Origin of the sequence: Hwanghaeella grinnelliae (assembly GCF_004005845.1) — a bacterium.
GTDB classification, from domain to species: Bacteria; Pseudomonadota; Alphaproteobacteria; order UBA8366; family Aestuariispiraceae; genus Hwanghaeella; species Hwanghaeella grinnelliae.
The window spans coordinates 456,804-514,474 of the sequence record NZ_SADE01000002.1 but is presented as its reverse complement, the minus strand read 5'-3'; the positions used below and the strand labels follow the sequence as shown (position 1 = coordinate 514,474).

52 protein-coding genes (2 of these 52 cut by a window edge) are annotated in these 57,671 nt (G+C 61.5%); 29 read left to right on the top strand and 23 right to left on the bottom strand.

The window, feature by feature from the left end; translation table 11 throughout:
- Together EOI86_RS24775 and EOI86_RS13060 are read right to left on the bottom strand one after the other, a co-directional pair.
- Positions 1-55, bottom strand: the 5' portion of a protein-coding gene (locus EOI86_RS24775; protein WP_127765628.1) for a diguanylate cyclase. 1,733 nt of this gene lie to the left of the window's left edge; only the first 55 of its 1,788 coding nucleotides appear in the window; it begins with the start codon at positions 53-55; the stop codon falls past the left edge of the window.
- A gap of 121 nt (positions 56-176) precedes the next feature.
- Positions 177-1,493, bottom strand: a complete 1,317-nt coding sequence (locus EOI86_RS13060) for a M24 family metallopeptidase (protein ID WP_205032194.1) — start codon at positions 1,491-1,493, stop codon at positions 177-179.
- A 97-nt stretch (positions 1,494-1,590) separates the two neighbouring features.
- Here EOI86_RS13060 and EOI86_RS13055 point away from each other — a divergent pair, with 97 nt between their 5' ends.
- The 4 genes from EOI86_RS13055 to EOI86_RS13040 all read left to right on the top strand — a co-directional run bounded on the left by EOI86_RS13055 (position 1,591) and on the right by EOI86_RS13040 (position 4,472).
- On the top strand, positions 1,591-2,535 hold the full coding sequence (locus EOI86_RS13055; RefSeq protein ID WP_150132801.1) for a LysR family transcriptional regulator: 945 nt from the start codon (positions 1,591-1,593) through the stop codon (positions 2,533-2,535).
- A 75-nt stretch (positions 2,536-2,610) separates the two neighbouring features.
- Positions 2,611-3,075 carry a MaoC family dehydratase gene (locus EOI86_RS13050; protein WP_127765626.1) on the top strand — a complete coding sequence of 155 codons (465 nt, stop codon included), beginning with the start codon at positions 2,611-2,613 and terminating at the stop codon, positions 3,073-3,075.
- Between the two features lie 73 nt (positions 3,076-3,148).
- Complete coding sequence (locus EOI86_RS13045; protein ID WP_127765625.1) at positions 3,149-3,802, top strand: TetR/AcrR family transcriptional regulator; 654 nt, start codon at positions 3,149-3,151, stop codon at positions 3,800-3,802.
- Positions 3,803-3,851: 49 nt separating this feature from the next.
- Complete coding sequence (locus tag EOI86_RS13040; RefSeq protein ID WP_127765624.1) at positions 3,852-4,472, top strand: LysE family translocator; 621 nt, start codon at positions 3,852-3,854, stop codon at positions 4,470-4,472.
- Positions 4,473-4,494: 22 nt separating this feature from the next.
- Here EOI86_RS13040 and EOI86_RS13035 read toward each other — a convergent pair whose 3' ends face one another.
- From EOI86_RS13035 to EOI86_RS13005, 7 genes are all read right to left on the bottom strand, one after another.
- On the bottom strand, positions 4,495-5,532 hold the full coding sequence (locus tag EOI86_RS13035) for a histone deacetylase family protein (RefSeq protein ID WP_127765623.1): 1,038 nt from the start codon (positions 5,530-5,532) through the stop codon (positions 4,495-4,497).
- Between the two features lie 32 nt (positions 5,533-5,564).
- Positions 5,565-6,494 (bottom strand): 3,5-dioxohexanoate:acetyl-CoA acetone transferase, encoded by a 930-nt coding sequence (gene kce, locus EOI86_RS13030; protein WP_127765622.1) that lies wholly within the window; start codon positions 6,492-6,494, stop codon positions 5,565-5,567.
- Entirely contained in the window at positions 6,494-7,855 is a 1,362-nt protein-coding gene (locus EOI86_RS13025) for an aminotransferase family protein (RefSeq protein ID WP_127765621.1), read from the bottom strand. Before EOI86_RS13025 ends, kce begins: the two co-directional genes overlap by 1 nt.
- Positions 7,856-7,893: 38 nt before the next feature.
- Positions 7,894-8,979, bottom strand: coding sequence for an ABC transporter ATP-binding protein (locus tag EOI86_RS13020; protein ID WP_127765620.1), 1,086 nt, complete (start codon positions 8,977-8,979; stop codon positions 7,894-7,896).
- A gap of 87 nt (positions 8,980-9,066) precedes the next feature.
- Positions 9,067-10,230 carry an ABC transporter substrate-binding protein gene (locus tag EOI86_RS13015; protein ID WP_240035664.1) on the bottom strand — a complete coding sequence of 388 codons (1,164 nt, stop codon included), beginning with the start codon at positions 10,228-10,230 and terminating at the stop codon, positions 9,067-9,069.
- A 119-nt stretch (positions 10,231-10,349) separates the two neighbouring features.
- Positions 10,350-11,138, bottom strand: a complete 789-nt coding sequence (locus EOI86_RS13010) for an ABC transporter permease (RefSeq protein WP_127765619.1) — start codon at positions 11,136-11,138, stop codon at positions 10,350-10,352.
- 8 nt (positions 11,139-11,146) lie between these two features.
- Positions 11,147-12,022, bottom strand: coding sequence for an ABC transporter permease (locus EOI86_RS13005; RefSeq protein ID WP_127765618.1), 876 nt, complete (start codon positions 12,020-12,022; stop codon positions 11,147-11,149).
- A 134-nt stretch (positions 12,023-12,156) separates the two neighbouring features.
- Here EOI86_RS13005 and EOI86_RS13000 point away from each other — a divergent pair, with 134 nt between their 5' ends.
- From EOI86_RS13000 to EOI86_RS12965, 8 genes are all read left to right on the top strand, one after another.
- Positions 12,157-13,119, top strand: a complete 963-nt coding sequence (locus tag EOI86_RS13000; RefSeq protein ID WP_127765617.1) for a LysR family transcriptional regulator — start codon at positions 12,157-12,159, stop codon at positions 13,117-13,119.
- A 75-nt stretch (positions 13,120-13,194) separates the two neighbouring features.
- Positions 13,195-15,018, top strand: a complete 1,824-nt coding sequence (locus EOI86_RS12995) for a sensor histidine kinase (protein WP_127765616.1) — start codon at positions 13,195-13,197, stop codon at positions 15,016-15,018.
- Positions 15,015-16,457 (top strand): sigma-54-dependent transcriptional regulator, encoded by a 1,443-nt coding sequence (locus EOI86_RS12990; RefSeq protein WP_127765615.1) that lies wholly within the window; start codon positions 15,015-15,017, stop codon positions 16,455-16,457. Before EOI86_RS12995 ends, EOI86_RS12990 begins: the two co-directional genes overlap by 4 nt.
- Positions 16,458-16,605: 148 nt before the next feature.
- The gene (locus EOI86_RS12985) at positions 16,606-17,616 is read left to right on the top strand and encodes a type 2 periplasmic-binding domain-containing protein (protein ID WP_127765614.1); all 1,011 of its coding nucleotides are present in this window, start codon (positions 16,606-16,608) and stop codon (positions 17,614-17,616) included.
- A gap of 80 nt (positions 17,617-17,696) precedes the next feature.
- Positions 17,697-18,362, top strand: a complete 666-nt coding sequence (locus EOI86_RS12980; RefSeq protein WP_127765613.1) for a TRAP transporter small permease subunit — start codon at positions 17,697-17,699, stop codon at positions 18,360-18,362.
- Positions 18,355-19,764 carry a TRAP transporter large permease gene (locus EOI86_RS12975; protein WP_127765612.1) on the top strand — a complete coding sequence of 470 codons (1,410 nt, stop codon included), beginning with the start codon at positions 18,355-18,357 and terminating at the stop codon, positions 19,762-19,764. The genes EOI86_RS12980 and EOI86_RS12975 overlap by 8 nt, the downstream gene beginning before the upstream one ends.
- 121 nt (positions 19,765-19,885) lie before the next feature.
- Entirely contained in the window at positions 19,886-20,857 is a 972-nt protein-coding gene (locus EOI86_RS12970; protein ID WP_127765611.1) for a 4-hydroxythreonine-4-phosphate dehydrogenase PdxA, read from the top strand.
- 31 nt (positions 20,858-20,888) lie between these two features.
- Positions 20,889-21,779 carry an NAD(P)-dependent oxidoreductase gene (locus tag EOI86_RS12965; protein WP_127765610.1) on the top strand — a complete coding sequence of 297 codons (891 nt, stop codon included), beginning with the start codon at positions 20,889-20,891 and terminating at the stop codon, positions 21,777-21,779.
- 1 nt (position 21,780) lies between these two features.
- On the opposite strand, the gene EOI86_RS12960 is transcribed toward EOI86_RS12965, so the two are convergent.
- Positions 21,781-22,686, bottom strand: a complete 906-nt coding sequence (locus EOI86_RS12960; protein WP_205032193.1) for an amidohydrolase family protein — start codon at positions 22,684-22,686, stop codon at positions 21,781-21,783.
- A gap of 52 nt (positions 22,687-22,738) precedes the next feature.
- Positions 22,739-24,001, bottom strand: a complete 1,263-nt coding sequence (locus EOI86_RS12955) for a sensor histidine kinase (RefSeq protein ID WP_127765609.1) — start codon at positions 23,999-24,001, stop codon at positions 22,739-22,741.
- A 369-nt stretch (positions 24,002-24,370) separates the two neighbouring features.
- Here EOI86_RS12955 and EOI86_RS12950 point away from each other — a divergent pair, with 369 nt between their 5' ends.
- The 12 genes from EOI86_RS12950 to EOI86_RS12895 all read left to right on the top strand — a co-directional run bounded on the left by EOI86_RS12950 (position 24,371) and on the right by EOI86_RS12895 (position 43,408).
- Positions 24,371-25,501: a sugar ABC transporter substrate-binding protein gene (locus EOI86_RS12950; protein WP_127765608.1), complete on the top strand. Its 1,131-nt coding sequence runs from the start codon at positions 24,371-24,373 to the stop codon at positions 25,499-25,501.
- A 177-nt stretch (positions 25,502-25,678) separates the two neighbouring features.
- Positions 25,679-27,295: a sugar ABC transporter ATP-binding protein gene (locus EOI86_RS12945; protein ID WP_127765607.1), complete on the top strand. Its 1,617-nt coding sequence runs from the start codon at positions 25,679-25,681 to the stop codon at positions 27,293-27,295.
- A complete protein-coding gene (locus tag EOI86_RS12940; RefSeq protein WP_205032192.1) occupies positions 27,292-28,350 on the top strand; it encodes an ABC transporter permease in 1,059 nt (352 codons plus the stop codon). The genes EOI86_RS12945 and EOI86_RS12940 overlap by 4 nt, the downstream gene beginning before the upstream one ends.
- A gap of 46 nt (positions 28,351-28,396) precedes the next feature.
- The gene (locus EOI86_RS12935; protein WP_127765606.1) at positions 28,397-29,380 is read left to right on the top strand and encodes an ABC transporter permease; all 984 of its coding nucleotides are present in this window, start codon (positions 28,397-28,399) and stop codon (positions 29,378-29,380) included.
- 58 nt (positions 29,381-29,438) lie between these two features.
- Complete coding sequence (locus tag EOI86_RS12930) at positions 29,439-30,356, top strand: SMP-30/gluconolactonase/LRE family protein (protein WP_127765605.1); 918 nt, start codon at positions 29,439-29,441, stop codon at positions 30,354-30,356.
- Between the two features lie 279 nt (positions 30,357-30,635).
- Positions 30,636-31,301, top strand: coding sequence for a peroxiredoxin (locus tag EOI86_RS12925; protein WP_127765604.1), 666 nt, complete (start codon positions 30,636-30,638; stop codon positions 31,299-31,301).
- 274 nt (positions 31,302-31,575) lie between these two features.
- Complete coding sequence (locus EOI86_RS12920; protein ID WP_127765603.1) at positions 31,576-36,414, top strand: NAD-glutamate dehydrogenase; 4,839 nt, start codon at positions 31,576-31,578, stop codon at positions 36,412-36,414.
- 41 nt (positions 36,415-36,455) lie between these two features.
- Entirely contained in the window at positions 36,456-37,700 is a 1,245-nt protein-coding gene (gene kynU, locus EOI86_RS12915; RefSeq protein ID WP_127765602.1) for a kynureninase, read from the top strand.
- A gap of 19 nt (positions 37,701-37,719) precedes the next feature.
- Entirely contained in the window at positions 37,720-38,880 is a 1,161-nt protein-coding gene (locus EOI86_RS12910; protein ID WP_161973819.1) for an alpha/beta hydrolase family protein, read from the top strand.
- 431 nt (positions 38,881-39,311) lie between these two features.
- Complete coding sequence (gene acnA, locus EOI86_RS12905) at positions 39,312-42,068, top strand: aconitate hydratase AcnA (RefSeq protein ID WP_127765600.1); 2,757 nt, start codon at positions 39,312-39,314, stop codon at positions 42,066-42,068.
- A 113-nt stretch (positions 42,069-42,181) separates the two neighbouring features.
- Complete coding sequence (locus EOI86_RS12900) at positions 42,182-42,550, top strand: hypothetical protein (protein WP_127765599.1); 369 nt, start codon at positions 42,182-42,184, stop codon at positions 42,548-42,550.
- Positions 42,551-42,628: 78 nt separating this feature from the next.
- Complete coding sequence (locus EOI86_RS12895) at positions 42,629-43,408, top strand: DUF1223 domain-containing protein (protein ID WP_127765598.1); 780 nt, start codon at positions 42,629-42,631, stop codon at positions 43,406-43,408.
- Between the two features lie 57 nt (positions 43,409-43,465).
- Here EOI86_RS12895 and EOI86_RS12890 read toward each other — a convergent pair whose 3' ends face one another.
- The gene (locus EOI86_RS12890; protein ID WP_127765597.1) at positions 43,466-43,786 is read right to left on the bottom strand and encodes a heavy metal-binding domain-containing protein; all 321 of its coding nucleotides are present in this window, start codon (positions 43,784-43,786) and stop codon (positions 43,466-43,468) included.
- 162 nt (positions 43,787-43,948) lie between these two features.
- Here EOI86_RS12890 and EOI86_RS12885 point away from each other — a divergent pair, with 162 nt between their 5' ends.
- The gene (locus tag EOI86_RS12885) at positions 43,949-45,217 is read left to right on the top strand and encodes an MFS transporter (RefSeq protein ID WP_127765596.1); all 1,269 of its coding nucleotides are present in this window, start codon (positions 43,949-43,951) and stop codon (positions 45,215-45,217) included.
- 6 nt (positions 45,218-45,223) lie between these two features.
- Here the strand turns inward: EOI86_RS12885 and EOI86_RS12880 are convergent, their stop codons facing one another.
- From EOI86_RS12880 to EOI86_RS12840, 9 genes are all read right to left on the bottom strand, one after another.
- Positions 45,224-45,688: a tellurite resistance TerB family protein gene (locus EOI86_RS12880; RefSeq protein WP_127765595.1), complete on the bottom strand. Its 465-nt coding sequence runs from the start codon at positions 45,686-45,688 to the stop codon at positions 45,224-45,226.
- Between the two features lie 23 nt (positions 45,689-45,711).
- Positions 45,712-46,122: an RNA-binding S4 domain-containing protein gene (locus EOI86_RS12875; protein WP_127765594.1), complete on the bottom strand. Its 411-nt coding sequence runs from the start codon at positions 46,120-46,122 to the stop codon at positions 45,712-45,714.
- Positions 46,119-48,764, bottom strand: coding sequence for a helicase-related protein (locus EOI86_RS12870; protein WP_240035663.1), 2,646 nt, complete (start codon positions 48,762-48,764; stop codon positions 46,119-46,121). Before EOI86_RS12870 ends, EOI86_RS12875 begins: the two co-directional genes overlap by 4 nt.
- Before the next feature lie 209 nt (positions 48,765-48,973).
- Complete coding sequence (locus EOI86_RS12865) at positions 48,974-49,204, bottom strand: hypothetical protein (protein WP_127765592.1); 231 nt, start codon at positions 49,202-49,204, stop codon at positions 48,974-48,976.
- Between the two features lie 107 nt (positions 49,205-49,311).
- Positions 49,312-49,491 (bottom strand): hypothetical protein, encoded by a 180-nt coding sequence (locus tag EOI86_RS12860; RefSeq protein ID WP_127765591.1) that lies wholly within the window; start codon positions 49,489-49,491, stop codon positions 49,312-49,314.
- 104 nt (positions 49,492-49,595) lie between these two features.
- Positions 49,596-50,648: a cobalamin biosynthesis protein CobW gene (gene cobW / locus EOI86_RS12855; protein WP_127765590.1), complete on the bottom strand. Its 1,053-nt coding sequence runs from the start codon at positions 50,646-50,648 to the stop codon at positions 49,596-49,598.
- Between the two features lie 51 nt (positions 50,649-50,699).
- Positions 50,700-51,266: a bifunctional adenosylcobinamide kinase/adenosylcobinamide-phosphate guanylyltransferase gene (cobU, locus tag EOI86_RS12850; RefSeq protein ID WP_127765589.1), complete on the bottom strand. Its 567-nt coding sequence runs from the start codon at positions 51,264-51,266 to the stop codon at positions 50,700-50,702.
- A gap of 5 nt (positions 51,267-51,271) precedes the next feature.
- Positions 51,272-51,919, bottom strand: a complete 648-nt coding sequence (locus EOI86_RS12845) for a histidine phosphatase family protein (RefSeq protein WP_127765588.1) — start codon at positions 51,917-51,919, stop codon at positions 51,272-51,274.
- Positions 51,912-52,730, bottom strand: a complete 819-nt coding sequence (locus tag EOI86_RS12840; protein WP_127765587.1) for an adenosylcobinamide-GDP ribazoletransferase — start codon at positions 52,728-52,730, stop codon at positions 51,912-51,914. The genes EOI86_RS12845 and EOI86_RS12840 overlap by 8 nt, the downstream gene beginning before the upstream one ends.
- Positions 52,731-52,830: 100 nt before the next feature.
- On the opposite strand from EOI86_RS12840, the gene cobT reads away from it, so the two are divergent.
- From cobT to EOI86_RS12825, 3 genes are all read left to right on the top strand, one after another.
- Positions 52,831-53,856 (top strand): nicotinate-nucleotide--dimethylbenzimidazole phosphoribosyltransferase, encoded by a 1,026-nt coding sequence (gene cobT, locus EOI86_RS12835; RefSeq protein ID WP_127765586.1) that lies wholly within the window; start codon positions 52,831-52,833, stop codon positions 53,854-53,856.
- A 143-nt stretch (positions 53,857-53,999) separates the two neighbouring features.
- Positions 54,000-54,593, top strand: coding sequence for a TetR/AcrR family transcriptional regulator (locus EOI86_RS12830; RefSeq protein WP_161973818.1), 594 nt, complete (start codon positions 54,000-54,002; stop codon positions 54,591-54,593).
- Entirely contained in the window at positions 54,590-55,285 is a 696-nt protein-coding gene (locus EOI86_RS12825) for a hypothetical protein (protein WP_127765584.1), read from the top strand. Before EOI86_RS12830 ends, EOI86_RS12825 begins: the two co-directional genes overlap by 4 nt.
- 21 nt (positions 55,286-55,306) lie before the next feature.
- Here the strand turns inward: EOI86_RS12825 and EOI86_RS12820 are convergent, their stop codons facing one another.
- Both EOI86_RS12820 and EOI86_RS12815 read right to left on the bottom strand, forming a co-directional pair.
- Positions 55,307-56,140, bottom strand: a complete 834-nt coding sequence (locus EOI86_RS12820) for an ABC transporter permease (RefSeq protein ID WP_127765583.1) — start codon at positions 56,138-56,140, stop codon at positions 55,307-55,309.
- Entirely contained in the window at positions 56,130-56,957 is an 828-nt protein-coding gene (locus tag EOI86_RS12815) for an ABC transporter ATP-binding protein (RefSeq protein WP_127765582.1), read from the bottom strand. The genes EOI86_RS12820 and EOI86_RS12815 overlap by 11 nt, the downstream gene beginning before the upstream one ends.
- Positions 56,958-57,127: 170 nt before the next feature.
- Here EOI86_RS12815 and EOI86_RS12810 point away from each other — a divergent pair, with 170 nt between their 5' ends.
- A protein-coding gene (locus EOI86_RS12810) for an ActS/PrrB/RegB family redox-sensitive histidine kinase (protein ID WP_240035662.1) crosses the window boundary here: on the top strand, positions 57,128-57,671 show its beginning. Its footprint extends 785 nt past the window's final position; the window shows 544 of its 1,329 coding nt (coding positions 1-544); the start codon lies at positions 57,128-57,130; its stop codon lies off the right edge, out of view.

Sequence of the window (57,671 nt, the reverse complement as noted above, 5' to 3'; positions counted from 1 at the left end):
AGAGCAGTCCGACAACTGCCGCCAAAGCGTGTTTGATGGAGATACGATTGAGCAACAACCCGACCCTGACCGCTTCGGAAACAATGTGTGTTCGATATTGCTAATATACGAAATGCCTTAACAAGGGGTTAAACCGGCCCGTCGTCCCGGTTCGGGGCTTAGTTCCTCCCTCCCTTTTATTCCATCAGCACCGCTTCGAACGGGAATTTCGACAACAACTCCACGCCGGTCTCGGTTATCAGGACCTGTTGTTCCAGCTTTACGCCTTCGCCGCCGGTTTCCGCCCCGATGAAACTTTCGACGCACAGCGTCATGCCGGGTTCGATCACGCCGTCATAGCCCGCATCGGGGAAGTCGCCGTGATGATAGAGGTACGGGTATTCGCCGGTCATCCCGCAGCCATGGGCCGAAAGGTAGTACCGGTTGGCATAGTATTGGTCCGGGATGTTCCAGGCCCGATCCGCGTATTCCCGGAAAGACAGGCCCGGGCGCAGGATGCCGATATTGTGCTGCACCTGTTCATGGGCGGTCTTGTATAGGTCCCGCTGCACCGCGCTTGGTTTACCGGGCCCGGAATGAAAGGTCCGAGAAAAGTCCGAATAATATCCGAAACAACCGACCACATCGGTGTCCAATGCGATCAGCTGGTTCTCCCCGATCACATTCATGGAACATTCCTGGAACCAGGGGTTGGTGCGCGGGCCGGCATTCAACAAGCGCGTCTCGCAATAGTCGCCGTCCTGCTCGATGATCGATTGGTGCAGCACCGACCACAGGGCGTTTTCCGTCATGCCGGGACGGATAGCGTTGCGCAGTTTCCCGACGGCGACTTCCGTCGCCCGCAGCGACGCGATGACGCATTTCACTTCCTCGACCGATTTGATCGCGCGTGCCATCTCCACCGGGTATTGCGCGTCGACGATGTTCAGGCCCTGGTCCTTCAGGGCAATCGCCGTGTTGGCGTTCAACCGTTCCAACCCGACCGTGGCTCTGTGGCCGACAAGGCCGGCAATCGTGGCGGCGGTCTCTTTGGCCCATCGCCGCTCCCGTTCGGCAATGGCGGGTCCCGCCGCCACGAAACTCGCTGTCGTCGCCGGACGGACCTCGTCCACGGTGTTGAAGCCCGCGGGGCCGAACCTATCCGCCAGATGCAGGCAGCCGGTGAATTCATGCAGGATCGACCGGTCCTGCGTCAGAAGCAGATAGCGCGACGGCGCGTTGCGTTGACTGAAGACCTGCATGTTCCGCGTTCCGGTTGCGTAACGAATGTTCACCGGGTCGCTCAGGATGACCGCATCGACGTTTAATTCCGCCATCTTTTGCCGCAGGCGGGCTTGGCGATAGGTATAGACGGCGTGGACGTCCACATCCTCCGGTGCCGTGTCGCGGTCCAGGCTGGCCAGCCCCGCCAGGTCGGTGCGTTGCGCATGCCAATCCAACAAATGGGCCTGTGTGCCGTCTTGAGCGACGGTCTCCAGCGGTGAGGTCATCATGCTGTCTCCGGAAAGAGGATACGTATGGTAATGAGACACCGGAAACTATGCTCATGAAAACTGCAGAAAAAATCCGCAAATATGATAACCTGTGGTTATGCAAAAATATCGTCGATCCCTCCCGGCACTGGATGCGCTTCTGTTCTTCGAGGCCGCCGCCCGCCGGATGAGCTTCACCGCGGCGGCGGCGGAGTTATTCGTCACCCAGGCCGCGGTCAGCAAACGCATTCGCCAGTTGGAGCAGTTTCTGGGCATACCGCTGTTCCGGCGCGACGGGCGGCGGTTGGAGCTGACGCCCGAAGGCACGCAGCTTCGGGACAATGCGGTCATGGCCTTCGACTATCTGGAAACCGCGATCAGGGCGTTGCCCGGCACGGGTGGATCGGCGATCAGGATCGCGGCGAACAGCGCGGTGTCGCTTTTCTGGCTGCAGCCCCGGCTTAGAAAATTCGGCCTTGGTGACACAGCCTGCGCCATCAACCTCGTGACCAGCGATGGTCTTGCCGATCAGCTCTCGGCGGAAAACGACATCGCCATCGTCTATTCCGACGGCCGGATCGACGGATGGACGCTGACGCCCTTGTTGGCGGAACGCCTGCTGCCGGTCGCCGCGCCGGGCTTCATCGAACAGGCGGGACTGCCGGCGGGAGCGGGTTTTCCGGATGCCTGGACGGGCGCCCCGCCCCTGTTGCTGGATTTCCCGCGGCTGGCACCCGATTGGACGAATTGGGCTGTCTGGTCGAAGCGCTGCAATTTGCCGGAACTCGACCGTTGGCCGCGCCGCAAATGCGCGACCTATGCCCAGACCATCGGCGCCGCCCTGCAGGGCCACGGGATCGCGCTGGGCAGCACGGCGCTGCTGGCGGCGGAACTCGCTGCCGGCGACCTCGTTGCGCTCAACGCGCCGATGGTGGAAAGCGGGTCCCGCTACTATCTAGCCTATCCTGAGAAGAAAGCGCTGGGCCCATTGGTGAAACCACTCTTCGATTTCCTGATGGCGGAGGCGGATGAGGCGCCCTCAAATGAACCTGGACCCCAATGAACCGGTCTTGGTTTGCCAGCCTGACCGGTATCGGCGAAGCTATCGCCGTTTCAACTTACATCCTCGGTGGCCCTCATGAGTTTCGATCCGACCCAGCACCGCACCCACGCGGTCCGTCCCTTTGCCGATTTCAAGCTGGGGGAGGTTTTTCGCGCGCCGTCGCGCACCATGACCAGCGGCATCTTCGCTGCCTTTCAAGCCGCGTCGGGCGACAACCACCCGGTTCATTACGATATCGAATACCTGAAGCGGCTGGGCCATGAGCGACTCTTCGCCCATGGCTATATGACGCTGATTCAGGCCGCGATCGGCGCAAGCCCGCTGGCGCATCAGATGGGCGAGGCGCTGGTTGGATTCCTGGAACAGAGCAGCCGTTTCCGCGCGCCCGTCTATGAAGGCGATACCCTCTATCCCGAATTCGAAATCACCGCCCTGGAACCGGGTCGAACGACGGGCAAGATGACCGTCGCCCTGCGTATCCACAATCAGGACGGCACGCTCGTTTGCGACGGCGAACAGAGTTATCTGCTGCGGTTATAGCCGACCGGCCTTGACAGGGTGTACACATCTATACAGAAATTGACCCGTACAACTGAAGACGGTTCGATTCATCATGGATGCGACAGCGGAACGACGCCCATCGGAAACGCCAAAGCAAGCGGAGCGGCGGGAGCGTATCGAAAAGGCGGCTTATGAGGTTCTTGAGGAGGTGGGTTACAACAGCGCCTCCCTCCTCGTCATCGCCAAACGCGCCTCGGCGTCCAACGAAACCCTCTACAAATGGTACGGCAACAAGCAGGGCCTGTTTCGGGCGCTTGTGGAAAGCAATGCCAAGCAGGCCGCCACTCTTCTTGAGGGCGCGCTTGCCGGCGACGGAAAGCCGCTGGAAACGCTCGCGCAACTGGGGCCGGTCCTGCTTTCGCTGGTGACGAGCGGGCGGGCGGTCGTCCTCAATCGAGCCGCGGCGGGCGATGTCAGCGATACCGGCACGCTTGGCAGGTCGATCGCCGAGGCGGGCCGCGACACCATCGCGCCGCTGCTGCGCAGCCTGCTGCTTCGTGCGCGGCACGCGGGTGAAATCGAGTTCGACACGCCGGAAGACGCCGCGGAGACATACTTTCATCTGCTGATCGGCGACCTGCAGATACGCCGGGTAATCGGCGCTATCGACGCGCTTACCGAGGTAGAGATTCAATCCCGTTCCGACCGCGCCTATCGCAAGTTTCTGACGCTTTACGGACCAGGTGGCAAAAGAGGTGACGGATGAAGCCGTGTCACATCGACCCACCGAAAACGCTCCATGGCGGGGCCGGCTAATGGCGTTTTGGATTTTGTTCTGTGCCTCGGTGGTTGCCGTTTCCGTCGTTCCGGGGCCGAGCACACTGATTGCCTTCACGCATGGCGCCCGCTTCGGTTGGTGCAAAGCCTTGGCGACCGCGGCCGGCAACGCATTCGCCTCCCTGCTGCAGGCCTCGGCCGCCTCAGCGGGTCTCGGCCTGCTCCTGACCGAATCCGCCTCCGTCCTCCTGGCGACCAAATATCTGGGGGCGGCCTATTTGGTCTATCTTGGGGTGCGGATGTGGCGCAGCAAGGCGGACGAGATTGAGGCCGGCGCCGGGACTACCGCCGCGCCGCGTGTTTCCGGTCGGCTCTTCCGCGACGGGTTCTTGGTTGCGGTGAGCAACCCCAAGGCGATCCTGTTTTTCACGGCCCTGTTTCCGCAATTCCTCGGGACGCCCGGCTCCGAGTCCGGACGCATGGTCCTGATGACCGTTTCCGTCGGTGTCATCGCCTTCATGGTTGCCGCCGTTTATGCCGGTCTTGGCGCCCGGATCCGCGCCATGAGCGTGACGCAGACCGCCATGCGTCGGCTGCAACGGGCGACCGGCGGTTTGTTCGTCTTTGCCGGGATCGGTTTGGCCGCATCGAGGGCTTGAACGGCGCCCGGCCGACCGGTCGTCAGCCGTTCCCGAACCCGTCCAGGAAGCTTTCCAGGTTCAGGCCCAGCTCGTCGCAGAGATAGCCGCCTTCCTGGACCAGCACAGTCGGCAGGGTCAATTTGGAAAGTCGCGCGCCGATTTGGCCGAACCCGGCGGTGGAAATGCTGAGGCCGCCGAAGGGGTCGCCTTCGAACCCGTCCAGGCCCAACGCGACGACCACGGCTTCCGGCGCAAAGGCTTCCACACGGGCGACCGCGTCTTCCAGCACCGGCATGTATTCGGCATCCGCCGTGCCGCGCGGGATCGGCAGGTTCAGGTTGAAGCCAAGGCCCGGACCCACCCCGCGTTCATCCGCATGGCCCCAGAAGAAGGGATAGAAGCGGACCGGATCCGCATGGATCGAAACGGTCAGCACATCGTTGCGGTCATAGAATACGCCCTGCGTGCCGTTGCCGTGATGCAGGTCCACATCCACGATGGCGACCCGCTCGGCCCCGCTGGCCAACAACTCGGCGGCGGCGACGGCGGCATTGTTCACGAAGCAGAATCCGCCGGCCAGGTCCTTCAACGCGTGATGCCCCGGTGGCCGGCACAGCGCATAGGCCCAACTGGGGCCTTCCGATGCGTCGTCGGCCACCGCTATGGCGGCGGCGGTGGCGGTGTTGGCGCTCCAACGGATCGACTCCCAGCTTTGCGGCCCGATGGGGCAGGCGGTATCGGCCTGATGATACCCGGCCTGCCCGACGGCGGATGCCGGATAGGCGCAATCCCGCCGGTCGGGATGAATGTTCGGAATGACCTCGGGCGCCGCGCCGGGGATGCGCTGCCAGCGCGGATAGATCGTCGACAAGAATTGAATGTATTCCGGCGTGTGGACACGCGCGATGGGCGCCAGGCCGAAATCTTCCGGCGCTTCCAGGTCCAGCCCCGCTTTCTTGGCGCTGTCCAGAAGACGTGTCGCGCGTTCCGGTTTTTCCGGGCTCGGCTGCGGCGCGCCGCTCGACAGGAACATCTGCGGGTCGTGGCGCATTTGGATGTCGGAGTAGAAGACTTTCATGGCGATCTGCGTCTCTTCACTGAAAATGAGGGTTAGAAACCGACGGCGTCGCCGCCCTTCAGGGCCAGGCGGTCGCGGGCCTGTGCCGGCGTTGCGATATCGAGCGACATGCCTTCGGCGATCTGGCGGATCTGGCGGACCTGATCGGCGTTGCGTTCGGCCAGTTTGCCGGGGCCGATGCTCAGGCTGTCCTCAAGACCGACACGGACATTGCCGCCCATGCTCAGCGCAACGGCGGCCAGCGGCATTTGCATCCGCCCGGCGCCCAGGACGGAGAATTCGTAATCCGTGCCGAATAATTTGTCCGCTGTCTTTTTCATGAACACCAGGTTCTCGGTATCCGCGCCGATACCGCCCAACACGCCCAGAACGAACTGGATCAGGAAGGGCGGTTTGACCAATGCCCTGTCGATGAAATGCTTCAGCGTATAAAGATGACCGACATCGTAGCATTCGAACTCGAACCGCACCCCATGGCCTTCGCCCAAGCGGTCCAGCGCGGTTTCGATATCCCTGAACGTGTTCTTGAAAATGAAGTCGCGGGTCGCTTCCAGGAAGGGCGCTTCCCAGTCGTGCTTGAACTCACTCATCCGATCCAGCACCGGGAACAGGCCGAAATTCATCGTGCCCATGTTCAGCGAGCACATTTCCGGCGAATGGACGAGCGCGGCTTCCATGCGTTCCTCCACCGTCATTGTCGACCCGCCGCCCGTGGTGATGTTCACCACCGCGTCGCAGGATTGTTTGATGCGGGGCAGGAACTGGCCGAAGACCGCCGGGTCGGGTGAGGGACGGCCGTCTTTCGGGTCGCGGGCATGCAGATGCAGGATCGACGCGCCCGCCTCCGCCGCCTCGATGGCGTGCTCAGCGATCTCGCTCGGCGTTACCGGCAGATAGGGGCTCATGCTCGGCGTGTGGACCGAGCCCGTGACCGCGCAGGTGATAATGACGGGCTTTGCCATTATGGGTTTCTCTCAAGGCCGGCTTTGTCCGCGAAGGCGTCCAACGCACCGGTCAGCTTTTCCATCAATTCGCCGACCTGGTCCTGGTCGATGATCAACGGTGGGCAGACCAGGAAATGGTCGCCGATCACGCCGCCGCGCGTGCGCCGTGCGTAGATGATAAGCTTGCGGCGATAGGCTTCTTCAACCAATTCGGTGAAGGCGTTCATTTCCTTCGGCAGCGGTTCCATCGTCTCCCGGTCGGCGACAAGCTCGAAGGCCAGCAGCATGCCGCGGCCGCGCACATCGCCGATGAAGGGATAACGATCCATCAGGCCGGTCAGTTCCGCCTTCAGTTTGGCGCCCATGACCTCTGCGCGGGAAACCAGGTCCTGGCGTTCCACTTCCGCCAATACGGCGAGACCGGCGGCACAGGCCAACGGATTGCCGGCATAGGTGTAGCCGTGGACGAAACCGCCCGAGTCCAGCACCGGTTCGACCAACCGCCGGTGCGCGACCATCGCCCCCAGCGGCGCATAGCCCGCCGCGAAACCTTTCGACAGCGCCATGATATCCGGCCTGGCAGTCGGCCAATGATCGCCGCCCAGGAATTTACCGGTTCGCCCGGCGCCGGTCATTACCTCGTCATAGATCAGCAGGATGCCGTATTTGTCGCAGATTTCTCGAATGCGTGGCAGGTAGGTGTCGGGCGGTACCAGCGCGCCGGTTGATGCCCCGCCGATCGGCTCGACGATGAAGGCCAGCACGCTTTCCGGCCCTTCCTGCTCAATCCGGTCTTCCAGGATGTCGGCATAGCGAGTGCCGCGCTGCTCAAGCGTCAGGTTGTCCCGGTCCAGATAACAGGTCGGGGCGGGGATTTTCGGCATCATCCGCAGCATCGGTTCGAACGGGTCGGTCATGGAATTCATGCCGGTCAGCGCCAGAGCTCCCATGGTCGCACCGTGATAGCTGGGCGTGCGGGAAATTACCTTCCAGCGTTTTTCCTGCCCGGTCGCCAGCGCGTATTGCCGGGCCAGCTTGATGCAGCTTTCCACCGCTTCCGACCCGCCGGAAACGAAGAACACGCGGTCCATCCCGTCGGGCATGTAGGACGCCGTCTTCGTCGCCAGCAATTCCGCCGGTTCGTTTTCGAAATGCAGGCGATAGCCGAAGGTGGCCTTGTCCATCTGCCGTTTCATCGCGGCCAGAACATTGGGGTTGGAATGGCCGATATTGGAGACCATCGCCCCGCTGGACCCATCAAGATAGGCGTTGCCGTCGCGGTCGTAGAGATAGATGCCCTCGGCCCGGTCCAGCATCGGCCGGCGTTGGCGCGATTGATAGAACAGGTTGGATTCTGGACGTTCGGAATGCGTTTTCATCAGGGTGCCGAATAATCGAGTGGGAAAAACGGTCGGGATTAGTGAGGAAGGACCACGCAGTCGCGGGCGCGGATGCGTATCGCGGTTTCCGTGCCTTCCTGCAACGGGCGTTCGTCGATCGTATTGATTGCCTGCAGGGTCAAACCGCCGGATTCCAGGAAATAACGCGCCACCTGGCCTTGGTAATCCACCGTGGTCACGGTGCCGGGGAAGGTGGAGATGTCGTCCCCCGCCGGGTCCGCCCCGTCCAGCATGAGTTTTTCCGCCCGGATCGAGACTTTCACCGTCTCCCCGGTGGATAGTGTCCGCCCGACGCCGTCGGTCGCGGCCAGGACCGGGCCCAGCCCGTCCAGTTCCAACTTGGCGACAGGCCCGGCGATGTCCATCACCTTGCCAGACAGGATGTTTGAATTGCCCAGGAACCCGGCGACGAATTCGGAAGCGGGGCGGTTATAGACCTCTTCCGGGCTGCCGACCTGTTCCACATGGCCGGCGCTCATCACCACGATCCGGTCCGACATGGCCAGCGCCTCGGACTGATCGTGGGTCACGAAAACGGTGGTGATGCCCAATGTGTGCTGGATGCGCTTCAACTCGATCCGCATATCCTCGCGCAGATTGGCGTCCAGCGCGGAAAGCGGTTCGTCCAGCAGCAGTACGTCGGGCTGTATCACGATGGCGCGGGCCAGCGCGATACGCTGCTGTTGCCCGCCGGAAAGTTGGGACGGCATTCGGTCCGCCATCTGCGGCAGCTGCACCAGTTCCAGCGCCTCACGGACGCGTCGTTCCGCTTCGTCTTTCGGCGTATTCCTGTATTTCAGGCCGAAGGCGACGTTCTGCTGAACGGTACGGTGGGGAAACAGCGCATAGTTTTGGAATACGATACCCAGATTGCGCTTGTGAATCGGCAGGTCGTTGACCCGGCGGCCCTTGATCAGGATGTCGCCTTCCGTGATGCCGGTAAGGCCGGCGATCATGCGCAAAGTGGTGGTTTTCCCGCAGCCGGACGGCCCCAATAGGGTCAGGAACGACCCTTCGGGAATGCCCAGATTGGTGTCGTGGACGGCCGTGAAGTCACCATAGCGCTTCACCACCGATTTCAATTCCACCGCATGATCGGTCACGTCGCGGTCCTCCGCTCAATCAATAGTGCCGGATGGGAATGTTGCCGGATGGGGAGGGGCGCGCCCCTCCCCCGACTCCGTGCAGTCTTAGTAGCCCTTCTGGACACGGCCGAAGGTCTTCGACCAATCGGCTTCGTTGGCGTTCCAGTATGGCGGATCGAAGAAGTTCAGGCCGGAAAGCGTGCCGGTCGGATCGAAGGCCGGCAGGCCCTTCACCTTCGCGCTCAGCTCGACCTTGTTGGGGTCCAGCGCCGGCGGGTAGTTCTGACCTTCGGCGACGGCGACCGCCACTTCCGGTTCCAGCATGAAGTTCAGCAATTCTTCGCAGGCGGCCATCGGGCTGCCTTTCAGAACGAACAGGCATTCCTGCCAGCCCAATCCGCCCGGCGGGTCGAAATAGCCGATGTCGTGGCCTTGGTCCTGAAGCGCCTTGATGCGGCCGGACCAACCCTCGGTGACATAGATTTCCTCTTCCGCCAGAAGGCTCATCAGCTCCGCGCCGGACGCCCAGTATTTCAGCGACAGGTCACGGTGTTTGCGGATGGCGTCCCAAACCGCATCCATGTCCTGGATGTCGTTGGGGTCCTGCTCGGTTTGCAGCGCGCCGTACCAGATCCGGGTTTTCCATTCGCCCCAGCCGCCGATCTTGCCTTTGTACTTTTCGTCGATCAGCAGATTGACGCCGTCGGACTTCATCTGATCGTCGGTAATATACTTGCGGTTATAGGCAAGGCTGGTCGTGCCGTAATCATAGGGCACGGCGGACAGCTTGCCGCCGGTGACGTTGCGCAGCACGTCCTTCAGCGCGGTGATGACGTTTTCCAGGTTCGGGATATTGGCTTCGTTCAGCTCGCTGCTGAGCTCAAGACCATGATACCGAACATAGTCGAACACGCCGGAAAGATGCGCGATGTTGTATTCGCCCGGCTGACTGGCCTTGACGCGGGCCAGGTATTCGTCCGCGCCGCCGAAGGTGCCGTCGACAACGTCGATGCCGGTCTTCGCCGTGTAGGGCTTGAAGGCATATTCCCGGAACGCTTCCGAAACGACCCCGCCCCAGCCGTCGAAGCGGACCTGGTCCGGCGTTGCCGCCATGGCTTGGCGGGACAGTTTGGCGATCGGCAGTCCGGTGACGCCGGCGGTCACTGCCGCCGCGCCGATCAGGCCCAGAAACGTGCGCCGTTCCAGGTCGCCGTTTCCATACCGTTCCAACAGCCGTTCATAGCGTTTTGTATCGTCCATTTTTGTCATTCAGACCTCCTGTTCACTGTCTTTGTTCAAATTTGTTGGCTTTGTTCAAACCAGTTGGGCAAATGCCCGTATGATTAGGGAACGCTTCTCCCTGCTTCGGGTTCTTATCTTGGCAATCCCTATTTCTGTTTGCGCGTCAATTGACGCGCGACCCCGGCGCTCAAAAGCGGCAAGGCGACGGTGATCACGATCATCACCGTTCCCAGCGCGTTGATTTCGGGAGATATCGAATTGCGCAGCATCGCGAAGATCTGCGTCGGCACGGTTTCCACGCCGCCCGGCTTCCAGAACAGCGTGCCGGTGATGTCGTCGAAGGAAATCGTGAAAGCGAACAGACCGCCTGCCAGCACCGCCGGTAGGATCAGCGGCAAGGTGATCTGGAAAAAGGTTTCGATCGGCCCGGCGCCCAGGCTCATCGCCGCTTCTTCATATTCGCGCTTCACAGCGACCAGGCGCGCCTGCACCACCAGCACCACAAAGGGCAGGGTGAAGATCACATGACCGGCCAGCAGCAGCGGAAAGCTTTTCGGCATGCCCATCGCGCCCAGGAACAGCAGCAGCGCCACGGCCAGAACCACTTCCGGCACCAGGATCGGCGCGATCAGCGCGGTGGCGATCAGCGATTTGCCGGGGAAGTCGTACCGCACCATGGCGAGCGAGCCGAGCACGCCCAGCGTGGTCGAGATGACCGCCGTCAGCGCCCCCAGCAGCAGGGAGGTCTGGAAAGCGCGGACGATGGCCTTGTTTTCCAGCAACGCGACGAACCAGCGCAGGCTGAGCCCTTCCATCGGGAAGGAACCGAACTGATTGGCGTTGAAGGACAACAGCACGACGACGGCCACCGGCGCGAACATGAACAGATAGATCAGGATCGTGCCGAAACGGATAAGGCTCCAACTGGTGAACATCGCGCCCCCTATCCGAAGCTCTTGGCGATTTGGCCAAGGCCCGCGAAACGGTTGTAGATCGCAACCAGCACGCCCAGCAGGATCAGAAGGACCAGCGACAAAGCGGACCCCAGCGGCCAGTTCAACTGGGTGATAATCGCATCGAAGACCAGGTTCGCGAACATGGCGTCGGTCGGCCCGCCCAGCACGACCGGGGTGATATAGGTTCCCGCCGCCAGCACGAAACACAGCAGTGATCCGGCGGCCAGGCCGGGAACCGATAGCGGCAGGGTGACTTCCCGGAACGACTGCCAGCCGGTGCAGCCCAGCGACCGCGCGGCGTCGACCAGATTCCGGTCGATCGCATACAGGCTGACATAGATGTTCAGGATCATGAAAGGCAGCAGGAAATGGACCAGACCCACGATCACGGTCCACTGATTGTACAGCATCTGGATCGGTTCGTCGGTAATGCCCAGCCATTGCAGCGCCACGTTCACGATGCCGCTGGACCCCAGGATGTTGATCCAGGACATCGTCCGGATGATGTAACTGATCCAGAACGGCAGCATCAGCAGAAGCAGCAGGAAGGCCTTGTGCTTGAATTGGGTGGTGGCGATGAAATAGGCGGGGATATAGCCGGCGACCGCGCAAACGACGGTGGTCGCGAAGGCGATCCAGATCGTGAAGACCATGATGTCCCGATAGAACGGGTCGGTCAGGACTTCTTCCCAATTGTCCAGGTGGAAGCCGGCAATGTCCGCGCCGGTCGCGGTCCGCAGCCAGAACGAATAGACGATGATGAAGCTGATCGGCACGACCAGCAGCAAAAACACCGCCGTCAATGCCGGTGCCAGCAACCGCCAAGGCCGCCATCGATTGTCCATTGGGTCAAGCGACGCCATCCCGAACTGCCCCCTCTAGATCCGCGTTCATTCTTGTGTGTTTTGCGGATTTCCAAGTGGGAAGCGTCCGCCCCACCCTACCATTAATCAAATAGATAATGGAAATCCTAGTCATAGTTTGAAAGAATGATGTGATGAGAGTCGTCACGGAACAAAGCGACCGCCTGGCGCGGGAACTGGATTGGAACCTGCTGCGCACCTTCATGGTGATCGTGCAGGAAGGCGGCATCACGGCCGCGGCAAACCGGCTGCTGCTGAAACAGCCGACGGTGAGCAACGCGCTGAAACGCCTGGAAGATCGGCTGAAAAAGAAACTGATAGACCGGGGCCCGACGCATTTCCGCGTCACCGATGCCGGGGACCATCTGTATCGCGAAGTGGTGGAAATTTATGGATCTGTTGCGCGCCTCACGGTTTCCATCCGCGATATCGACGACCGTATCCGGGGGAAAGTGTCGATTGGATTGGCGAGCCACGTAACCTTCCCGCCTTTTGACGAGACAATCCGCGATTTCAGCGCACGGCATCCCGAGGTCACCTATGAAGCAACGGTCGCCACCAGCGCCGAGGTTACCTCCTGGGTCCTGGAAAAGCGCGCCAGCTTCGGCATCTGTCTGGTCCACAAGCAGCACCCGAAACTCACCTACCGACATCTCTACCGACAGCATTTCGGGTTCTTCTGCGGTCCGGATCACCGGTTCTTCGGACAACGGGACTTGGCGCTGAAGGATCTGGCCGGGGAACCGTCGGTTTCGTTCAGTACCGATCAGCTGCATGACGCGCTGCGCCCGGTCGCCCTGCTGCGCACCCAATTGGGTTGGGATGATTCCCTGCGCGCGACCTCCCCCCATCTGGAGGAAGTGCGGCGGATGATCATCTCCGGCGTTGGCATCGGTCCCTTGCCGGTCCATGTGGTCACCCGCGATGTGGAAGATGGATTGCTCTGGCGTTTGCCGCCCTATGAAGACGCGCCGGAAATCGACATCTATCTGGTCACCAACCCGGCGGCCCGGCTGAACCGGGCGGAACAATATTTCATCGACGACCTGATGACCCGCGTTGCCGGCATTCCGCTCAAAGACCGGGAATACGAATAGCGACCGGCAGGCCTGCCGTCATGCGTGTTCGACTCCCCATTAGACTTTGGGGCGCTTCGGCTGTAACCCATCTTCATGAGCGAGACGGCCATTGGACAACGGGTCTGGGGAATAGGACGGCTGTGGGGCAAAGTTGCCGCGGTGGCGGTGATCGGCCTGATGGTGTTGGTCTTCTTTACCGCCCGGTCCTATTTCGAATCCCTGGAACTGCAGCGCGCGCAAAGCCGCGTCACGCTGTATCGCAGCACGTTGCTCAGCGCCCTGGAACGCTATCAGCACCTGCCTTTCGTGCTGGCCCACGACCCTTTCGTGCTGCGCGCGGCACAGGGCTTCGGGCGGCAACAGCTAAACGCGCGCCTCGCCTCCTTCGCGTCGGAGGCTGACCTGGACGCCATCTACCTGATGGACCGGACCGGGTTGACCGTAGCCGCGTCGAACTATGATCGGGATCTGACCTTTCTGAACCAGAACTACGGTTTCCGCCCGTATTTCCGCGCCGCGCTTGCCGGCGAACGCGGCCAGTTCTTCGGCATCGGGGCGACCACGTCCCGGCCCGGCTATTTCATTGCGGAGCCGGTACGAAATACCGATGGGGCGATTGTGGGGGTCGTGGCGTTGAAACTCGACCTCAGCGGGTTGGAACGCGCCTGGTCCGATGGCGGAGAGACGGTTTTCGTCTCCAACCGGGACGGCATCGTGCTGTTATCCTCCGAACCGTCGATCCGGTACCGCGCGCTCGATGCGCTCAGCGCAGATCAGCGCCGGGCAATTCAGGCAAGGAAACAGTTCGGCCAGGAAGCGCTGGCGCCGCTGGACTGGAAACGCCTTGGCCCGGACCAAGTCCGCCTGAACGGTGTGTCTCATCTGCATGTCACGGCCCCTATCCAAGGATCGGATTGGGTGCTGCATTTCCTGTCGCCGGAACGGGATGTGTTGACCCGTGCCTGGTTGGTGGTCATCGGGGCCGCGATCCTGGCGATCGTCATTTCCGCCGCCGGCTTGTATCTGCGCATCCGCAGGGTCCGCGAATCACTCGCCGAATCCCAGGCTGCGCGCCGGAAACTGCAGGCCGCGAATATCGACCTGGCGCGCGAGATCGAGGAACGGCGAGAGGCGGAACGCCGGTTGGAAAAGGCGCAAACCGAATTGGCGCGGACCAGCAAGCTTGCCGCTTTGGGCCAGCTGGCGGCATCGGTGACCCATGAATTGGGACAACCGATTTCCGCCATGAAGAATTATCTGGCTGCTGCGGAACTGGATGCCGTGCCTGGCGAGCACAGCGAGACCTTTTCCCGTCTGTCCTCCGTCGTCGGGCGGATGGAACGCCTGACGCAGCAGTTGCGCTTTTTCGCGCGGCCCAGCGGCGCGGGCGTCGATGGCGGGGCGAACGGGGCCGTCGGTTTGAAGCCGGTCGATATGAAGCCCGTCGATTTAAAAGATGTTTGGCACGAGGCTTTCGCCTTGATCGAACCCGATCTGGACGGCGCGGGAATAAAACTCGACGCGCAATTGTCCGATGCGCCGGTAATGGTGCAGGGCGACCGGCTGCGCCTGGAACAGGTCGTCGTCAATCTGTGCCGGAACGCCGTCCTGGCCATGCAATCCGCACCGCGGCGCAAGCTGACGGTCCGGGTGGAGGATGCCGATGACCTGGCGCAGCTCAGCATTCGTGACACCGGGCCCGGTCTGGGCGGCTTGACCATCGAGGCGCTGCAGGAACCCTTCGTCACGACGCGCGCCAGCGGCGAGGGCATGGGCCTCGGCCTTGCCATTTCGGCGGAGATCGTGAAAGAGCACGATGGCAGGCTGACGGCGCGCGACATTCCGGAACAAGACGGCGGCGGCGCTGAATTCACCGTTACCTTGCCGCTGAAAACGGAAGGACCTTCACGCCCATGACGCACCCCGCCAAGGATGCCGCCAACGCGAATTCGAATGGCGCCGTTTCGCGCGGCGATTCATCGGGCAAGAAGGGCAAGGACACGCCCGGTCGCCGCATCATTGTGATCGATGACGACCGTGAGATGAGGGACTCGCTGACCCATCTGCTTGGAAAGGCGGGTTGGCGGGTGGAGGCTTTGGCCGACGCGGTCGATGCGGGCCAGCGCATCACCGGGTTCCAGCCGGACGTCATTCTGTCGGATGTGCGCATGCCGGGCCTGTCGGGTCTGGACCTGTTGCGCAGTCTGGCCGGTGCGGATACCCCGCCCATCGTGTTGATTTCCGCCCATGGGGATATCCCGATGGCCGTGGAAGCGATGCAGGACGGCGCCTATACTTTCCTGGAAAAGCCGTTCGACCCGCGCCGCTTGATGACCGCGCTGCGCCATGCCGCGGAACAATACCGCCTTCGCCAGGATACGGCCCGGCTGCGGGCGCGCCTTGCGCATCTTTCGGATCTGGACCGTATTCTGCTGGGCGATTCCAAGCCGATTCAGGATCTGCGCGCCGATATCCTTGACCTCGGCGAAACCGATGCGACGGTGATGCTGCTGGGCGAAACCGGAACCGGCAAGGAATTGGTCGCCCGTGCCCTGCATGATTTGAGCCCGCGCGCCGCCGGCCCTTTCATTGCGCTCAATTGCGCGGCTTTGCCGGAAACCCATTTCGAAACCGCAATGTTCGGCCTGTCGGGCGGCCATGGCGGCCAAAACGCCACGGCGCAAACAGGGACCCTATCCGTGGCCGATGGCGGGACGTTGTTCCTGGATGAAATCGGGGCCTGTCCCCTGCCCGCCCAGGCGAAACTGTTGCGCGCCATCGAAACGCGGGAATTCCTGCCGGTTGGCGCGACCGCGCCGGTGCGGGCGGATTTCCGTGTCGTTTCCGCTTCGAACGAGCGGTTGGACGCGGCGGTCGCTGCCGGCACGTTCCGAGAGGATTTGCTCTACCGCCTTAACACCGTGGTCCTGACCCTGCCGCCGTTGCGCGAACGGCGGGACGACATTCCCCTGCTTTATCAGCATTTTGTCGCCCAGCACGCGGCTTTGTTCGAAATTGACCCGCCGGAACTGACGCCGGAAGACCTCGCCGCGCTGCTGTCCCATGACTGGCGCGGCAATGTGCGGGAATTGCGCCATGTTGCCGAACGCCGGGTGCTGGCCGCCCGACGCGGGCGCGGCTCCGTCGCCGGCGCGATCTCCCTCGACGGCGACAGCATGGATGTGCCGGAAACCCTGCGCGAGGCGGTTGCTTCCTTCGAACGTCAGCTCATCGCGAAGGCGATCCAGGCGCATAAGGGGCGGATGGATGCCGCCGCCGAGGCGCTGGGCATCGGTCGCCGGACGTTGAACGAAAAGATCGTCAAACTCGGCCTCAATAAAGCCGATCTGATCTGACCCTCCCGAATGGCATCAGACGCAGCCCTGCGGAAATCCGCAGGGCAAACCGGCCCGTATGGCGAAAATCTTCATAGTTCGCCCGGCGGCGCTCTCATAAGGTCCGGCCCAACAAAAGTTTCAATAACTCAAAAGCTGGGAGGTCAGCATGAAAGCCAAGTATCTAGGCGTCGCCGTGTCGGCGCTGATTGCCACGTCGTTCGTCGGTGAAGCCATGGCGACGGAATGGAATGTCTCGCTCTGGGGCAAGCGCCGCGCTTTTACCGAACATGTCGAAAAGATCGCCGAACTGGTCAAAGCGAAGACCAATGGCGAATTCACCCTGAACATCTCTTACGGCGGTCTCGCCAAGAACAAGGAGAACCTGGACGGGATCTCCATCGGCGCCTTTGAAATGGCGCAGTTCTGCGCCGGGTACCATGCCGATAAGAACCCGTCGATCACGGTTCTGGAACTGCCGTTCCTGGGCGTAGATTCGCTGGAATTGGAAAACAAGGTATCGATGGCCGTCTATAACCATCCGGCGGTCCAGGCGGACCTGGCGCGGTGGAACGCGACGCTGCTGATGCCCACCCCGCTGCCGCAGTACAATGTGGTCGGTGTCGGTGATGCGCCGACCGCGCTGTCCGGCTTCGACGGCATGTCCGTTCGCGCCACCGGCGGGATCGGTGAAGCGATGGCGGCTCTCGGTGCCGTGCCGACCTCCATGTCCGCGACGGAAGTGCGCCAGGCCATGGACAGCGGTGTGGTGAAGGCCGTTTCCTTCGCCCCGCACGCCCATATGTCCTTCGGCACGGTTGAGAACGCCGAGTGGTGGACCACCAATCTGAACCCAGGCACCGTGAATTGCCCGGTCGTGGTCAACACCGACGCACTGGCCTCCCTCTCCGATGCCGAGCGCGACGCGCTGCTGGGATCGGTTGATGAAGCGATGGCCTATTACATCGACTTCTACAACGAAAAGACCATGGCGAAATGGGGTCCGTTGCTGGACAAAAAGGGGATCAAACAGATCACCTATGACGCCGACGCCATCGCCGACCTGAAAGCCAAGGTCGCCGGCCCTGCCGCCCAGAAATGGATCGAAGACAACAAGGCCCGCGGTTTGCCGGCCCAGGAACTTTACGACCTCGTCGTAAGCACCGTCTCCGGGAGTTAACCCTCCTGAACTTGGCGCCGGTCCCTGTCGGGGAATCCCCGTAACGGGACCGGTGTCCTTCATATTCTTCGGAGCACGTCATGGCGGGCCACGCCTCCATTCTGTCGGATGACAGCACCCTCAGCCGCATCGACCGGGCCTTCTTCAAAATCGAATCGGCCCTCGCCCTGCTCGGCGGGTTGGCCGTCTTTTCGTTGATGGTCCTGGCGGTGATCAGCGTCGGCGGGCGGAACTTCTTCAACCAGCCTCTGCCGGGTTATGTCGACTGGATTGAACAGTTGATGCCGGTGATTGCCATGATCGGCGTCGCCTATTGTCAGCGCCTGGGCGGTCACATCCGCATGGACATCCTGATCGGCCGCCTCAAGGGGCGGTTCCTTTGGGGGGCGGAATTCTTCTCCACCATCCTGATGCTGATCGTGATGATCCTGCTGGTTTGGGGCAGCTGGTCCCATTTCGATCGCTCCTTCGATTTCAATGCGCCGTTGTGGAGCCGGGATTCCAGCTTGGATATCCGCCTGCCGCTTTGGCCGGCGAAACTTCTGGCCCCGATCGCCTTCGCGATTTTATGCCTGCGCCTTGCGCTGCATGCCTGGGGTTATGCGCGTGCCTTTGTCCGGGGTGATGAGGAACCGGTCGCGGTCCCCTTGATCGAAGATCCCGCCGCCGTCGCCGCGGCGGAAGCGGAAAGTGTTTCCGGCATGGACGATGACGGCTTGGCGATGGGTGGAAACCGCAATGGATAGTATCGATATCGGCATCGCGGTCTCCGCGGCCATGCTGGTCATGGTGGTCATCGGCGTCCGCGTCGCCTTCGCCGCCGCCATCGCCGGGGTCGCCGGACTGGTCTGGATCTTCTGGGCCAAGAAGGGTTATGACGGCAGCCAATTTTTATGGGCGCTGACCGTCGCGGTGAAGACCGCGGGCCAAGTTCCCCATTCCAAGGTCGCGTCGCAGGCGCTTTCCCTGATTCCGACTTTTATCCTGATCGGCTATCTCGCCTACTACGCAGGATTGACGAAGAATCTGTTCGAAGCGGCCAAGCGCTGGGTTGGCTGGCTGCCAGGCGGGCTTGGCGTGTCCACCGTTTTCGCAACGGCCGGCTTCGCCGCCGTTTCAGGTGCATCGGTCGCGACATCCGCCGTCTTCGCGCGGATTGCGATCCCGGAAATGCTGAAGATCGGCTATGACAAGAGATTCGCCGCCGGCGTCGTTGCCTGCGCGGGGACCCTTGCTTCGCTAATCCCACCGTCGGCAATTCTGGTGATCTATGCGATCATCGTCGAACAGGATGTCGGCGCACTGCTGCTGGCGGGTTTCCTGCCCGGTGCGTTTTCGGCCATCATCTATGCCTCACTGGTCATCGGTATGGCGATGACGTTCAAGCGGTTGGGGCCGCCGGTGTCAGGCTTCACCTGGAAGCAGCGCTTCGCCTCCCTGCCCGGCGCGTTCCCGATTTTCTTCGTCGTCGCGATCATCATCCTGTTCATCTACAACCCGTTCGGCGGCGATGCCTGGGGCACCCCGACGGAGGGCGGCGCGCTCGGCGCGTTCGTCATTTTCATCATGGCTTTGATGAAGGGCATGCGCTGGCCACAGTTGAAGAGCGCTCTGCTGGAAACGGCCAAACTGTCGGTGATGATCTTCACCATCATCTGGGGCGTGCTGATCTATGTCCGCTTCCTGGGGTTCGCCGACCTTCCCGGCACTTTCGCGGAATGGATCGGGTCCCTGGAACAAAGCCCGATGCTGACGCTGATCATGATCCTGATGGCCTATGCGGTGCTCGGCATGTTCATGGATGCGATCGGCATGCTGCTGCTGACCTTGCCGGTGGTTTTCCCGGCGGTCATCGCCTTGAACGGCGGGGAAGGTGTTTCGGTCGCCGACAGTGCCTTCGGCATGGATGCGGTTGGGTGTGCCATCTGGTTCGGCATCATCGTCGTGAAGATGGCCGAGCTGTGTTTGATCACACCGCCAATCGGGCTGAACTGTTTCGTCGTCGCCGGCGTGCGGCCGGATATTTCGGTTCAGGACGTCTTCAAGGGCGCCTCGCCCTTCTTCGTCGCCGATGCCCTGACCATCGCCGGCCTGATCGCCTTCCCGGCCATCACCCTCTATCTGCCGCAATTGCTGCTGGGAAGCTGACCGCGCAAAACTGATATGCCGGGCCGCCACTTGCCCGGTTTCGCCGAAATATGCGTCAATGCGATGCAGGCCCCTCAGACCAAGAAAGGGGCGGCGAAACCGAACGGGAGGAGGCACGCGCATGACGCCGCGTATAACGCTATTGCTTGGGGACCGGAACGGAATCGGCCCCGAATTGATTGCCAGATTGCTGGCCGACCCGAAGACCGCCGACAGCGCGACGGTGGAGGTTCTGGGCGATCCCGCGGTGTTGGACCAGGGTATCGCCGCCGCCGGGGTGTCCCCCGATCCGAACGGTTTCAGCGTCACGCCTTTCACGCCCATCGAGATTATCGAGACCACACCGGGTATGCCGACGGAAGCAGCGGGCCGGGAAATGCTGGCCATGCTGGCGGAAGGCACGCGCCGGGTTTTGGACGGCAAGTCCGACGGGGTCGTCTTCGGCCCGCTCAACAAGGAAGCCATGCATAAGGGCGGCCTTACGCATGAGGACGAGATGCGCTACCTCGCCGATGTGTTGGACTTCCACGGCACGGTGGGCGAGCTGAATGTGCTGGGTGGGTTGTGGACGACACGCGTTACCTCCCATATCCCGCTGAAACATGTCGCCGACCATATCACCGTCGACAGCGTTTATGACGCGACCCTCTTTGCCCACCGCACATTGGCCTCGGCCGGGTTCGACCGGCCGCGCATCGCGGTCGCCGCGCTGAACCCGCATGCGGGCGATGGCGGCAATTTCGGAATGGAGGAAATCGAGGTGATCGCGCCTGCCGTGGAAAAGGCGAAGGCGCAGCAATTGGCGGTCGAAGGACCGTATCCGTCGGATACCGTCTTCGTCCGCGCCCGCAATGGGGATTTCGACGCGGTGGTCACCATGTATCACGACCAGGGCCAGATCGCGATGAAGCTGATGGGCTTCGCCGAAGGGGTGACGGTGCTGGGTGGCCTGCCGGTTCCGGTGACGACCTGCGGCCACGGCACCGGCTATGACATTGTCGGCCAGGGCGCCGCCAAACCCGGATCGATCACCAACGCCTTTGCGATCTGCACCGCGATGGCGCGCGCGCGAAACGCGGAAGCGGCCGCCTGAACAGAACAATCCAAAAGACAGGGAGAAGAGGATGAGCGACGAAAAAGCGCGCGTCGGCTTTATCGGGCTGGGCCTGATGGGTCATGCGGCGACCGCGCGGCTGGTCGATTGCGGGCATACGGTGACAGGCTACGACGTCGATACCGCCAAGATCGACGCGGCGGCGAAACATGGCGTTGCACCCGCGACATCCCCCGCCGATGTCGCCGCGGCGAGCGATATCGTCATCACCTGCGTTGTCGACACCAAAGCGGTGGAAGATGTGGCCTTGGGTCCGAACGGGGTCGTACAGGTCGACGGAAAGGGTAAGGTGCTGGTCGATATCTCAACGACTGTAATGGAGACCACCAAGGCATTGGCGGAAAAACTTCGCGCGGCAAACGGCATGGGCTGGGTCGATGCGCCCGTCTCAGGCGGGCCGCCGGCGGCGCGGTCCGGCGCACTGGCGATCATGGCTGGCGGCAGCGATGAGGACTTCGCCAAGGTAACCCCGGTAATGTCCGACCTGGCCGCCGGGTTCACGCATTTCGGCCCCGTCGGGGCGGGTCAGGTCGCCAAGATGGTCAACCAGATCCTGGTACTGAACAATTACTGCATTCTGTCGGAAGCTTTGGCTTTGGCGGAAGCGGGCGGTATCGACGCGTCCAAGATTCCGGATGCCCTGGCGGCGGGGCATGCGGGGTCGAACATGTTGAAATCCATGTTCCCGCGCATGATCGACCGCAACTATGAACCGGCGGGATATGCGCGCCAGATCCTGAAGGATCTGGACATGCTGCACGATATGGCCAAAGGGCTGAAATCGCCGACGCCGATGTCGTCGCAAACGGCCTCCCTCTTCCGGATCCTGATTTCCAAGGGGCATTCGGAACTGGACGGCACCGCGATCCTGAAGCTCTACGACCAGAAGGACAGCGTGTAACTCAGACCGGCCGGTAGATCCGTTGGGCGTTGTCATGGAACAGCGCCCGGATCTGCGCTTCCGGCAGATCGGCGACAATGGTCTTGAACCCGCCATAGATATCATCGAACGAGCCGGCCAGGGAATCGACTGGGAAGTTTGACGCAAACATGCAGCGCTCCCACCCGAAGATGCGGATCGTATCCAGCACCACATGGGCATTGTTCTCCGCCGTCCAGGGAATGCCGGGCAGGCCGATGCCGGAAATCTTCACCGCCGTGTTCGGTTGCGCGGCAAAGGTTTCCATGCCTTCCCGCCAGCCGGTCAGGGCTTCCGCGCTACGGTCGGACGGCAGGCCGGTATGGTTCAGGATGATCAGAGTATCGGGGAAATCGCGCGCCAGATCCGCCGCTTCGCCCAGATGCCACCAGGGTGTTTGAATGTCGTAGTGCAGCCCGTGTTTGCGCAGCAGCTTGAAACCTTCGCGGAATTTCGGATCGGCCAAGGATCCCGGCGCGCCGGCTACGAATTCCTGCGGCGAGGGGGTAGCGGCCGGTTTCTGGCGCACGCTGCGAATCAACGGATAGGCCGCATGCCCCGCCAGGACGTTTGCGATGTCGTCCCGCATGAACCAAGCCTGGCCGATCGCCGCGTGCGGATAGCCGGTCTTGTCGTGCAAGTCGTGGATCCAGGCGGTTTCCGCGACCGGGTCGGCGTTTTCCCATTCGGCTTCCTGGTGCACCGTCTTTACCACATTATGGTTGGCCGTAACCGCCTTGTAGTCGTCGGGCAGGAAGGTCTTCCGGATCGCGGCGTAATCCCCATAGCGGAACGGAATTATCTCATGGCACAGCCAGGGATGCTTGTTCATCGACAGATCCCAGAAATGCTGGTGCGGGTCGATGATGGGAAGAGATTTCATATCCATGGCGGCAGTATCGGCGCTTCCGTCCCCCCGTCAAGAAGGGGCGCCGCAAAGGTCAGAGGAGGATGGAGGAGGGCAGTTGCAGCGTCACCGTCGTACCGTCGCCGGGATTGCTTTCGATCGCGATGTCCCCGCCATGAAGCTCCATCAGACGCCGGGCGATGGGCAGGCCCAGTCCTGCGCCGTCGGGCATGGCGGTGAAGGTGGACTGCACCCGTCCGAAGGGTTCGAAGACAAAATCCAACTGCTCCTTGTCGATCCCGATTCCGTTGTCTCGAATCTTGATTTCCAATTGCTGCTCGGTCCGCGCTATGGAGATGCGAACGGACCCGCCGACGTCCGAATATTTCACGGCGTTGGACAAAATATTCAGCAGTGCCTGTTTAATTTTGCGCCGGTCAGCGTTCACCATCAGGTCGGCAGTGGTCATGACGTCGCTATTTGTCACCAAGGCGGCGTTGGTTCCCAGGTCGGCGGTAGTCCCCAACTGGTCTGGGATCAGCAGGCCCCCTGGCGGTAGGTCGGATTCCAGCATGACGCTTTTTTGCCCGGCGATCGGCGACATCATGGCCATGCATTCGCTGATCAAGCCGTTCAGGTCGAACGCCTCCCAGTCCATTTCCATTTTTCCGGCTTCGACCTTTGCCAGATCGAGCAGGTCCGAAATCAAGGCCAGCAGATGGTTGCCGGAATTGCGGATGTCTTGGATATAGTTCTTGTGTTTTTCATCCAGGTCGCCGAACACGCCATGTCCAAGCGCTTCGGATAGGCCGATAATTGCATTCAACGGCGTTCGCAATTCGTGACTCATATTGGCCAGGAAGGCCGATTTAGCGATATTGGCGGCCTCAGCCGCGGCGCGCGCTTCCTCCAGGGCAACCGTCTTTTCCTTTAATTCGGTAACATCGGTCGCAAAGCCGACGACGGCTCCACTGGGGGTACGGACTTTGGTTATCCGGAACCATCCTCGGTTCGGATAATAACGGTCGATCGGTTTGGTATTGGCTTCCCGCTGGGCGCGCAGCCGGTCGGCGACATGGGCCTCAAACTCTTCCAGTGGCACGACATCGACGGCGGATTCCCGGACAAGGTCCTCATAACGAATCCGGTTCGCACCGGCTTGCCGTTGGACACGTTCGAACGCCGTGCCGTGTACCCAACGGTAGAGCTCGTTGCAGGCGATCAGCCGGTCCTCGCTGTCATAGACGGCAACAGGGCCGGGGAACTCCTGAATTGATTCCCTAAGAATGAGGGCGTCGCGCACATGATGTGTGGCGTCGTGGTTTTCCCGTGATGTCCCCCCTCGTCCGTCAGCCATGGGCCAATCCTTCCGGGGATGTCGTTACAGCCACCAACTATGACAGACAAAGGCGGACCAGGGCAATTCCATAGAACTGCAAGCCGATAGAACAGCAAGGCGATGGCGGGCGCGGCGGCATGCCATAGAGATTTGGACGATTCCGCGTATGGCCGATCCGAATTATTTTTCGCGGGAATGCGGAAAACACGGTTTCCGACCAATCGCTAACTGGACCACGCGCGAAGCCCGTGCTTAAGATGTATTCGGGTAGTGCATAAATATTAATATCGTGAGTTGCCGAACCAAACGGCCGCGATGCATCGGCTACCCGGTCCCGGGGAAGAAATAAGAAGACCCCGGACCGTTGTCGAAATTTGGGAGGAAACAATGAAAAGAGCGTTCACATTGTCTGTGGCTGCCCTGTCCCTATGGGTTGCAGGTGCCGCGGTGGTTCAAGCCGGGCCGAAAGTGGTCTCTGGTCCGGGAGCCGATCCAGGCTGCTTCGCGCCTTGGAATGACGAGATAAAGTATTTTCAGTGGGACAAGCGGGACGGGCCGCACAAGGTGGCCGTGGTGAACGGCTTCGTGGGAAATACCTGGCGGATTCAAATGATCCAGACCGCCAAGGCCTATGTGGAACAGCCCGAAGTCGCCGCCAAAATTGAGACGTTCAAGGCAGTTTCGACCGGGACCGACGTGGCCGCGCAGCTCGGCGCCATCGAAGATTTCATCAACCAGGGCTATGACGCCATCATCACCATCGCCGTTTCCCCTGAAGGCTTCGACCGTGTAATCCGTCTGGCCGACCGGAACGATGTTGTCGTGGTACCGTTCGATAATATCCTGGACACCGACAAAGTCATGATGGTGAACGAGGATCAGCTCGAAATGGGCCGTATGTACGGCCGCTGGCTGATCGAACAACTGGGCAGCCAGAAATCCGGCAAGATCCTGGAAGTGCGGGGTCTGCAGGGCAATTCGGTCGATCGTGACCGGCATATCGGGTTCCGGGAAGTCTTCGAGCCGGCCGGCGATTGGGAAATCGTCGAGGTCGTCGGCAACTGGGATGACGGGACGGCCCAAAAGGTGACGGCGGACGCGATTGCTGTTCATGGCAAGTTCGACGCGGTTGTCGTTCAAGGCGGGTCCACCGGTACCGTGCGCGCGATGTTGGATGCGGGCCATCCGATGGTGCCGATCGCCGGCGAAGCGGAAAACGGGTTCCGCAAACTGTTGGCGGCGCATAGCGGTGACGGCCTGAAGGGTATCTCAATCGGTCAGTCCCCGGGCATGGTGGCCATCGCCATCAAGGCCGCCTTGGCCGCCCTGGACGGCAACAAGATGCCGCAGCTGATCTCGGTCCCGATTCCGTACGCGAAATACGACGAGTTGGAAGAAGGCAAGAACTACTGGCCGGACCTGACCGACAACTTCTTCACGGTGAACGAATTCCCGCCCTGTGGCGTGAATATCACGGCCCGTGAAATCATGGCGAAGGACGCCGAAAACACTCAGTAACGCGGGGCAGACAGTGGCAACGCGCGGCAAGTCCGTGCGCGGATGCCGCTGACCTGAAACGGGAACGGCGCGTTCCGGGGGTTCCGGAACGCGCCTGATCCTGTCCCGAATTCGACAATCGACCCGGCCAACCGGCTGCGGTTCCCTTCCCGAAAGTTTAGGATGCAGGGGTTCAGGATGCGGAACGAAAACGAACAGATCGCGTCGAAGCCAGGCAAGCCGACCTCGCACCAGCTGCCGCACGTTGTTCTGACGGGCATTTCGAAGCGGTACGGCGGGGTAACGGCGCTCGATACTGTCGACTTCGCTTGTTCGCGCGGATCGATTCACGCGGTCCTCGGCGAGAACGGCGCTGGCAAGTCCACGCTGATCAAGATCATGTCGGGGGTGGTGCAGCCGGATGCGGGACAAATGTCCATTGCCGGTCAGCCCGTTGTCTTTCCCAATCCCGCTTCGGCCAACGCGGCGGGTGTTATTTGCATCTTTCAGGAATTGTCCCTGATGCCCGACCTGACGGTCGCGGACAATATATCCATCGCTGATCCGCCGCGGCGTTTCGGCTTGATCGATTCCCGGGCGCAGCGCCGCCGCGCGGAAGAGGTCCTGGCCAGCATTGGCTGCGAAGACGTCAATCCGTTGAGTCGGATCCGCGACCTGCCCCTGTCGCGCCGTCAGATGGTGGAAATCGGCAAGGCGTTGACCAAGAATCCGTCTGTCTTGATTCTGGACGAAGCGACCTCTGCATTGACGGCCGCCGATGTGGAAAAGGTGTTCGACATTCTTCACCGGCTGCGCGACCAGGGCCTGTCCATCCTGACCATTTCTCACCGGATGCATGAGATCGAGGCCATTGCCGATATGTGCTCCGTCTTCCGCAACGGCCGCCACATCGAAACCTTCGTCGAAGGCACAAGAACGAATACGGAAATCGTGCAGATGATGATCGGGCGCGAAATTACCGCCCATTTCCCTCCCAAGCACGAACGCCCGCCGGACGATCCAAGCGCGGCGCCGGTGCTGGAGACGCGCGGCCTGAATTGGGAAGGGCGCCTGACCGACATCAACCTGACCGTCCGGCGGGGAGAGATCGTCGGCCTGGGTGGATTGGATGGTCAGGGGCAGAAGGAATTGCTGCTCGGTCTCGCCGGCGTATTGAAGAGTGTTTCCGGCGAAATACTGATCAATGGGAAAAAGACATCGGTTTCTTCGCCCGAAGCGGCAAAGGCCGAGGGAGCGGAAATCGCGCTTATCCCCGAAGACCGGAAAACCGAGGGCCTGATGCTGGGCATGTCCATCGCCGACAATCTGACTGCGGCGTCTCTGGGCCGGTATTCCCGGTTTCAGATTCTGGATTCTGCCGCGGTGACGGAAGCGGTTCGGTCCGGGATCGAACGCATGCGCATCAAAGTGGGCTCTCCTGAGGACCCCGTCTCCACGCTTTCCGGCGGCAACCAGCAGAAGGTCGTCATCGCGAAATGGCTGTTGACGGAACCGAAGATCATACTGCTCAACGATCCGACGCGGGGCATCGATGTGGGCACGAAGCAGGAGATATATCGCCTGCTGCGTGAGCTGGCCGATAATGGGGCATCGATCCTGTTCTACTCGACGGATTACGAGGAACTGATCGGCTGCTGCGACCGTGTCGACGTGATGTATGACGGGCGCATCGTTCGTGAATTGGTGGGCGACGAAATCAACGAGCATGAAATCATCGCCAGCGCCTTGAACATTGAAGGTGGGGAGGTGCCCGATTTCCTTGCCGGTTCCGATGGACAGGGGGGCGCGGTATGAAGACACGCAGCGCGATGACGGACCTTAAGATACGCGCGTCCCAGAATGTCGGCCTGCTGACGGCCATCGCGATCTTCGCGGTATTCTATATTTTTTATAACCTCAATCATCCGCGCGGTTTTTCCACCGCGGTTCTTATCCAGAATTCGAACGAGGTTTATGCGCTGGCCATGGTCGCCATGGCGCAAACCTTGCCGGTCCTGCTCGGCGGTCTGGATTTGTCGGTCGGCGCGGTTATGACCTTGGTGAACACCTTGGCAAGCCATGTCCTGAACGGCACCCCGTTCGAGATGTTTCTGGGTTTCCTTGCCTGTGTCGCGGCAGGCGCTGCTTGTGGATTCGTAAACGGCTGCGTTGTCGTTTACGGACGGTTGCAGCCGATCATTGCGACATTGGCGACCGGCGCGGTCTATATCGGCTTCGCCCTTTTCCTTCGACCTTCGCCGGGCGGGGATGTGGATGGGGATTTATCCTGGGCGATGACGAACGACTTGTTCGAAATTGCCGCCACCTACGGCTTTGCGGAAAACGGGGAAGCGGCCTGGTTCAAGACCATCGCCTGGATACCCACCCCGTTGGTCTTGCTGATTTTGACCGCCGTGTTGATCTGGATGCCGTTCCGGCGCTCCGTCACCGGGCGTACCGTTTACGCGATCGGGTCGGGCGAAGGGGCGGCCTATATGTCGGGCCTGAATATCGACCGGGCGAAGATAGCAGCCTTCACCCTAGGCGGGCTGTTCGCCGGTTTGGGTGGTCTTTACCTGGCACTGCAGACCTCGTCCGGTAATGCGGATATTCCACAGGCGGGCGCCTATACGCTGAACTCGATCGCCGCTGTCGTGGTGGGCGGCACGTCCCTGTTGGGCGGTGTCGGCACGGCGGTGGGATCGATCATCGGCGCGCTGGTTTTGCGCACGATTTCCTTCAACTTCCGGATCTTTGAGATCGACCCCCTTTTGCAGCCCCTGATCGAAGGGTTCGTGTTGCTGGCCGCGGTCAGTCTGGGGGCACTTCGCGTTTTGAAGGTCAAGAATACGCTTGAGCTGTTTCGGTGAGGGCCCCCCTTTTTTTGAAAGATGGGGATAGATGTAGGACGATGGGATGAGCAGTCTGGAAAGCACGGAAACCAAACGCTTCGGGATCAGCATTACGCCCGAAAACAAGCCGATCGTCATCGCGTCCGGGTTCGTGTTGGTGATCCTCGCGATCGGTACCGGTTATACCCTGGCGACGCAGGGGACGGCGACGCTGCTGTCACCGACCTATCTGTTGCAGCAGCTTCAGGTCGGGTCTTTCCTGGGGATTGTCGCGGCGGGCATGATGCTGGTCATTCTGCTGGGCCATATCGATCTTTCCGTGCCTTGGACCGTGGCGGCGTCCGCCATGATGGCGACAGCGGTCGGCGGCCCGGCGGCGATTCCGGTCGGCCTGACCGTCGGCCTGACCGTCGGCCTGGTGAACGGTTTCGGCGTCGCCTATCTGCGCATCCCGTCGATGATCTTCACGCTTGGCGTAAATGCGGTGATGCGGGGGTTGATGGTTGCCCATACCGGCGGTTTCGCGCCGCAGACCGCCGCGACGGATCTGATGCAATGGCTGGCGGTCGGAAAGGTGCTGGGTATCCCTGTCGCTATTCTGGTTTGGGCGGCCGTTTCCGTTGGCATGACCGTGCTGCTCAGCCGGTCCGCCGTCGGCAAGTCCATTTATATGATCGGCAACCGGGAAGCGGCGGCCTATCTTGCGGGTATTCCGACGCGGCGCGTGATTGTTGCCGCTTTCGCATTGTGCGGCATGGCCTCGGGCCTCGCCGGAACCTTGCTTGCCGGTTATTCGACCAAGGCCTATCAGGGCATGGGCGATGCCTATCTTCTGCCTGCCATTGCGGCCGTTGTCATCGGCGGCACGCATATTCTGGGTGGACGGGGCCGGTACCTGGGAACGGTGGTCGGCGTCATCCTTGTGGTGCTGCTGAACTCCGTCCTGTCGATCATGCAGCTGCCGGAGGCCGGACGGCAGGTGATCTACGGCTGCGTGATCATCCTGATGCTGCTGGTCTATGGGCGTGGCCAAAAAGTTACCCAGTAACATTGTGTGATAACGACGCCGCGAATTTTTTCAGTCTTCTTGGAATGGGGGATCAACCGTGATTACCGACACGTTCGAAGTGCTCGACAAACGTTTCACCAAATATGTGCTGGGCAATGTGCACAAGGAAGTGCTCTACACCGGAACCCGTTGGGCCGAAGGCCCGGCATACTTCCCGGCAGGGCGCTATCTGATCTGGTCGGACATCCCGAACAACCGGTTGATGCGGTACGACGAAACGGACGGGTCCGTTTCCGTCTTCCAATCACCCAGCCGGAACCAGAACGGCCATTCCGTCGACCGCCAGGGGCGTTTGGTTTCCTGCGAGCACCAAGGGCGTTGCATCAGCCGGATCGAGTTGGACGGCACCACCACCGTGCTGGTCGACAATTATCAGGGCAAGCGGCTGAATTCCCCGAACGATTTGGTCGTGAAATCCGACGGCACGATCTGGTTCACAGACCCAACCTATGGCATCGACGGGGAATACGAAGGCGATTTCGCTGAATCGGAGCTGGGCGGGTCCTACGTTTTCCGGTTCGATCCGGCGACCGGCGATTTGTCGATCGCCACCGACGATTTCGTGAAACCCAATGGCCTGGCCTTCTCACCGGATGAAAGCATTCTTTATATTGCCGATACCGGGGCGACCCATGTGGAAGATGGCCCGCGCCATATCCGCGCCTTTACCGTGGCGGAGGACGGATCGCTTTCGGGTGGGGAGGTCTTCGCCGAAAGCACCTGCGGTTTGTTCGACGGGTTCCGACCCGATATGGACGGCAATATCTGGACGTCGGCCGGCGATGGCGTTCACTGCTATACGCCGGGGGGCGATTTGATCGGCAAGATTCTGATCGATGAAGTCGTCGCCAATGTGGAATTCGGCGGCATCAAACGGAACCGGCTGTTCATCTGCGCGACGACGAGTTTGCAGGCGGTCTATCTTCGGACCCAGGGCGTGCCGCGCTTCGGGTGATTCAACCCGCCTTCCCGAAGGCAAAAGATGTTCTTCCGGGCCCGGCACCACCGGGCCTAGGCGACGGGGTGTCTTGTCTTCAGGCGCCCGGCGAATAATGCAGGTCCACGCCGTGACCGATGCGACAGTCTTTTTTGATGATCTCGAACCGCAAGATTCGCTCACCCGCGCCAGCGTTTTACTTCGCTATATCCTAATTAGCGAAGATAAACGCGGCATATTATAGTGTGTGGCTGTGGCGTGGAGTTGCACGATCCTGCGCCTGTTCCGGGGAGGATCATGACAGTCCGCATCAACGATATCGTGCCTGACTTCAAGGCCGAGACAAGCGACGGGTCGATCGATTTCTACGATTGGGCCGGCGACGGGTGGGTCCTGCTTTTTGCCCATCCGCGGGATTTTACCCCGGTCTGTACGACCGAACTGGGTCAACTCGCCCGGCTTCAACCGGAATTCGCGCAGCGCAATTGCAAGATCATCGGCCTCAGCACCGATACGGTCGCGGACCATCTGCGGTGGAAACCCGATATCGAAAAAGTCGCCGGGGTGCCGCTTTCCTATCCCTTGATCGCGGATTCGGACCTGCGCGTCGCAAAAGTGCTGGATATGGTGCCGTCCGATGTCGGCGTCAGCGCCAAGGACCGGACGGAGGCGCACACCGCGACCGTCCGGTCGGTCTTCGTCATCGGGCCGGAAAAGCGGATCCTGATGATGCAGGTATATCCGATGCAAACGGGACGGAATTTTGACGAAGTTCTGCGTGTGCTGGACGCGCTGCAAACAAGCGCGGCGCATTCTGTTGCGACGCCCGCGAACTGGCGCAAGGGGGAGGATGTAATCATCCCATCCACCCTGACCGATGACCAGGCCATGGCCCGCTATCCGCAAGGGTGGCGGACGGTAACGCCTTATCTTCGCTTTATCGCAGACCCGTCGGAATCCTGACGTCGCCTCGAAGCATCATGGATGGCTGTAAAACACGCCCGGAGTCCAATTGAAACCGCGTGTCGCGGCAATTGTCAGAAAATCTACATCGCTGAATGATAGGGAAGACTTTGTGCTTTACCTGATTACGGCTAGTCTACACTCAATATTATAAGAAATGATGCATACGGCCCTTGCCCTTTGACGGGGTTCCTTAACCGGGAATTTCAAGCCGGACATTCCAATAAGGGACCTTCCAAAGAGAGACAGGGCCAAACGGGTAGGGAGATAATCGATGTCTCAGCGGATGGAAGTTCTCAAACAGGAACTGCTTGAGAAGATCCACCAATTGATCGACCAGCGCATGACCGGGGACAAAGCGACCTGTGCGCGCAACTTCGTCGATCACTATTACCGCCACGTTCCGCCGGAAGACATGCACGGGCAGGAACCGGAAGACCTGTACGGCGCGGCGCTGTCGCTGTGGACCTTCGGCCAGGAACGCAAACCCGGCGAGGTGAAGGTCCGGGTCTACAATCCCCGTTTCGAAAAACATGGCTGGCATTCCACCCATACGGTGATCGAAATCGTCAACGACGACATGCCGTTCCTTGTCGATTCGGTCAGCATCGAAATGGCGCGTCAGAACATCACCGCGCATCTGATCATTCATCCGGTTTTCGGCGTCGAACGAGACGGCAAGGGCAAGGCGGTTGATTTCCCGCTGCATGATAAGCGGCCCGAGGGTTTGTCGGACGAAAGCTTCATGCATATCGAGGTGGACGAGCAAAGCTCCGCCGCCGCGCTGAAAGCGATTGAAGAGGGTATCCGCTTCGTCTTCGACGATGTCCGGCTTTGCGTCGAGGACTGGCGCACCATGCGGGCCAAGACGCTTGAGATCATCGCGGACCTGAAAAAGGCGCCGCCGAAGCATTTGGATAAAGCCGTCGTCAAGGAAGCCTGCGAATTCCTGCAATGGGTCCATGACGACCACTACACCTTCATGGGGTATCGCGAAGTGGACTATGCCGGGTCCGGCAAGACCGCGCGGCTGGAAGTTCAGCCTGAAAGCGGGTTGGGCATTCTGCGCGATACCGAACGCTCGGTCTTCGACTCGCTGCGGGACCTGGGCAAGATGCCGAAATCGGTGCAGGAGGAACTGTATCGCCCAGACCTTATCCGCATCACCAAGGGCAATCACCGCTCCACCGTGCACCGGCGCGTTCATCTGGACACGGTTGCGGTTCGGAAATTCGACGCGAAAGGCAAGCCGGTCGGCGAATATCTGTTCGTCGGCTTGTTGACCAGTGTCGCTTATAACCAGTCGCCGCGCGAAATTCCGCTATTGCGGTCCAAGGTGGCCGAGGTCTTCAAGCTTTCGGGATTCGAACCGTCCAGCCACAGCGGCAAGGCGATCATGCATATCCTGGAAAGCTATCCGCGCGATGAACTGTTCCAGATCGATGTGGGGCGGCTTGCCGAAATTACGCTCGGCATCAACTATCTTCAGGAACGTCAGCGGATATCGCTGTTCCTGCGCCGCGACCCGTTCCAACGCTATATGTCGGCGCTGGTCTATGTGCCGCGCGATCGGTTTTCCTCAAGCTTGCGCGTCAGGCTGGGCGATATCCTGTCCAAGAATCTCAACGGATCGGTCGCCGCCCATTATACCTATATGACCGACGAGGTCCTCACCCGGGTTCATTTCATTATCAGAACGACCCCGGGCGACGTGCCGGAATACGACGAAAGGGAAATCGAAGCCCGCTTGATCGACGCGGGCCGGACCTGGGGCGACAAGCTGCGCCAGGCGCTGATCGAAAGTTGGGGGGAGGAGCGCGGCATCGCGCTGAACCGGAAATACGGGTCCAGCTTCCCGTCCTCGTATCGCGAACGTTTCAACGCGCAGACCGCGATCTTCGACATCAACCAGATCGAGGAAGCCCTGACCGACGGCGAAATCCGGGTGAACCTTTATCACCCGCTGGAATCCGACCCACATCAACTGCGCTTCAAGCTGTACCATGTGGGCCGTCCCGTCGTTCTCTCCAACGTCATGCCGATGATGGAGGATATGGGCGTAAAAGTGATGGAAGAGGCGCCCTTCGACCTGGACGTCAATGTCGACGGGGAAGATGCCCCCCATGTCTTCATCCATGATTTCGGTCTTGAAACCTCTGACGGTGAAGCGGTCGATCACACCAAGATCCGCGAGGCGTTTCACGAATGCTTCGCCCGCGTCTGGCGCGGCGAGGTGGAGAATGACGGCTTCAATCGGTTGGTTCTGTCAGCCGGGCTCGGCTGGCGCGATGTGGTGGTTCTGCGTGCCTATTCGAAATATCTGCGCCAGGCCTCCATCCCGTTCAGCCAGGATTATATGGAAGAGACGCTGGCCAAGAATGCCGGAATCACGCGGCGGCTGGCCGATCTGTTCACCATCCGGTTCGATCCCGATTACAAAGGCGACCGGGACGCGGACGAAAAGGCCTGCATCGCCGATATCAAGGAACGCTTGGACCTTGTCGAAAACCTCGATGAAGACCGTATCGTCCGGCGCTTCCTGAACCTCATCCAATCCACCCTGCGCACCAATTTCTATCAGCTCGGCCCGGATGGGGAGCCGAAGAGCTACGTTTCCCTGAAATTCGACGCGCGCAACATCCAGGAATTGCCCGCGCCGGCGCCCTTGCGGGAAATCTTCGTCTATTCCTCGCGGTTCGAGGCGGTGCACCTGCGCTTCGGCCTGGTCGCGCGCGGCGGTTTGCGCTGGTCCGACCGGCGGGAGGATTTCCGCACCGAAGTATTGGGCCTTGTGAAGGCGCAACAGGTGAAGAACGCGGTCATTGTGCCCGTCGGGTCCAAGGGCGGCTTCGTGCTGAAACGCCCACCGCCGATGAGCGACCGTCAGGCCTTCCTGGAAGAAGGGATCGCCTGCTACCGCCTGTTCATTTCCGGCATGCTGGACATCACCGACAACCTGTCCTCCGACGGTGTGATCGAACCGGAACGCGTTGTCGCCAAGGACGCACACGACCCCTATCTGGTGGTCGCGGCGGATAAGGGCACGGCCACGTTTTCCGATTTCGCCAACGCGGTCAGCGTCGAATACGGCTTCTGGCTGGGCGATGCTTTCGCGTCCGGCGGGTCGGCCGGGTATGACCATAAGAAAATGGGCATCACCGCGCGCGGCGCCTGGGAATCGGTGAAACGGCATTTCCGTGAAATGGGCCACAACACCCAGGAACAGGACTTCACCGTCGTCGGTGTCGGCGATATGGCGGGCGACGTGTTCGGCAATGGGATGATCCTGTCGGAACATATCCGCCTCGTAGCAGCCTTCAATCATCTGCATATTTTCATCGACCCGAACCCGGATGCGGCCAAGACCTTCAAGGAACGCCAGCGTTTGTTCGAGGCGGTGAAGGGATGGGGCGATTACGACACGTCCTTGATCTCCAAAGGCGGCGGCATTTTCGAACGCTCCGTGAAGTCGATTGAGTTGACGCCGGAGATTAAGCAACTCACCGGCCTGACCGAGGACGCGGTGCCGCCGACCAAGCTGATCAACGCGCTGTTGAAGGCCAAGGTCGACCTGTTGTGGTTCGGCGGGATCGGCACCTATGTGAAATCCAGCGAGGAATCCCACGCCGATGCGGGCGACCGCGCCAATGACGCCATCCGCGTCAATGGGGAAGACCTGAACTGCAAGGTCTTGGGCGAAGGCGCCAATCTGGGCATCACCCAGCGCGGGCGTATCGAATTCGCCCAGAACGGCGGGTGCTGCAACACCGACGCCATCGACAATTCGGCAGGCGTCGATTGTTCCGACCATGAAGTGAACATCAAGATTCTGCTGGGCGATGTGGTTGCCCGCGGCGACATGACCGAAAAGCAGCGCAACAAGCTGCTCGAGGAAATGACCGAGGATGTGTCGCGGCTGGTCCTGCGGGACAATTACCAGCAGACTCAGTCGATCAGCGTGATCGAGAACCGCGCGGCGCAATCCCTCGACCGGCATCAGCGCGCCATGCGTTCGCTGGAACGCGCCGGCCATCTGGACCGGGATCTGGAATTCCTGCCGGATGACGAGGAAATCGCCGATCGCCTGCAGGCACGCAAGGGGCTGACCCGTCCGGAACTGGCGGTTCTGCTCGCCTATACCAAGAATGTCGCCTATCAGGAATTGCTGGAATCCGACCTGCCGGACGATCCGCTTCTATCGGAAGACTTGGTACGGTACTTCCCGCCGGTTCTGAACGAACGCTATGCGGAAAACGTGCAGAGCCATCGCCTGCGCCGGGAAATCATCGCGACCTCGGTCACCAATTCGATGTTGAATCGGACGGGGCCCGGCTTCCTGAACGAGATGAAGCAGCGCACCGGCATGTTGTCGCCGGAAATCGCGCGGGCCTATACCATCGTGCGCGACGTCTTCGACCTGCGGGGCTTGTGGCAGCGGATCGAGGCGCTGGACAATATCGCCGGCAGCGCGGCGCAAACCGCCATGCTGCATGAAACCGGGCGCACCGTGGAACGCATGACCGAATGGTTCCTGCGCAACGAATCGCATCCGCTGGATATCCGCAGCAATATCGAAACCTATCGATCCGGCGTGCGGGAACTGGGCGCCAACCTGCCGGTCATCCTGGGGGATGTCGCCCTCGACGCCATGCGGAAACGGGCCGGGCGCTTCAAGTCGGACGGTGTGCCGGACGACCTGGCGGCGGCCGTCGGTCAGTTGAAGGTGCTGTCTTCGTCCTGCGACGTGGTCCGGCTTGCCGGGCCGGCGAACCTGCCGGTGTTGGACACGGCCATCGTTTATTCCCGCATCGGCACGCGTTTCGGGCTCGATTGGTTGCGCTCCGCCGCCAACCGCATTCCGGCCGATACCCAATGGTACCGCCTGGCGCTGGGCGCCATGGTCGACGACCTCTGGGGCCTGCAAACGGAAATCACCGGCCGCGTCCTGATCGACGGCAAGGCGGACGAGGCGGCGGTTCAGGCTTGGATCGGCACGCGCCAGGAAGCGGTGGAAAGGGTGGACATGTTGCTCGGCGAACTGGAACAATTGCCGCAGCTGGACCTCGCCATGCTGGCCGTTGTCGGGCGGGAGCTTCGCACCCTCGTCAGCTAGCCGAAGCCAATTTTAACGTCTTAGTACAGGAACTTACCTTTATGCCGTCCATTACGCGTGAAGATCTCGCGGCGCGCGACGCCGCCGATCCGCTAAAATCGTTCCGGGGTCGTTTCGATATTCCCGAAGGCCTGATCTATCTGGATGGGAACTCCCTCGGCCCGCTACTGAACAGCGTCCGCGACCGTGTCGCCGATGTGGTGTCCCGGGAATGGGGCCAGGACCTGATCACCAGTTGGAACAAGAACAAATGGATGGAACTGGCCGGGCGCATCGGCGGCAAAATCGCCCCGATGATCGGCGCGGGGGGCCACGAAGTGCTCGCCGCCGATTCCACCTCGATCAATATTTTCAAGCTGCTCTCCGCCGCCTTGAAAATGCGGCCGGGCCGCCGGGTGATCCTGTCGGAAGCGGGCAATTTTCCGACCGATCTCTATATCGCCGAAGGGCTGGTTTCGCTGCTGGGCGGGGATTACAGCCTGCGCCTGATGGACAAGGCCGAAAACCTCGCCGATTACCTGGACGACGACGTTGCCGTCGTGATGATCACCCAGGTCGACTATCGCACCGGGCGCAAGCTCGACATGGCGGCGGTCACCAAACAGGTTCAGGACGCGGGCGCCTTGATGCTGTGGGACCTGGCCCATTCCGCCGGCGCTTTCCCGGTCGACCTGAACGGCGCAAAGGCCGATTTCGCGGTCGGCTGCGGTTATAAATACCTGAATGGCGGGCCCGGCGCGCCGGCCTTCCTGTTCGTTGCCGACCGGCATCAAGCGACGATCCAACCCGCCCTCAGCGGCTGGCTCGGCCATGCCAATCCTTTCGCCTTCACCTCGGACTACAAGCCGGCGACCGGTATCGCGCGGCATACGGTGGGCACGCCGCCGGTGCTGTCCATGTCCGCGTTGGATGAAGCGCTCTCGCTATTCGCGGAAGTCCCTATGGAAGGCCTGTTGAAGAAAAGCCAGCAGCTGACCGGCCTGTTCATCGACCTGGTCGAACAGGAATGCGGCGGCCATGGCTTGGAACTGGCCAGCCCGCGAGAGGCTGCGGCCCGCGGCAGCCAAGTGTCGTTCCGCAGCCAAAACGGTTACGCGATCATGCAGGCGCTGATCGCCCGCAAGGTAATCGGCGATTTCCGGGACCCGGATATCATGCGCTTCGGCTTTGCGCCGCTCTACATTTCCTATGCGGATGTCTGGGATGCGGTGGCCATCCTGCGCGACGTGCTGGAAACCGGCGCCTGGGACGTGGACGCGTTCAAGCAGCGCGCCGCGGTCACCTGACCGCGAGCCGGGCGACTCGATGGCGTCGAAAAACACCGCGCGCGTCTATTGGGCGGCTGCCCTGCGGCGGTTGAAGCGCCTGCGCGGGCAGGAAACGGACCCCTATCTGCCGCTGCCCTCGGGCACGGTGCTGTCGCCCTATCCCGGGCACAAGCATGACATCGACCGCGCGGAACCGCGCCTCGCCTCTTCCCGGCATGAAACCCTGGACGCAAAAGCCTGGCAGCGGGAGGCACGGCAGAAACTCGCCGAATTGATGGGCTGGCCCTTCACGCGCCCGCCGGTCACGCTGACCCGGGCGATGGATTGGGTCGAAGTCGCGCCTGGTGTGAAACGCCGCGCCTTCTATCTGCGCGTCCGCCCGGAAACGGATATCGCCGTGCATCTGCTGTGGAAGGATGGATTGGCGGAAGAATTGGCGGGCCTCGCCCCGGTCTATCTGCATCTGGCGGGTTCGACGTCCGGCGCGCATGTCGCCTGGGGGGAAGCGAAACTGCCCATCGACTATCAACGCCTGGGCCTCGGCGCGGATATGGCGCTTCAAGCCGTGGAAAAAGGCTATCTTGCCGCCGCCGTGGAACAGCTCGGGTTCGGGGAGCGTGAAGAACGGACACTCAAACCCCGCTCGCCCCACCGCCTGACCGATGCCGCGAACCATGCCCTGCTGCTGGGCCGCACCCTGATGGGGGAGAAATGCTGGGACCTCTCCGCGACGATCGATTGGCTGCTGACGACGGATGCCCTGCCGGTCGCGATCGACCCCGCGCGGATCAATCTGTTCGGCCATTCGTCGGGCGGGTCCAACGCCTTTTTCGCCGCCGCCTTGGATGACCGCATCGCCGGCGTGCTCTGTTCCGGTTCCATCGGCCGCTTCCGCGACACCATCGGCGGCCGCCGCGCCGAAGGCGGCGAACTGGTCATCCCCGGCCTGATCAATTGGCTGGAAGCCGAAGACATCGCCGCCCTCATCGCGCCGCGCCCCTTCGTGGGCTTAAGCGGCAGCGCCGACCACATTTTTCCGTTCGCTGGCGTCGAAGAAGTGGTGAATGCCGCCCGTCCCTTTTACGAGCGCCTGGGTGCAGCGGAACACATCAACGCCGTCCGCACCGAAGGCCCCCACCGTTACTATCCGCCCGAAAGCTGGGACGCCTGGGAAAAGTGGATTGATCTGAAGGGTTAGTCGCCACGTCCAAGGAACAACGCCGGGACCGATTGTTGCAAACCGGCACCCAAATCTGAACCGGGCCCAATCCGGCGCCCCCTACACAACAAGGCCTGGCGGGGTTATATAGTGAAACGCGCGATGGGGCGTATCGATATACCACGGCGGGGCCGCGAAGACGCGCGGCGCAATCCGGCACTCCGGACCGGCGGGGACGATACGTAGATTTTCAAACGAGTTCTTTGGAGTGCGGCAGACCGCGCAGGCGCGCCCCGGCCGATTTTTGCGTGTTCTGACGACACCATCGGGTCTTCTGGCGCGTTATTGTCATAACGCATCGCGGTGCAACGGTCCGCGACGCCAAAGAACATCATATGTCCCGGCCGATGCGGCGCTGTCCCGAGATGGGCGCCCTCGGCCCGCGGGCAAACAGAAGGAGTGCACTCGACATGACCACGACCGGCCAAGACACCTTGAAAACGCGGCGCACGCTGACCGTCGACGGCAAGGAATACGACTATTATTCCATCGAGGCGGCACAGGATACGCTGGGCGATGTCAGCCGCCTGCCCTATTCCATGAAGGTTCTGCTGGAAAACCTGCTGCGCTTCGAGGATGGGCGTTCCGTCGATGTGGACGACATCAAAGCGCTGGCGCAATGGCTGAAGGACAAGAAGTCCGACCGCGAGATCGCCTATCGTCCGGCCCGCGTGCTGATGCAGGACTTCACCGGTGTTCCCGCCGTGGTCGACCTGGCCGCGATGCGCGCCGCGATGGTCGCCATGGGCGGCGACCCGCAGAAGATCAATCCGCTGTCGCCGGTCGACCTGGTGATCGACCATTCGGTCATGGTCGATTTCTTCGGCGGCCCGGATGCCTTCAAAAAGAATGTGGATCTTGAATTCCAGCGCAATGGCGAACGGTATGAGTTCCTGCGCTGGGGCCAGACCGCCTTCGACAATTTCCGCGTCGTGCCGCCGGGCACCGGCATCTGCCACCAGGTGAATCTGGAATATCTGGCACAGACGGTCTGGACGTCCGACGAAGTTAACGATAGCGGCCGCACCATCGCCTATCCCGATACATTGGTCGGCACCGACAGCCACACCACCATGATCAACGGCTTGGGTGTGCTGGGCTGGGGCGTCGGCGGGATCGAGGCGGAAGCGGCCATGCTGGGTCAGCCCGTCTCCATGCTGATCCCCGAAGTCGTCGGCTTCAAGATGACCGGCGCGCTGAAGGAAGGCACAACGGCGACCGACCTGGTGCTGACCGTCACGCAAATGCTGAGGGCCAAGGGCGTGGTCGGCAAATTCGTCGAATTCTATGGCGACGGGTTGGACCACCTGACGCTGGCCGACCAGGCGACGATTTCGAACATGGCACCGGAATACGGCGCGACCTGCGGCATCTTCCCGATCGACGATGAAACGCTGAACTATCTGCGCTTCACCGGCCGCGACGAACACCGCATCAAATTGGTCGAGGCCTATGCCAAGGCGCAGGGGATGTGGCGCGAGAAAGGCCAAGCCGACCCGGTCTTCACCGATACGCTGGAGCTGGATCTGTCGACGGTCGAACCGTCGCTGGCTGGGCCGAAACGCCCGCAGGACCGCGTCGCGCTGTCAAACGCGGCGGCGGAATTCGACAAGGTGCTGGCCGATTATATCGGCGTGCCGAAGACCGACGCGGAAGCCCGGCTGGCCAGCGAAGGCGGCCCCGCCCAGGCGGCGAACACCGGCTGGGACAAACAGGTTCAGGTCGAAGGCGAGGATTACAAGCTGAGCCATGGCGACGTGGTCATCGCGGCGATCACCAGCTGCACCAACACCTCCAACCCGTCGGTGCTGGTCGCCGCCGGTCTGGTCGCCCGCAAAGCACGGGAAAAGGGCTTGGCCGTGAAGCCCTGGGTCAAGACCTCGCTGGCGCCCGGCTCACAAGTCGTTACCGATTATTTGGAAAAGGCCGGATTGCAGGAAGACCTCAACGCGCTGGGCTTCGATCTGGTCGGCTATGGCTGCACCACCTGCATCGGCAATTCCGGGCCGCTGCCGGAGAAGATCTCCAAGGCGGTGGATGATGGCGACCTGGTGGTTACCTCGGTGCTCTCCGGGAACCGGAATTTCGAGGGTCGGGTAAATCCGCAGACCCGCGGCAACTATCTCGCCTCCCCGCCGTTGGTGGTCGCCTATGCGCTGGCCGGCAACATGACGCGCGACCTGCTGAAGGATCCGCTGGGCGAGGACAAGGACGGCAAGCCTGTCTATCTGAAGGACATCTGGCCCACCACGCGCGAGATCGCGGATCTGGTCGGCTCGTCGCTGACGGCGGAAATGTTCCGCGACCGCTATGGCAATGTCTTCGAGGGGCCGGAGGAATGGCAGGAAATCCGGGTTTCGGAAGGTGAGACCTTCGAATGGAACGCCGGGTCCACCTATGTTCAGCATCCACCCTATTTCGAAAACATGGCGCCGGAGCCCGATGCCGTCGAGGACGTCACTGGGGCCCGGCCGCTGCTGATCATGGGCGACAGTGTGACCACGGACCACATCTCGCCCGCCGGGTCGTTCAAACCGGATACACCGGCGGGTCAGTATCTGATGGAACATCAGGTGCGCCCGGCCGACTTCAACTCTTACGGTTCGCGGCGGGGCAATCATGAAGTGATGATGCGCGGCACCTTCGCCAATATCCGCATCAAGAACGAAATGGTGCCCGGCGTCGAAGGCGGCTTCACCAAATACATGCCGGATGGCGAGCAGATGTCGGTCTATGACGCGGCGATGAAATACCAAGCGGAAGGCGTGCCGCTGGTCGTCATCGGCGGCAAGGAATACGGCACCGGGTCCAGCCGCGACTGGGCGGCAAAGGGCACAGTGCTGTTGGGCGTGAAAGCGGTTCTGGTCGAAAGCTTCGAACGAATCCACCGCTCAAACCTGGTCGGCATGGGCGTGCTGCCCCTGCAGTTCAAGGACGGCACGAACCGCCAGACCTTGAAACTGGACGGATCGGAAACCTACGACATCGCCGGCATGGACGGCGGGATCACCCCGCGCCAGGATATTTCGGTCACGATCAACCGGGCTGATGGGTCGACCGAGACGATCACGGTCCTGTGCCGGATCGATACGGAAGACGAAGCCGAATATTACCGCAACGGGGGCATTCTGCAGTATGTGCTGCGGAACCTCGCCAAAGCGGCGTAACCGTTGAGACGGTATCGGAAATCGGGGCGGTTCCATCGGGGCCGCCCTTTTTCTATGCCTGTCTCGTTTCCATATCCGGGAAACGCGGTGATATATTGTGCTGGGAGGCGCAGATGTTCGCATGGCTGAAGAAGAAGGGGTCGGCTATCGCCAATCGCCGGCGAAAGGGGCGGGTTCGGCCGGTCGATACCTATGTGCGGATCGACCATCAAGTCTTCGCCATAGACGACATGGACGAGCGCCACTTCCGAATCGTCGATTACAGCGGCGGTCTGATCAAAGGACAGCGGTTCGAGTTCAAGTTCATGCTGCCCATGCCCAACGGCAGCCAGGACGAGTTTCCCGGACACGGTTTGGTGATGCGGATCGATGCGACGGGTCTGACCGCCGCCTTCACGGAAACCCAACCCTATTTCCAGCGGGAGATAGACCGCTTCGTCGCCGCGCATCGCGAAGCGGCTGAGCAACAGAGCCGTGATTAGCGTGCAGAGTGTTTTTGCGCGGATGTGGGTTATGTTTTGACCCGCGACACGGCACTCTCACTCCGAAGTGATTGGTCCGTGCGCAAGTCCACATCCTATCTTTGGCTCATGACACTGCGATATTCTCTTACCCTCGCCCTATTCGCCCTGCTGACCGCAATCCTCTTTGCGGTGGCGGCCATGGTCCCCCATGCCCGTGCCGGGGAACGCCCCGTCGTCGTGGCCGAACTGTTCACCAGCCAGGGATGCAGTTCCTGCCCGCCGGCGGAAGCTTTCCTAAACGACCTGGCGGATCGGCCGGACGTCATCGCGTTGGAATTCCATGTCGACTATTGGGATTACATCGGCTGGGAAGACCCCTTCGCGAAGAAGAGCTATACCGACCGTCAGAAGCAATACATGCGCGCGCTGCACAGCCGCTACGTCTATACGCCCCAGATGGTGATCGACGGCGGACAGCATGTTGTGGGGTCGGACCAGATGAAGGTGGAACTGGCGATCCGCGACCGTCAGGAAGAAAAGCGCGACGCGGCGATGCCGTCGCTTTCCGTCTCCAAATCGGGGGAAGGCGCCCTGAATGTCAGTGTGTCCGGCGACCCGGCCGGGCGGATCTACGACCTCTACCTGATCACCTATGACAAGGAACACCGAACAGAAGTTCAGCGTGGTGAGAACCGTGGCTTGACCCTGGTGAACCGCAACGTCGTCCGCGACGCGATTCTGGTGCGGCAATGGATGGGTGAGGCGTTTAATCAGGAAATACCGGTTGAGAAATTCACCGATGCCGGCGGCTGGGTCGTGATGCTTCAACAGGCCGGTCACGGGCCGATCGCGGCGGCGCAACAGATCCTCTGGTAACATGCCAGGCCCGGTTGGGCACCGGCGGGACGACGCCCGCCGGGACTTCTGTTGGCCCTATCCCAGTTTGACGGCGGTTCCGTTGGCGACGACCATTAGCATGCCGTTTTCCTTGCCCAGAACTTCATAGTCGATATCGACGCCGACGATGGCGTGTGCGCCCCATTTGTTGGCCTGTTCGGCCATTTCGGTGATTGCCGTGTTCTTGGCGTCATGCAGGATCTTTTCATACGTTCCCGACCGGCCGCCGACGACATCGCGGATCGAAGCAAACATATCCTTGAAAATGTTCGCGCCGATGATCGCCTCGCCGCTGCAAATGCCGAGATATTCGACAATTTTCTGTCCCTCGACGGATTCCGTGGTGGTTACCAGCATTTCGATACTTCCTCCTGGTTCGTTTGACTTCGTGCCATGATGCTCTAACCATCCTGCCACGGTTCGGGAACATTTCCATGTCGGGATTGGCCGGGGTTAGGCTGGAATTGGGCCTGTATTGGGCCAGTATTGTATTGAGCCGGGGTTTAATAGGATTCGGAAATGCAGATCGCAAAGCGCGCGACCGCCGGCTGGTGCCTCTACGATTGGGCGAATTCCGCCTTTCCGACGATCATCGGCACCTTCATTTTTTCCGTCTATTTCGCACAAGGAATCTATGGCGACGCAGATGAAGGGGCGAAAAGCTGGGCCTATGCCTTGTCGATTTCGGGCCTGATCGTCGCCGTTGTCAGCCCGGTCCTGGGTGCCATTGCCGACCATGCCGGCGGCTTGAAGCGCTGGTTGGGTTTGTTTACCGCCATGGCGGCGATTGGGTCCTGCCTGCTGTGGTTCGCCGAACCGGACCCGGCTTATGCCATCTTCGCGCTTGTCATTGTCGTCCTGTCGGCCGCCAGTCTCGACCTGGGGCAGGTCTTCTATAACGCGCTGCTGACGCCTAATGCGCCTGCCCATATGTTGGGCCGGGTTTCCGGTTGGGGTTGGGGCGTCGGTTATCTGGGCGGGTTGACCGCGCTGGCGCTGACCCTTGTGGGTTTCGTCGGTCTTGGCGATATGCTGCAGCCGCTTTTCGCGCTCGACCGGGAAAGCGCGCAGCATGTGCGGATCGTCGGGCCGATGACGGGGATCTGGTTCGCGGTTTTCTGTCTGCCGCTGTTTTTGTTCTCGAAGGACTTCCCGCCGACCGGTCTTTCCGTCGCCCAGGCGGTGCCGAAAGGGCTGTCGGTCCTGGCCCGAACGCTCGGTGAATTGCCCCGGCACGGCCATATGCTCCGTTTCCTGATTGCCAGCGCCATCTATCGGGATGGGCTGACGACCTTGTTTGCGGTCGGCGGGCTTTATGCCGCGGGCGTGCATGGCATGGATACGGGGCAGATTCTGATCTTCGCCATCGGGTTGAACGTGACCGCCGGGCTGGGCGCGGCCGGCTTCGCCTGGATGGATGACGGCATCGGCTCGCGCATCACGGTGCTGGTTTCTCTGGTAGGGCTGATTCTGGTCGGGGTGCCGCTGTTGTTGGTCGACGACATCACGTTGTTCATCGCCTTCGCTCTTGTCCTCGGCATCTTTGTCGGCCCAACCCAGGCGGCAAGCCGGTCGCTGATGGCGCGCCTTGCCCCGAACGACAAGGAAGCGGAGTATTTTGGACTGTATTCGCTTACCGGCAAAGCGGCGGCCATCTTCGGTCCGGCGCTTTACGGGCTGGGAACGGAAATTTTCGACAGCCAACGCGCCGGCATGGCCATTGTCGTCACGATGTTCGCCGTGGGGGCGGCAATTCTGTTGACGGTGCGGGAGCCCGAACGGGCCTGACGCTGTCTAACTCAGACCGTAACGCTCCATGGCGCGGAGCTTGGCGGCGCCTGATTCACGGTCGCTGACCGCGGTCATGCCGGTGACGCGCCGGACCAAATTGGCCTCGTGATCGTGGATTTTGCCGTCGACACAGATCACGTCCCACAGCATTTCCACCAGTTCGACCTGCTGGTCGTGATCGAAATGATTCAACAGGACGCGCAGATAGCCGTAGATGTCGTTCGACGTCTTCGCCTTCTGCTCCGCATTCTCCATGATGGCGGCGGTATGTTCCGCATCCAGGTTGAACCGTTTCTGCACGATATGACAGACACGATCCTTCTCGACCTTTTCAAGGGAGCCATCGAGCTGGGCGGCCTCCAGCAGCAGGGCCGCGGCCGCGATGTGCAGCTTGTCTTGTTCCTTGGCCGCTTCCGCGACCGATGCGTTTTCCCTGTCGAACAGGAAATTCTTCAAAAGTTCTATCAAGAAATCACCTACTGACTACGGTTTTATAAACCTTGTACTTTCTCCATTTGCCGACGGTCGCGCTTGGTTGGCCGGCCGGCTCCCTTGTCCCGTTGCGGCACCGTACTTTCAGCCAAGTCCCGCTGTTCCGGGTCGGCGCTGCGGACCGGTGGCGGGTCCAGATCCGTGTAGAGCTGGCGCGCTTCCGGCGCCGGGCCGCGGCGTTCGCCCAACGCGCTGACCTCGATCACCCGAATGTCGTGGCCCTGGGCGAAAGTCAGGACGTCGCCCGGTTTCACCGCATGTCCAGGTTTCCGGACCCTTTCCCGGTTGATCCGGCAATGACCGCCCTCAACCACCTTGGCCGCCAGCGTTCGCGTCTTGAAGAAGCGGGCATGCCAGAGCCACTTGTCGATACGTTGTTTCGCGGTGGGCGCGGTGGATGTGTCGGTCATGGTGAGGCGAATAATCCCTGTAGGGCTGCAAAGGGTGAATTCGGGTCCGGCTTTTTGGCCGGTTTCCTCGCTTTGTGCTCCTGTGACGATCCGTTTTTTGCTTTGATTTTTTGAGCGTTTTTGCCGCCGGTCTTGTGGGCCGATTTGCGGGCCTGTCCCTTTGGACCGCGCGCCGCGCTCATTCGGTTGTTGCGAATGCGGAACAAGCTGCCGTCTTCACCTTTCACCGGGCTACATCCCACCGCGCGCAGCAGGTCGGGCAGGGCTTCTTCGCCGCAGTCGCAGGTTTTGGCGAGACTCTCGTCCGGTTTGATGCCGCCTTCCCGGGCGCGTTTGCGGATTTCCGCCATGACCCGCTCGAACCGGTCGACGCGCAGGGCCGCCGGCCCTGCATGGCGATATCCCAGCATGGCCCAGTCGTCTTCCGACATCAGCGCGCCGCGCTCGCAGGTCGTCGGCAGGCTTGTCGCCTTCCCGGTTGCGGCGGTGGGGGGCGGTTTACCGGCCCAGGCCGACCACAAGGCCGCGCGCGTCCGCAACGGTCCCGGTTTCAGCAAACCGTTCAGAAAGACGGAATCGGTCCCGAACCGAACATCATGCTTTGCCAGGGCTTTCCGGTCCTGCTGCGACAGATGTTTGATCTGCGGCGCGGCGGCGTTGGTCCGGCAACTGCCCAATCCTTCAAGTAGGTGGAAACTGAGGCCCTTGGCGGCGCCGGCGAAACCGGCATCGCGCAACGTGAACAAGGGCGCCAAGCGCCGGGCGATATGGCGGTCCAGCCAAGCGTTGATCCGTGCCTCGATCCGCCGTTGCAGGCCGATATCCTGAACGAAGCCGGCATGGACGGCGACGGTGGGCTGCCAGGGCGTCGGGCCTTTGCCCAGGCGCGCGACCGGTTTGCCGTTCCAATAAATCGTCCGGTCCACATCCAGCGCCAGGGTCTGGTCGTCCGCCGTCTCGAAGTCCTGGACATAGGTGAAGGCGTGGTCGCGCAGCACCCTTTCGGCGGCGGCCATCAGGACCTGGGCCTCGCGCGCGTCGGCGGCTTCGTGGGGTATGAAGCGGAAACCCTCGATATGGCCGATGACATGGCCTTCGACGACGACCTCGCCATTTTGCCGAACGCCGGCCAACAGCTCGCTTGCATCGCCGTCCTTGCGGGTCAGGACAGAGGCGCGCTTGTCCACGAACCGGTGAATCAGGCGCTGATGCAGGGTGTCGGAAAGGCGGTCCTCGATCTCCCGCGCGCGGGCCTGCCATCCGGCGGCGTCGCGCAGCCAGGCGCCGCGATGGGCGATATAGGCCATGGTGCGGATATGGGCGATCCGCGTGGTGATGGTGTCGATATCCCCGTCGACCCGATCCAGCCGGCCGAACTGGGCATCGAGCCAGTCGTTGGAGAGGACGCCCTCGCCATCCGTCAGCTTCAGAAAGACCTGACCCAGCAATTCGGCATGGTGATCGGGCGTCACCTGTCGAAAGTCGGGAATCTGGCAGACATCCCACAGCAATTGGACCGTATCCCTGGTCGCCGCGCGGTCGATCACGGTTTCGTCGCGGGAAAGGGCGGCCAGCGCAACCTGGTCCTCCCCGTCCCGGACGCGGATCAATTGCGGATGCGGGGGTTCGTGATACAGGCTTTTCAGCAGCGCCTTGGGTGAGCGGAAGTCGAGCTTCCGGTTGCGCCAATACAGCCTGGTCAGCGGTTGATACTGATGCGCTTCCACCGCCGCGACGATTTCGTCGTCGATCGCCGGTTGATTGTTGGTGACCCCGAATGTGCCGTCATTCAGGTGCCGCCCGGCGCGGCCGGCGATCTGGCCGACTTCCGGTGCATCCAACATGCGCAGCCGGTGGCCGTCGAATTTCCGCAAACGCGCGAAGGCGACATGGTTCACATCCATGTTCAGGCCCATGCCGATGGCGTCGGTGGCGACAAGGTAATCGACCTCGCCCGCCTGATACATGGCGACCTGGGCGTTACGGGTGCGCGGGCTCAACGCGCCCAGCACAACGGCGGTGCCGCCCCGCTGCCGCCTTACCAGTTCGGCGATGCCGTAAACCTCATCCACCGAAAAGGCGACGATGGCGGTGCGCCGGGGCAGGCGCGTCAGTTTCGATTTTCCCGTATGCTGAAGAGTGGAAAAACGCGGCCGGCTTTCGATTGCCACATCCGGCACCAATTGGCGGATCAGGCCGGCGGCGGTGTCGGACCCCATGAACATGGTTTCCGACCGCCCGCGCGCATAGAGCAGCCGGTCGGTGAAAATATGGCCGCGGTCGGGATCGGCGCAGAGTTGAATTTCGTCGATGGCCAGGAATTCGACGTCCTTTTCCAGCGGCATGGATTCCACGGTGCAGATCCACCAGCGCGGATTGGGCGGAATGATTTTCTCCTCACCCGTCACCAGGGCGACGGACCCGATGCCTTTTTCGCGCACCACCTTGTCGTAATTTTCCCGCGCCAAAAGGCGTAGCGGAAAGCCGATCATGCCGGTCGGATAGGCCAGCATGCGGTCCATTGCCAGGAAGGTCTTGCCGGTATTGGTGGGGCCGAGGACGGCACGAACGAGGCCTTTGCCGCCCACTGATCGAAAGGGGACCGTATGAAGGGCCGATTGGTCGGAGCCGGTCTGTCTCAAGGCCATGGTCCCTAAACTGTCGCGCTGTTCGTGCCTCTCCGCAAGTGGGAAGGAACAGCGTCATTGGACTTTCCAGCAAGCAGGCCAGCAAGCAGAAATGATTCGTATGTCATCGATGTGACACCGGCCCGGTTTGATTTCAAGGCAAGGGCATGGACTTAAAAGCGCGGCGAACGGACGCGTTCAGATTGTCACGAAAAAAGGAGAGGTCAGGCGTAGACGTCGACGACCTGTCCACGACCGCCCGAGGCGGCGGGGGTCGTGTTGGACTGGGTGCCGGTCGTCAAGGCGTCCTGCTGACGCTGCGAACGGGCTTCCAGGCGTTGCTCCGACGTATCGCCGGCGCTGCCCTGAACAACCGTCGCAGACGAGCTGGATGCCGCCGTGGCGCGGAGGAATGAAGCCTGTGAGGCTCCGGAAAGGCTGGAAATATCACTCATAACGGCATCCTAAGCGCCAATTATTAACAAATGCTAAATAGACGCTACCTTAGACAGGCTGCGCATGTCTATGATTTTTCTTTAATATTAGTGGATGCGAAAATAAATCAGGTGAGGATATTAACCAATTGCCCCGGCCCGGTGTTATTGGTGGCGAGACGTTGGGTCGTCACCGCCAGGGCGCCTTCGACCTGCTTCAGCGAGTTCAAGGCATTGCGCTGCGCCGCGGAGAGCGGAATGTCCGCGCGAGCGGAGGAAACGGAGGATGAAACGCTTGATATCGACATGATGGCCTCGCTTATATCAGGAACTTCTGTTCCTGTCCAAAGGCGTGGTTTTTGCCCCGTTTCCGCCTGTTCTGGCGTCCCCGGTTTGGGGTTAATGCAGCGCTTTACTCGGCGGCTGCCGGGATGCTCCAATCCGAAAGATGGGCCCGAATGGCGGCTTCGTCAATCGTATGCAGTCCGATGACGACCAGTTCGGACCGCCGGTTTTCCCCATCCCGCCAGGGCCGGTCGAAATACCGTTGCAGGCGTGGACCCGCGGCCTGAAACACTTCCCGGCGCGGCAAACCGGGCCGGTCCAGGAAACCCTTGATGCGCAGAATGTCGTATTGCTCGATCAGGGATTTCAGCATCATCTCCAGGGCTGTCGGATCGTTCACCGAGGCCAGATTCAGCACGAAACTGTGGAAATCGTCATGGTCGTGGTCATCCGCGCCGTCGTGATGGGATGGCCTTGCGTCCAGATCGTCCTCCGCCGCTTTGTCCAGCCCCATCAGAACCGCAGGATCAACCCCCGACTGGTCGGAACGCACCAGATGAACGCCGGGACGCAGGCGCGTCTGCAGCTCCGCCTCCAACACATCCACCTGCGCCCCGTCCAGCAGATCCACTTTGTTCAGCACCACTATATCGGCGCAGAACAGTTGATCGTCGAAGACTTCTTCCAACGGATTGTCGTGGTCGAGCGCTTCGTCGGCTTCGCGCTGCTGTTGCACGGCGTCCTCGTCATCGGCGAAGCGGCCCTCGGCCAGCGCCTTGGCGTCCACCACTGTGACGACACCGTCGACCGTCACCTGCGCCTTTATTTCCGGCCAATTGAAAGCCTTAACCAAGGGTTTCGGTAGGGCCAAGCCAGACGTTTCGATAACGATATGGTCGGGCTTGTCCGGGCGGTCTAGCAGCTTTTCCATGGTCGGCAGGAAATCATCGGCGACCGTGCAGCAGATGCAGCCATTCGCCAGTTCCATGATGTCGTCGTCGGTGCAGCCTTCCAGGCCGCAGCCCAGCAACATGTCGCGGTCGATGCCCAGATCGCCGAACTCGTTGATCAGGAAAGCCAGGCGCTTACCCTTCGCGTTTTCGATGACGTGGCGGATCAACGTCGTCTTCCCTGCGCCCAGGAAGCCGGAAATGATCGTTGCCGGTATTCTGCGTGCCATGATGGCCCCCTCTTGACGGAACCCGTCTCGGGTTCCTGTTCGCGACCTCTCTCAAGGTCCTTTCAACGTCAACGGCAATCCGGCGGCGACCAGAACGACCCGGTCGGCGGCAGCTGCGACGGTTTGATTGATACGCCCCGCCTCATCCCGGAAACGGCGCGCCAGGGCGTTTTCGGGCACGATGCCCAGCCCCACTTCATTGCTAATGATCACAACCGGGCCCTTGGCCTCACCCAACGCCGCGACCAGTTCTTGCCTGGCGGCGTCCAGATCGATTGTGTCTCCCCCCAGCATTAGGTTGGTGAGCCATAAGGTAAGGCAATCAACCAGAAGGCAAGTATGGTCTGTGGATTCGCGACGAATTGCCCCGGTCAAATCGCCCGGTTTGCTGCCAGGCGCCTCGACCGTTCGCCAAGCGGGGCCGCGTTCGGCCTTGTGCAGCGCGATCCGCTCTTCCATTTCGCTGTCGAAGGCTTGGGCGGTGGCGATATAGACCGGGGTCAGCCCGTGTTCGGCGTGAAGCGCCTCGCACAGCGCAAGGCCGTGGCGCGTCTTGCCCGACCGCGCGCCGCCCAGAACGAAGGTGATATGCCCCTCGAAGGTGACTTCCCCCGGCATGAAAACTAGGCCCGTTCCGGGTGCTTTTCCCGGGGATTCCGGTTGGAAAAGCCGATCCGCCAATGGCGCCCCTCATCCGTATCGACACAGTCCAACCGGGTGACCGACAGGTTTTCCGTGGAAAACCGCAAGGCGCTTTCGGGGTCCAGATTCAGGGCATAGCACAAGGCCGCGCGGATCGTGCCGCCATGGGTGACGGCGACGATATCACGGCCGGCATGTTGCTCCGTCACTTCCAAAATCGTCGGGACGACGCGGGCGATAAGATCGGTGAAGCTTTCCCCGTTCGGCGCGCGTTCATAGGCCGGGGCCAGCCAGTACCGCCCGCTGCTGCCGAGCGTTCCGCTGAACCCGAATTCTTCATGCGTCAGCCCCTGCCAATCGCCGAAGCTCTGCTCGTTCAGTGACCCGAACTCTATCCGTTCCGGCATGGTCAGCCCGGCGGCGGCGATGGCGTCCGCCGTCTGATGGGCCCGCCTCAAGGCAGATGTCACAAGAACGGAATCTTCCGGCAGCATTTTTGCCAGACCGGTGAACGCTTCCGTGTCGTCGGTGTCGCAGGGCAGGTCCTGCTGCCCATAAATGCGCCCCTGATTGACCGTTACCGGTGCGTGCCGAACCCACCACCAGCGCGTTTCTACGATGTCAGCCAAATGCCGCCCCCGTTTGTACAAGAATGTTGAAAGATGCCGCCGCGATCAGCAGCGCCAGCATGATGGCGATTTCGCTTAGCTGTTCAAGCAGACCGATCGTATCGCCGTTATAACCGCCCAGCGACCGCCTCAGCAGCAGGCCGAAAACCAGAGCCGATGCGACGACGGCCGCAAGGGCGACAAGGCCCGCACAAAGACCCATCAAGCCGATTGCCGACCCCGCCCCCAGGGTCAGTGCAACCAAGGCCGCGCCCAAACGCGGCCGTCCGACGCTGGCCGCGACGCCGCTGGCCGAGGCGGGCGGTAAGGCCGCCATCACGCCTGGCAGGATTGCGCGGGACAGAATATGAACCGCCAGAATCGCCGTGGCGCCGGACAGCCCGGGCAGGAACGATGCGATGGCCGCTGCCTTGATCCCCGTCGCCAGCATCAGGGCCAATGCCCCGTATCCGCCGATGCGGCTGTCGCGCATGATTTCCAGCTTGCGGTCGACCGACCCGCCGGCGCCCAGCCCGTCGGCGGCATCGGCCAATCCGTCTTCGTGCAATGCGCCGGTGACCAGCGCCGTGGCCGTCAGGGTCAGGAAAGCGGCGATCCAGGGCGGCAGGCCCATCCATCCGGCCAACCAGAACACCGCGCCGCCGGTCACGCCGACCGCTATACCGGCAATGGGAAAGGCCCAGGCGCAGGCGTCGAGCGCCCGGTGCCGCCCGCCCACCGGAAAACGCGTCAGGAAGGTCATCGCCGCGCGCATGTCCGCAATCGGCGCGAATCCTGTGCTATGGCGTATTTCTTCGGGCTTGTCCGTCATGTTGGCATGCTCTAAGCGCTTCCGGGGCGGCTGCCAACCCGCAGCCGTCCTGTCTTTCGCCGGCAATGCCGGAAAATCCCACGCCGACGCGGAGTTCACGATGTCCGATCCTCAGCCGCAAGCCTCCCTCCAGGAAATCCGGGACCTGCTGAAAGTCTTTCCCGGTCCCGATGAAGCCTCGATCCAGGCCGCGCGGGAACGCGAGGGTCAATTGACCAAACCGCCGGGCGCGCTGGGCCGGTTGGAGGAGGTCGCGGAATGGCTGGCCGCCTGGCAGGGCAAGGCCCCGCCCCGGGTCGACCGCCCGCGCGTCGCCGTCTTCGCCGCCAATCACGGGGTCGCCACGGCAAAGCCCGTTTCCGCCTTTCCGGTCGACGTCACACAGCAGATGGTCGCCAATTTCCAGCATGGCGGGGCGGCGGTGAACCAGCTTTGCCTGGTGCATGACGCGGAATTGCGGGTCTATGAAATGGCGTTGGAACACCCGACCAAGGATTTCACCGAAGGGCCGGCGATGACGGATTCGGAATGCGCCACGGCGCTCGCCTACGGCATGATGGCGGTTGAGGAAGGCGTGAATGTCATCTGCCTCGGCGAAATGGGAATCGGCAACACAACCGCCGCCGCGGCGGTCTGCCACGCGCTTTATGGCGGTGAGGCAGCTGACTGGGTCGGTCCCGGCACCGGGGTCGAGGGCGATGCGTTGTCGGCCAAGGTCGCCGCCGTTCAACAGGCGGTGGAGACCAACAAAGCCGCCATGACCGATCCGTTCGAAGTGCTGCGTTGTGTCGGCGGGTATGAATTGGCCGCCATCGTCGGCGCGGTGATCGCCGCCCGCGTCGGCCGCGTGCCGGTCATCCTGGACGGCTATACCTGCACCGCCGCCGCCGCGATCCTGGAAGCCATGCTGCCGGGCGCGCTCGACCATTGCGTGGTCGGCCATCTCTCCGCCGAACCGGCGCATGCCGCGTTGCTCGGGAAGTTGGGCAAGGAGCCCTTGCTGAATTTGAACATGCGCTTGGGCGAAGGCTCCGGCGCGGCGGTCGCGCTCGGCCTCGTCAAATCGGCGGCCGCCTGCCATGCCGGCATGGCCACCTTCGCGGAGGCAGGCGTCAGCGGGGCCTGAGACCCAAATTTTTTTCGCCGTTCTTTCCCTGGTCGCCCAGTCCGCCTGGCGAACTAAAATCGCCCGAGCGAGTTTCAATGCACTTGTGGAGAAACTGTTTCTATGCGAATGTATAGAAATAGATGAGCATTGGATGTAAGCGCATGGCCCGACCAAAAACCTACAACCGCCAGGAGGCCGTGGTAAAGGCCTGTAAGGCGTTCTGGGAACATGGCTATCAGGCGCTCGGCGTGCGGGAACTGGAAAGGCTGACAGGCCTCAACCAATTTGCGATCCGCACCGATTTCGGCGGCAAGGAAGGCCTGTATCTGGAGGCAATGAGGTTTTACGCCGACGCCGCAATTGCCACAGCAATGCCCCCTCTTAGAGCCGGCGGCATTCCGGCCATCGTGGCATTTCTACGCAACCTCGTGACAGTGGGGTCAATGACGTCCAGCCCATGGGGCTGCCTTGTCGTGAATACCGGCATTGAGAATGCCCGTGTTCAAAGCGGGCGACTGACGGAAGCGGTCGCCTATTACTGGGACGCCTTGGAAACTCATTTCAAATTGGCCTTGGAGATTGCCCAAGACAGCGGAGACCTTCCAAACGATGTGGAAATAGACGGTCTGGCCAAAGGTCTCGTGGCTGGTGTCATGGGCGTGCATGCAACGAACCGCAGCGAAAATTCGAACACAGCAGGCACGGACCTTGTTGAAATCCTGTGCGGTCACCTGACGCTTCTGCGCGCGTCATGACCGGCCCCGAAGCACTTGTCGATCGAATCGAGGGTTTTGCGGATGTATTTACCGTCCGGCAGGACAAGCTTAGCTGTACGGTGCTTCGTCTGCCGGATGGCGGTCTCTGCCTCTACAGCCCCTTGCCGAAACTGACGGATACCGTAGAGGTTGGTCTGAGGGAATTGGGCGAGGTCACCGTCCTGCTGGCGCCGAACCACTATCACAATCGCGGGTTGGCGGTGCATGCCGAGGCGTATCCAAAGGCGCGCCTGATCTGTTCGCGCCATGCGGCGCCGCGGCTGACGAATCAAACCGGGTTCGATTTCGAAGCCGTCGACCAACTCGCCATCGACCTGCCCGAAAGTATCCGAGTTCTTGAACCGGAGGGACTGAAGACCGGCGAAATATGGATAGAAGTTGAAGCCGGTGCCGGCTTGGCGTGGATCGTCTGTGACGCATTCAATGGGCCACCTTTCCCAAGGCGGAGTACCCCGGGTCAGGGTTCCGTAGGTCAGATTTACGCAGATACCCCGTCATTGCTGGGTACCTTCCCAAAATTCGGCGTGGGCGACCGTGACGCCTACAAAGCTTGGGCGATAGAAGTTCTTTCCAATAGGAAACCGACAATCATGATCCCATGCCACGGGCTGCCGGTAACAAGGCCAGGGCTGGACCAGGCGTTGCGCGATCTCGTGACCGGAAACCTTTAGCAGTGCACTGTTTCCAGTCCACTACTCGCCGATCTGCAGCAATTGGCCCTTGTCGCGCGCGACCCGGAAGGACCAAAGGAAGGTCATCGTTCCGAGGCCGAAATAAACCACGTTCAGCGCGCAGGCGCCCAGGAACAGGTCGACCCGAAAACTGCCTTCGAACAGGACATGCCGCATGCCTTCGAAGACGTAGACCATGGGCATCGACCAGGCGACGACCTGCAGCCAATCCGGCAGGGTGGTGACCGGGTAATAGACGCAGGCCACCGGCGCCAGCAGGAAGATGATGAACCAGGCGAAGCTCTCCGCCCCCAACCCGGCGCGCATCAGCAGGGATATGGTGAACAGGCCGAGCGCCCAGGACATGATCATCAGATTGGCGAAGAAGGCGAACAGCGGCAGGCCCAGCTCGAACAGCGACACGTCGAACATCGGAATCGCCAGCAACACCGCGGGAAGCGCGCCGAAGGACACGCGCAGCAGGCTGATCGAAACCAGCGAGGCGACGAATTCCAGCGGCCGCAGCGGCGTCACGAACAGGTTGGCCAGGTTGCGGGAATACATCTCCTCCATGAAGGAAACGGAAAACCCGATCTGCCCGCGGAAGAAGACGTCCCACAGCAACACGGCGGAAACCAGAACGCCGGCGGCCTGGGCGACCCAGGTCGATTCCTCGCGCAGGAAATTCGACAGAAAGCCCCAGATCACCAATTGCACCAGCGGCCAATAAGCCAGCTCGATCATCCGCGGCCAGGATCCGCGCAGAATATAGACATAACGCAGCACCAACGCGCCGATCCGGCGTGGGCTGAAGGAACTGGGCCGGGGCCGATCGATTGTTCGGTCAGTCGTCATTGCGCGCGCCCCCGTTTTCACTCCGGGTTCCCCGGGCGATATCCAGGAAGACCTCTTCCAAATTCTTGCGGCCATATTGGTCGATCAGGGCGCGCGGCGGCCCGGTATCGACGATCCTGCCCGCTTTCATCATCAGAACGTCTTTGGCCAGGCGCTCGACCTCGGCCATGTTGTGGCTGGCCAGCAGGATGGCCGCGCCCGATTCCGCTTGATACCGCTCCAGATAGGTGCGGACCCAATCGCCGGTATCCGGGTCCAGACTGGCGGTCGGTTCGTCCAGCAGCAGCAGTTCCGGCCAGTTCAACATCGCCTTTGCCAGGCCGACGCGGGTTTTCTGCCCGGCGGACAGTTTCTTCACCGGCCGCTTCAAGAAGTCGCCCAGGTCCAGGTCCTCGGCCAATTCGGCGATCCGCCCTTTGACATCGCGCAGCCCGTATAGCCTGGCATAGACGGTCAGGTTTTCCTGCACCGTCAGCCGCATCGGAAGGTCGACATAGGGCGAGGTGAAGTTGATGCGGTGGACGATATCCCGCCGGTCCGTGGCGATGTCGTGCCCGAAAACATGGATCGTTCCGGATGTGGGCAGCAACAGGCCCAGCAACATGGAAAGCGTCGTCGTCTTGCCGGCCCCATTGCCGCCCAGCAGCGCAACGGTTTCGCCGTGCCGAACCGTGAAGCTGACATCGTCCACCGCTGTGACGTTGCCGAACTGTTTCGTCAGATGCGATACGGCAACGGCGGGGTTGGCCTGTGCGGTTGCGCCAAGGTCGCCTGCGCCGACTTTTGGGGCCGTGCCGATGGGGGCGGTCTGGTCCATGGGGTCCGATCGGGGTTGGTTTCGATGGCTTTGTGTTTCGTGGTTTGGGATATAGGGCAAATCCGATAAAGGCGACCCGCAATTTGCTTGCACGGGCATCAAGACACTGGTGATTTGGCGCCATGGACCGAACGGTAGACAGCGGACCGGGCAGAGCCCGGGTGCCCAAAATGATGAAGCCGCGCCAGCTTGCGCGTCACGCAAGCCGCGCTAGGCGCCTGCCCGGCGTTCAGGGGCGGACGCTTGCCTTGATCCGCTGGGTCGCGGTGATCGGCCAGCTTGCGACCGTTTGGGGTGTTTCCGGCGTGCTGGAATTTCCGCTGCCCGTGGTCGAATGCCTGGCGGTCATCGGTGTGCTCGCCCTGTCGAATCTCTGGCTTTCCGCGCGCAGCGGGCGCTCGGTCAGGCTGACCGACTATCACGCAGCCCTGTTGCTGGGGTTCGATCTGTTCCAGGTCTCAGGCCTGATCTATCTCACCGGCGGATTGACCAATCCCTTCGCGGTGCTGCTCGCCGTGCCGGTGACCGTCGCGGCCACGGTCCTGTCGCGCCGAACCACCGTCGCGCTGACCGTCCTGGCGCTTTTCTGCATCACCTTCCTGGCCTTCTTCTTTTTGCCGTTGCCCTGGCAGGGAAGCTTTTCTGAACTGCCCAGGGTTTATGTGGTCGGCCTCTGGGTCTCATTGGCGGTGCTGATCCTGTTCACCGCGGGCT

Excerpts from the sequence above, each read along its gene's own strand:
- EOI86_RS13060 (WP_205032194.1), bottom strand. The coding sequence starts at position 1,493 with ATGATGACCTCACCGCTGGAGACCGTCGCTCAAGACGGCACACAGGCC.
- EOI86_RS13055 (WP_150132801.1), top strand. The coding sequence starts at position 1,591 with ATGCAAAAATATCGTCGATCCCTCCCGGCACTGGATGCGCTTCTGTTC.
- EOI86_RS13050 (WP_127765626.1), top strand. The coding sequence starts at position 2,611 with ATGAGTTTCGATCCGACCCAGCACCGCACCCACGCGGTCCGTCCCTTT.
- EOI86_RS13045 (WP_127765625.1), top strand. The coding sequence starts at position 3,149 with ATGGATGCGACAGCGGAACGACGCCCATCGGAAACGCCAAAGCAAGCG.
- EOI86_RS13040 (WP_127765624.1), top strand. The coding sequence starts at position 3,852 with ATGGCGTTTTGGATTTTGTTCTGTGCCTCGGTGGTTGCCGTTTCCGTC.
- EOI86_RS13035 (WP_127765623.1), bottom strand. The coding sequence starts at position 5,532 with ATGAAAGTCTTCTACTCCGACATCCAAATGCGCCACGACCCGCAGATG.
- kce (WP_127765622.1), bottom strand. The coding sequence starts at position 6,494 with ATGGCAAAGCCCGTCATTATCACCTGCGCGGTCACGGGCTCGGTCCAC.
- EOI86_RS13025 (WP_127765621.1), bottom strand. The coding sequence starts at position 7,855 with ATGAAAACGCATTCCGAACGTCCAGAATCCAACCTGTTCTATCAATCG.
- EOI86_RS13015 (WP_240035664.1), bottom strand. The coding sequence starts at position 10,230 with ATGACAAAAATGGACGATACAAAACGCTATGAACGGCTGTTGGAACGG.
- EOI86_RS13010 (WP_127765619.1), bottom strand. The coding sequence starts at position 11,138 with ATGTTCACCAGTTGGAGCCTTATCCGTTTCGGCACGATCCTGATCTAT.
- EOI86_RS13005 (WP_127765618.1), bottom strand. The coding sequence starts at position 12,022 with ATGGCGTCGCTTGACCCAATGGACAATCGATGGCGGCCTTGGCGGTTG.
- EOI86_RS13000 (WP_127765617.1), top strand. The coding sequence starts at position 12,157 with ATGAGAGTCGTCACGGAACAAAGCGACCGCCTGGCGCGGGAACTGGAT.
- EOI86_RS12995 (WP_127765616.1), top strand. The coding sequence starts at position 13,195 with ATGAGCGAGACGGCCATTGGACAACGGGTCTGGGGAATAGGACGGCTG.
- EOI86_RS12990 (WP_127765615.1), top strand. The coding sequence starts at position 15,015 with ATGACGCACCCCGCCAAGGATGCCGCCAACGCGAATTCGAATGGCGCC.
- EOI86_RS12985 (WP_127765614.1), top strand. The coding sequence starts at position 16,606 with ATGAAAGCCAAGTATCTAGGCGTCGCCGTGTCGGCGCTGATTGCCACG.
- EOI86_RS12980 (WP_127765613.1), top strand. The coding sequence starts at position 17,697 with ATGGCGGGCCACGCCTCCATTCTGTCGGATGACAGCACCCTCAGCCGC.
- EOI86_RS12975 (WP_127765612.1), top strand. The coding sequence starts at position 18,355 with ATGGATAGTATCGATATCGGCATCGCGGTCTCCGCGGCCATGCTGGTC.
- EOI86_RS12970 (WP_127765611.1), top strand. The coding sequence starts at position 19,886 with ATGACGCCGCGTATAACGCTATTGCTTGGGGACCGGAACGGAATCGGC.
- EOI86_RS12965 (WP_127765610.1), top strand. The coding sequence starts at position 20,889 with ATGAGCGACGAAAAAGCGCGCGTCGGCTTTATCGGGCTGGGCCTGATG.
- EOI86_RS12960 (WP_205032193.1), bottom strand. The coding sequence starts at position 22,686 with ATGGATATGAAATCTCTTCCCATCATCGACCCGCACCAGCATTTCTGG.
- EOI86_RS12955 (WP_127765609.1), bottom strand. The coding sequence starts at position 24,001 with ATGGCTGACGGACGAGGGGGGACATCACGGGAAAACCACGACGCCACA.
- EOI86_RS12950 (WP_127765608.1), top strand. The coding sequence starts at position 24,371 with ATGAAAAGAGCGTTCACATTGTCTGTGGCTGCCCTGTCCCTATGGGTT.
- EOI86_RS12945 (WP_127765607.1), top strand. The coding sequence starts at position 25,679 with ATGCGGAACGAAAACGAACAGATCGCGTCGAAGCCAGGCAAGCCGACC.
- EOI86_RS12940 (WP_205032192.1), top strand. The coding sequence starts at position 27,292 with ATGAAGACACGCAGCGCGATGACGGACCTTAAGATACGCGCGTCCCAG.
- EOI86_RS12935 (WP_127765606.1), top strand. The coding sequence starts at position 28,397 with ATGAGCAGTCTGGAAAGCACGGAAACCAAACGCTTCGGGATCAGCATT.
- EOI86_RS12925 (WP_127765604.1), top strand. The coding sequence starts at position 30,636 with ATGACAGTCCGCATCAACGATATCGTGCCTGACTTCAAGGCCGAGACA.
- EOI86_RS12920 (WP_127765603.1), top strand. The coding sequence starts at position 31,576 with ATGTCTCAGCGGATGGAAGTTCTCAAACAGGAACTGCTTGAGAAGATC.
- kynU (WP_127765602.1), top strand. The coding sequence starts at position 36,456 with ATGCCGTCCATTACGCGTGAAGATCTCGCGGCGCGCGACGCCGCCGAT.
- EOI86_RS12910 (WP_161973819.1), top strand. The coding sequence starts at position 37,720 with ATGGCGTCGAAAAACACCGCGCGCGTCTATTGGGCGGCTGCCCTGCGG.
- acnA (WP_127765600.1), top strand. The coding sequence starts at position 39,312 with ATGACCACGACCGGCCAAGACACCTTGAAAACGCGGCGCACGCTGACC.
- EOI86_RS12900 (WP_127765599.1), top strand. The coding sequence starts at position 42,182 with ATGTTCGCATGGCTGAAGAAGAAGGGGTCGGCTATCGCCAATCGCCGG.
- EOI86_RS12890 (WP_127765597.1), bottom strand. The coding sequence starts at position 43,786 with ATGCTGGTAACCACCACGGAATCCGTCGAGGGACAGAAAATTGTCGAA.
- EOI86_RS12885 (WP_127765596.1), top strand. The coding sequence starts at position 43,949 with ATGCAGATCGCAAAGCGCGCGACCGCCGGCTGGTGCCTCTACGATTGG.
- EOI86_RS12875 (WP_127765594.1), bottom strand. The coding sequence starts at position 46,122 with ATGACCGACACATCCACCGCGCCCACCGCGAAACAACGTATCGACAAG.
- EOI86_RS12865 (WP_127765592.1), bottom strand. The coding sequence starts at position 49,204 with ATGAGTGATATTTCCAGCCTTTCCGGAGCCTCACAGGCTTCATTCCTC.
- EOI86_RS12860 (WP_127765591.1), bottom strand. The coding sequence starts at position 49,491 with ATGTCGATATCAAGCGTTTCATCCTCCGTTTCCTCCGCTCGCGCGGAC.
- cobW (WP_127765590.1), bottom strand. The coding sequence starts at position 50,648 with ATGGCACGCAGAATACCGGCAACGATCATTTCCGGCTTCCTGGGCGCA.
- cobU (WP_127765589.1), bottom strand. The coding sequence starts at position 51,266 with ATGCCGGGGGAAGTCACCTTCGAGGGGCATATCACCTTCGTTCTGGGC.
- EOI86_RS12840 (WP_127765587.1), bottom strand. The coding sequence starts at position 52,730 with ATGACGGACAAGCCCGAAGAAATACGCCATAGCACAGGATTCGCGCCG.
- cobT (WP_127765586.1), top strand. The coding sequence starts at position 52,831 with ATGTCCGATCCTCAGCCGCAAGCCTCCCTCCAGGAAATCCGGGACCTG.
- EOI86_RS12830 (WP_161973818.1), top strand. The coding sequence starts at position 54,000 with ATGGCCCGACCAAAAACCTACAACCGCCAGGAGGCCGTGGTAAAGGCC.
- EOI86_RS12825 (WP_127765584.1), top strand. The coding sequence starts at position 54,590 with ATGACCGGCCCCGAAGCACTTGTCGATCGAATCGAGGGTTTTGCGGAT.
- EOI86_RS12820 (WP_127765583.1), bottom strand. The coding sequence starts at position 56,140 with ATGACGACTGACCGAACAATCGATCGGCCCCGGCCCAGTTCCTTCAGC.
- EOI86_RS12815 (WP_127765582.1), bottom strand. The coding sequence starts at position 56,957 with ATGGACCAGACCGCCCCCATCGGCACGGCCCCAAAAGTCGGCGCAGGC.